Source organism: Mycobacterium sp. IS-1496 (genome assembly GCF_001499995.1).
GTDB lineage: Bacteria > Actinomycetota > Actinomycetes > Mycobacteriales > Mycobacteriaceae > Mycobacterium.
The window spans coordinates 1-45,093 of record NZ_LQIU01000033.1; the positions used below are offsets into that span (position 1 = coordinate 1).

Annotated in this window: 48 protein-coding genes and 1 riboswitch; of the genes, 24 read left to right on the plus strand and 24 right to left on the minus strand. The window is 69.9% G+C overall.

Annotated features, from left to right (window positions below; genetic code table 11):
- Nucleotides 1-159 precede the first annotated feature (159 nt).
- Nucleotides 160-1,632, plus strand: coding sequence for a carboxyl transferase domain-containing protein (locus AU195_RS16845; protein ID WP_059160209.1), 1,473 nt, complete (start codon nucleotides 160-162; stop codon nucleotides 1,630-1,632).
- A 1-nt stretch (nucleotide 1,633) separates the two neighbouring features.
- On the opposite strand, the gene AU195_RS16850 is transcribed toward AU195_RS16845, so the two are convergent.
- From AU195_RS16850 to AU195_RS16875, 6 genes are read right to left on the minus strand one after another with little or no spacing between them, the layout of a single operon-like run.
- Nucleotides 1,634-1,882, minus strand: coding sequence for a hypothetical protein (locus AU195_RS16850; RefSeq protein ID WP_059160210.1), 249 nt, complete (start codon nucleotides 1,880-1,882; stop codon nucleotides 1,634-1,636).
- Complete coding sequence (locus tag AU195_RS16855) at nucleotides 1,882-2,094, minus strand: DUF3072 domain-containing protein (RefSeq protein WP_059160246.1); 213 nt, start codon at nucleotides 2,092-2,094, stop codon at nucleotides 1,882-1,884. The genes AU195_RS16850 and AU195_RS16855 overlap by 1 nt, the downstream gene beginning before the upstream one ends.
- A gap of 38 nt (nucleotides 2,095-2,132) precedes the next feature.
- Nucleotides 2,133-2,564, minus strand: a complete 432-nt coding sequence (locus AU195_RS16860; protein ID WP_059160211.1) for a hypothetical protein — start codon at nucleotides 2,562-2,564, stop codon at nucleotides 2,133-2,135.
- 9 nt (nucleotides 2,565-2,573) lie between these two features.
- On the minus strand, nucleotides 2,574-2,981 hold the full coding sequence (locus AU195_RS16865) for a hypothetical protein (RefSeq protein ID WP_059160247.1): 408 nt from the start codon (nucleotides 2,979-2,981) through the stop codon (nucleotides 2,574-2,576).
- Between the two features lie 56 nt (nucleotides 2,982-3,037).
- Nucleotides 3,038-4,663 (minus strand): AMP-binding protein, encoded by a 1,626-nt coding sequence (locus AU195_RS16870; protein WP_059160212.1) that lies wholly within the window; start codon nucleotides 4,661-4,663, stop codon nucleotides 3,038-3,040.
- Nucleotides 4,660-6,357, minus strand: coding sequence for an AMP-binding protein (locus tag AU195_RS16875; protein WP_059160213.1), 1,698 nt, complete (start codon nucleotides 6,355-6,357; stop codon nucleotides 4,660-4,662). Before AU195_RS16875 ends, AU195_RS16870 begins: the two co-directional genes overlap by 4 nt.
- Nucleotides 6,358-6,406: 49 nt before the next feature.
- On the opposite strand from AU195_RS16875, the gene AU195_RS16880 reads away from it, so the two are divergent.
- The 4 genes from AU195_RS16880 (at nucleotide 6,407) to AU195_RS16895 (ending at nucleotide 10,976) form a co-directional block, all read left to right on the plus strand.
- Nucleotides 6,407-7,264, plus strand: a complete 858-nt coding sequence (locus AU195_RS16880) for a LuxR C-terminal-related transcriptional regulator (RefSeq protein WP_059160214.1) — start codon at nucleotides 6,407-6,409, stop codon at nucleotides 7,262-7,264.
- Nucleotides 7,265-7,318: 54 nt separating this feature from the next.
- The gene (locus AU195_RS16885) at nucleotides 7,319-8,422 is read left to right on the plus strand and encodes an epoxide hydrolase family protein (RefSeq protein WP_059160215.1); all 1,104 of its coding nucleotides are present in this window, start codon (nucleotides 7,319-7,321) and stop codon (nucleotides 8,420-8,422) included.
- The gene (locus tag AU195_RS16890) at nucleotides 8,422-9,798 is read left to right on the plus strand and encodes an NAD(P)/FAD-dependent oxidoreductase (RefSeq protein WP_286149296.1); all 1,377 of its coding nucleotides are present in this window, start codon (nucleotides 8,422-8,424) and stop codon (nucleotides 9,796-9,798) included. Before AU195_RS16885 ends, AU195_RS16890 begins: the two co-directional genes overlap by 1 nt.
- Before the next feature lie 146 nt (nucleotides 9,799-9,944).
- The gene (locus AU195_RS16895; RefSeq protein ID WP_286149297.1) at nucleotides 9,945-10,976 is read left to right on the plus strand and encodes a GGDEF domain-containing protein; all 1,032 of its coding nucleotides are present in this window, start codon (nucleotides 9,945-9,947) and stop codon (nucleotides 10,974-10,976) included.
- A 128-nt stretch (nucleotides 10,977-11,104) separates the two neighbouring features.
- On the opposite strand, the gene AU195_RS16900 is transcribed toward AU195_RS16895, so the two are convergent.
- From AU195_RS16900 to AU195_RS16910, 3 genes are read right to left on the minus strand one after another with little or no spacing between them, the layout of a single operon-like run.
- Entirely contained in the window at nucleotides 11,105-12,931 is a 1,827-nt protein-coding gene (locus AU195_RS16900; RefSeq protein ID WP_059160217.1) for an ABC transporter ATP-binding protein, read from the minus strand.
- The gene (locus AU195_RS16905) at nucleotides 12,928-14,859 is read right to left on the minus strand and encodes an ABC transporter ATP-binding protein (protein WP_059160218.1); all 1,932 of its coding nucleotides are present in this window, start codon (nucleotides 14,857-14,859) and stop codon (nucleotides 12,928-12,930) included. Before AU195_RS16905 ends, AU195_RS16900 begins: the two co-directional genes overlap by 4 nt.
- Nucleotides 14,860-14,910: 51 nt before the next feature.
- On the minus strand, nucleotides 14,911-16,791 hold the full coding sequence (locus AU195_RS16910) for an ABC transporter ATP-binding protein (protein WP_059160219.1): 1,881 nt from the start codon (nucleotides 16,789-16,791) through the stop codon (nucleotides 14,911-14,913).
- A 115-nt stretch (nucleotides 16,792-16,906) separates the two neighbouring features.
- On the opposite strand from AU195_RS16910, the gene AU195_RS16915 reads away from it, so the two are divergent.
- Genes AU195_RS16915 through AU195_RS16925 form a run of 3 tightly spaced genes read left to right on the plus strand, consistent with a single transcriptional unit; the run spans nucleotide 16,907 to nucleotide 19,728 of the window.
- Nucleotides 16,907-17,647 (plus strand): potassium channel family protein, encoded by a 741-nt coding sequence (locus AU195_RS16915; protein ID WP_059160249.1) that lies wholly within the window; start codon nucleotides 16,907-16,909, stop codon nucleotides 17,645-17,647.
- Nucleotides 17,648-17,664: 17 nt separating this feature from the next.
- The gene (gene prrA, locus AU195_RS16920; RefSeq protein ID WP_172800613.1) at nucleotides 17,665-18,375 is read left to right on the plus strand and encodes a two-component system response regulator PrrA; all 711 of its coding nucleotides are present in this window, start codon (nucleotides 17,665-17,667) and stop codon (nucleotides 18,373-18,375) included.
- A gap of 9 nt (nucleotides 18,376-18,384) precedes the next feature.
- Nucleotides 18,385-19,728, plus strand: coding sequence for a HAMP domain-containing sensor histidine kinase (locus AU195_RS16925; protein WP_059160220.1), 1,344 nt, complete (start codon nucleotides 18,385-18,387; stop codon nucleotides 19,726-19,728).
- 27 nt (nucleotides 19,729-19,755) lie between these two features.
- On the opposite strand, the gene AU195_RS16930 is transcribed toward AU195_RS16925, so the two are convergent.
- A complete protein-coding gene (locus AU195_RS16930) occupies nucleotides 19,756-20,124 on the minus strand; it encodes an FKBP-type peptidyl-prolyl cis-trans isomerase (RefSeq protein WP_059160221.1) in 369 nt (122 codons plus the stop codon).
- A 36-nt stretch (nucleotides 20,125-20,160) separates the two neighbouring features.
- On the opposite strand from AU195_RS16930, the gene AU195_RS16935 reads away from it, so the two are divergent.
- The 3 genes from AU195_RS16935 to AU195_RS16945 are packed head-to-tail and all read left to right on the plus strand — an operon-like array spanning nucleotide 20,161 to nucleotide 22,356.
- Entirely contained in the window at nucleotides 20,161-20,409 is a 249-nt protein-coding gene (locus tag AU195_RS16935; protein WP_059160250.1) for a DUF2630 family protein, read from the plus strand.
- Nucleotides 20,406-21,956, plus strand: a complete 1,551-nt coding sequence (locus AU195_RS16940) for a phytoene desaturase family protein (RefSeq protein ID WP_082703095.1) — start codon at nucleotides 20,406-20,408, stop codon at nucleotides 21,954-21,956. Before AU195_RS16935 ends, AU195_RS16940 begins: the two co-directional genes overlap by 4 nt.
- Nucleotides 21,957-21,972: 16 nt before the next feature.
- Nucleotides 21,973-22,356: a hypothetical protein gene (locus AU195_RS16945; RefSeq protein WP_059160222.1), complete on the plus strand. Its 384-nt coding sequence runs from the start codon at nucleotides 21,973-21,975 to the stop codon at nucleotides 22,354-22,356.
- Nucleotides 22,357-22,359: 3 nt separating this feature from the next.
- On the opposite strand, the gene AU195_RS16950 is transcribed toward AU195_RS16945, so the two are convergent.
- From AU195_RS16950 to pdxH, 6 genes are all read right to left on the minus strand, one after another.
- Nucleotides 22,360-22,779, minus strand: a complete 420-nt coding sequence (locus AU195_RS16950) for a MarR family winged helix-turn-helix transcriptional regulator (protein ID WP_059160223.1) — start codon at nucleotides 22,777-22,779, stop codon at nucleotides 22,360-22,362.
- Complete coding sequence (locus AU195_RS16955; protein WP_059160224.1) at nucleotides 22,769-24,205, minus strand: MFS transporter; 1,437 nt, start codon at nucleotides 24,203-24,205, stop codon at nucleotides 22,769-22,771. The genes AU195_RS16950 and AU195_RS16955 overlap by 11 nt, the downstream gene beginning before the upstream one ends.
- A gap of 137 nt (nucleotides 24,206-24,342) precedes the next feature.
- Nucleotides 24,343-25,647 carry a citrate synthase gene (locus tag AU195_RS16960; protein ID WP_082703093.1) on the minus strand — a complete coding sequence of 435 codons (1,305 nt, stop codon included), beginning with the start codon at nucleotides 25,645-25,647 and terminating at the stop codon, nucleotides 24,343-24,345.
- Nucleotides 25,648-25,742: 95 nt separating this feature from the next.
- Complete coding sequence (locus AU195_RS16965) at nucleotides 25,743-26,390, minus strand: TetR/AcrR family transcriptional regulator (RefSeq protein WP_059160225.1); 648 nt, start codon at nucleotides 26,388-26,390, stop codon at nucleotides 25,743-25,745.
- A gap of 69 nt (nucleotides 26,391-26,459) precedes the next feature.
- Nucleotides 26,460-27,749 carry an MFS transporter gene (locus tag AU195_RS16970; RefSeq protein ID WP_059160226.1) on the minus strand — a complete coding sequence of 430 codons (1,290 nt, stop codon included), beginning with the start codon at nucleotides 27,747-27,749 and terminating at the stop codon, nucleotides 26,460-26,462.
- On the minus strand, nucleotides 27,750-28,412 hold the full coding sequence (pdxH, locus tag AU195_RS16975) for a pyridoxamine 5'-phosphate oxidase (protein ID WP_059160227.1): 663 nt from the start codon (nucleotides 28,410-28,412) through the stop codon (nucleotides 27,750-27,752). It abuts the gene before it with no gap.
- 60 nt (nucleotides 28,413-28,472) lie between these two features.
- Here pdxH and AU195_RS16980 point away from each other — a divergent pair, with 60 nt between their 5' ends.
- The 3 genes from AU195_RS16980 (at nucleotide 28,473) to AU195_RS16990 (ending at nucleotide 30,731) form a co-directional block, all read left to right on the plus strand.
- Nucleotides 28,473-29,603 carry a citrate synthase 2 gene (locus tag AU195_RS16980; RefSeq protein ID WP_059160228.1) on the plus strand — a complete coding sequence of 377 codons (1,131 nt, stop codon included), beginning with the start codon at nucleotides 28,473-28,475 and terminating at the stop codon, nucleotides 29,601-29,603.
- A complete protein-coding gene (locus AU195_RS16985) occupies nucleotides 29,600-30,217 on the plus strand; it encodes a maleylpyruvate isomerase N-terminal domain-containing protein (protein WP_059160229.1) in 618 nt (205 codons plus the stop codon). The genes AU195_RS16980 and AU195_RS16985 overlap by 4 nt, the downstream gene beginning before the upstream one ends.
- 64 nt (nucleotides 30,218-30,281) lie before the next feature.
- Nucleotides 30,282-30,731, plus strand: a complete 450-nt coding sequence (locus tag AU195_RS16990; protein ID WP_059160230.1) for a VOC family protein — start codon at nucleotides 30,282-30,284, stop codon at nucleotides 30,729-30,731.
- A 2-nt stretch (nucleotides 30,732-30,733) separates the two neighbouring features.
- On the opposite strand, the gene AU195_RS16995 is transcribed toward AU195_RS16990, so the two are convergent.
- Both AU195_RS16995 and AU195_RS17000 read right to left on the minus strand, forming a co-directional pair.
- On the minus strand, nucleotides 30,734-32,419 hold the full coding sequence (locus AU195_RS16995; RefSeq protein WP_059160231.1) for an FAD-dependent oxidoreductase: 1,686 nt from the start codon (nucleotides 32,417-32,419) through the stop codon (nucleotides 30,734-30,736).
- A 13-nt stretch (nucleotides 32,420-32,432) separates the two neighbouring features.
- Nucleotides 32,433-33,449: an AurF N-oxygenase family protein gene (locus AU195_RS17000; RefSeq protein ID WP_059160232.1), complete on the minus strand. Its 1,017-nt coding sequence runs from the start codon at nucleotides 33,447-33,449 to the stop codon at nucleotides 32,433-32,435.
- 166 nt (nucleotides 33,450-33,615) lie between these two features.
- On the opposite strand from AU195_RS17000, the gene serC reads away from it, so the two are divergent.
- A complete protein-coding gene (serC, locus tag AU195_RS17005; protein ID WP_059160233.1) occupies nucleotides 33,616-34,728 on the plus strand; it encodes a phosphoserine transaminase in 1,113 nt (370 codons plus the stop codon).
- 104 nt (nucleotides 34,729-34,832) lie between these two features.
- Complete coding sequence (gene sepH, locus AU195_RS17010) at nucleotides 34,833-35,672, plus strand: septation protein SepH (RefSeq protein WP_059160234.1); 840 nt, start codon at nucleotides 34,833-34,835, stop codon at nucleotides 35,670-35,672.
- 60 nt (nucleotides 35,673-35,732) lie between these two features.
- Here sepH and AU195_RS17015 read toward each other — a convergent pair whose 3' ends face one another.
- From AU195_RS17015 to AU195_RS17025, 3 genes are read right to left on the minus strand one after another with little or no spacing between them, the layout of a single operon-like run.
- Nucleotides 35,733-36,017, minus strand: coding sequence for a DUF2537 domain-containing protein (locus tag AU195_RS17015; RefSeq protein WP_082703094.1), 285 nt, complete (start codon nucleotides 36,015-36,017; stop codon nucleotides 35,733-35,735).
- Between the two features lie 36 nt (nucleotides 36,018-36,053).
- Entirely contained in the window at nucleotides 36,054-36,875 is an 822-nt protein-coding gene (locus tag AU195_RS17020; RefSeq protein ID WP_502687355.1) for a TrmH family RNA methyltransferase, read from the minus strand.
- A gap of 19 nt (nucleotides 36,876-36,894) precedes the next feature.
- Nucleotides 36,895-37,326 carry an Rv0880 family HTH-type transcriptional regulator gene (locus AU195_RS17025; protein WP_059160236.1) on the minus strand — a complete coding sequence of 144 codons (432 nt, stop codon included), beginning with the start codon at nucleotides 37,324-37,326 and terminating at the stop codon, nucleotides 36,895-36,897.
- Between the two features lie 89 nt (nucleotides 37,327-37,415).
- Here AU195_RS17025 and AU195_RS17030 point away from each other — a divergent pair, with 89 nt between their 5' ends.
- Both AU195_RS17030 and AU195_RS17035 read left to right on the plus strand, forming a co-directional pair.
- Entirely contained in the window at nucleotides 37,416-37,682 is a 267-nt protein-coding gene (locus AU195_RS17030) for a DUF2530 domain-containing protein (protein ID WP_059160237.1), read from the plus strand.
- 32 nt (nucleotides 37,683-37,714) lie between these two features.
- Nucleotides 37,715-38,167: an SRPBCC family protein gene (locus AU195_RS17035; RefSeq protein WP_059160238.1), complete on the plus strand. Its 453-nt coding sequence runs from the start codon at nucleotides 37,715-37,717 to the stop codon at nucleotides 38,165-38,167.
- On the opposite strand, the gene AU195_RS17040 is transcribed toward AU195_RS17035, so the two are convergent.
- Nucleotides 38,168-38,941 (minus strand): DUF3027 domain-containing protein, encoded by a 774-nt coding sequence (locus AU195_RS17040; protein ID WP_059160239.1) that lies wholly within the window; start codon nucleotides 38,939-38,941, stop codon nucleotides 38,168-38,170.
- A gap of 181 nt (nucleotides 38,942-39,122) precedes the next feature.
- Here AU195_RS17040 and AU195_RS17045 point away from each other — a divergent pair, with 181 nt between their 5' ends.
- Nucleotides 39,123-40,706: an MFS transporter gene (locus AU195_RS17045; protein ID WP_172800615.1), complete on the plus strand. Its 1,584-nt coding sequence runs from the start codon at nucleotides 39,123-39,125 to the stop codon at nucleotides 40,704-40,706.
- Nucleotides 40,703-41,191, plus strand: coding sequence for a DUF2771 domain-containing protein (locus tag AU195_RS17050; protein ID WP_059160241.1), 489 nt, complete (start codon nucleotides 40,703-40,705; stop codon nucleotides 41,189-41,191). The genes AU195_RS17045 and AU195_RS17050 overlap by 4 nt, the downstream gene beginning before the upstream one ends.
- On the opposite strand, the gene AU195_RS17055 is transcribed toward AU195_RS17050, so the two are convergent.
- Both AU195_RS17055 and AU195_RS17060 read right to left on the minus strand, forming a co-directional pair.
- Nucleotides 41,188-42,192: a glutathione S-transferase family protein gene (locus tag AU195_RS17055; RefSeq protein ID WP_059160242.1), complete on the minus strand. Its 1,005-nt coding sequence runs from the start codon at nucleotides 42,190-42,192 to the stop codon at nucleotides 41,188-41,190. The genes AU195_RS17050 and AU195_RS17055 overlap by 4 nt on opposite strands.
- Before the next feature lie 99 nt (nucleotides 42,193-42,291).
- Nucleotides 42,292-42,702 (minus strand): cold-shock protein, encoded by a 411-nt coding sequence (locus tag AU195_RS17060; protein ID WP_059097581.1) that lies wholly within the window; start codon nucleotides 42,700-42,702, stop codon nucleotides 42,292-42,294.
- Between the two features lie 154 nt (nucleotides 42,703-42,856).
- Here AU195_RS17060 and AU195_RS17065 point away from each other — a divergent pair, with 154 nt between their 5' ends.
- The 4 genes from AU195_RS17065 to AU195_RS26235 all read left to right on the plus strand — a co-directional run.
- Nucleotides 42,857-43,261, plus strand: coding sequence for a YccF domain-containing protein (locus tag AU195_RS17065; protein WP_059160243.1), 405 nt, complete (start codon nucleotides 42,857-42,859; stop codon nucleotides 43,259-43,261).
- Nucleotides 43,258-44,310, plus strand: a complete 1,053-nt coding sequence (moaA, locus tag AU195_RS17070) for a GTP 3',8-cyclase MoaA (RefSeq protein WP_059160244.1) — start codon at nucleotides 43,258-43,260, stop codon at nucleotides 44,308-44,310. The genes AU195_RS17065 and moaA overlap by 4 nt, the downstream gene beginning before the upstream one ends.
- Before the next feature lies 1 nt (nucleotide 44,311).
- Complete coding sequence (locus tag AU195_RS17075) at nucleotides 44,312-44,578, plus strand: MoaD/ThiS family protein (RefSeq protein WP_059160245.1); 267 nt, start codon at nucleotides 44,312-44,314, stop codon at nucleotides 44,576-44,578.
- Between the two features lie 217 nt (nucleotides 44,579-44,795).
- A riboswitch (cyclic di-AMP (ydaO/yuaA leader) is annotated at nucleotides 44,796-45,001 on the plus strand.
- Nucleotides 45,002-45,010: 9 nt separating this feature from the next.
- Nucleotides 45,011-45,093: hypothetical protein (locus AU195_RS26235; protein ID WP_286149301.1), on the plus strand; the 83-nt coding region annotated here is incomplete at its 3' end.

Below are 45,093 nucleotides of genomic sequence, written 5' to 3' on the forward strand. Positions count from 1 at the left end.
GCCGGCCGGTCCTTCACACCTGATGTCGGCAAAACGCATGCTCGCCAACCCGAAGGCGGCAGCCACCGTACGAGCCAAACACCAGATGCAAAGGATCCAACCACCGCGATAGCGGCGACCTCACCCTGACACTGAGGCCACTGTATATAGCCTTGCGCTGTGAGCCGGATCGGTGCCCTCGAGCTGCGTGACGCCGTCCTGGACGAGGGATCGTTCCGAAGCTGGGACAGCGCGCCGCTGGATGTGGCCACCACCGATTCCTACCGTGACGAACTGGCCGCCGCCGCGCAGGCGACCGGGCTCGACGAGGCGGTGATCACCGGCGAGGGCCGCGTCTTCGGCCGCCGGGTCGCCGTGGTGGCGTGCGAGTTCGACTTCCTGGCCGGCTCGATCGGGGTGGCCGCCGCCGAACGCATCACCGCCGCGGTGCAGCGGGCCACCGCCGAACGGCTGCCGCTGGTGGCGTCGCCGTCCTCGGGCGGAACCCGGATGCAGGAGGGCACGGTGGCGTTCCTGCAGATGGTCAAGATCGCCGCCGCGGTGCAACTGCACAAACAGGCGCACCTGCCCTACCTGGTCTATTTGCGCCACCCCACCACCGGCGGGGTGTTCGCGTCGTGGGGGTCGCTCGGCCACGTCACCGCCGCCGAGCCGGGTGCGCTGATCGGGTTCCTCGGACCCCGCGTCTACGAGCACCTGTACGGCGAACCGTTCCCGTCGGGCATCCAGACCGCGGAGAACCTGCACCGGCACGGCGTGATCGACGGGGTGGTGCCGCTGGCCACCCTGCGGGCCACGCTCGACCGCGCGCTCACCGTCCTCGCCGACCCACCGGACCCGCCACCGCCCGCACCCCCGGTCGAGCCGCCGGCGGACGTGCCGGCGTGGACGTCGGTGGAGGCGTCGCGGCGCCCGGACCGGCCCGGGGTCGGTCACCTGTTGCGGCACGGCACCACCGACCGGGTCCTGCTGTCGGGGACGGGCCGCGGCGAGGCGGCGACGACGCTGCTGGCGCTGGCCCGCTTCGGCGGCCAACCGGCCGTCGTGCTGGGTCAGCAGCGGGTGCTCGGCGGGATGGTCGGCCCGGCGGCGCTGCGGGAAGCCCGGCGCGGGATGGCGCTGGCCGCCGGGCTTCAGCTGCCGCTGGTCCTCGTCATCGACACGGCGGGCCCCGCGCTGACGGTCGAAGCCGAACAGGGCGGGCTCGCCGGGGAGATCGCGCGTTGCCTGGCCGACCTGGTCACGCTGGACACGCCGACGGTGTCGGTGCTGCTCGGTCAGGGTTCGGGCGGTCCCGCGCTGGCCATGGCGCCGGCCGACCGGGTGCTGGCGGCGCTGCACGGCTGGCTGGCGCCGCTGCCGCCGGAGGGCGCGAGCGCGATCGTCCATCGCGACCTCGACCACGCCGCGGAACTCGCCGCCGCCCAGGGGGTGCGCTCGGCGGATCTGCTGCGGCACGGCATCGTCGACATCGTGGTCGGCGAACATCCCGACGCGGCCGACGAACCGCTGGAGTTCACCCAGCGCCTGTCGGCCACCATCGCCGCGGAACTGCACGGCCTGCGCGACGTCCCGGCGGAGGTCCGTCTGCGGCGGCGCCTCGAGCGCTACCGCCGCATCGGGCTGCCCTGACTCAGCCGCCGAGTTCGTCGACAGCGGTGGTCAGCGCGGCCGCCTGCTCGTCGAGGCCACGGTCGTCCAGCGCCGCGCCGCCGGTCCGCTTGAGCAGTTCGTCGCGGGAGATGATCTCCAGCGCGCCGCGGTACTGCTCCGAACCCAGCTGCCCGGCCGTCACCACCTCGACACGGCCCTCGATCAGCACCAGCACCGCGTCGCCGTCGGTGTCGAGCAGTTGGCGTACGTCGTCTGCGCTGATCGTCATCACTGACCCCGTCCGGTCTGTTGCTGTAGTCGGTCGATCGTCTCGGAGGCCTGCGCCTTGGTCAGATTGTCCGGGATCTCCTCCCCCGCCTCCTGGGCGAGAGTGTGGAGGTAGCTGCGCTGCGGACCGGTCATCGGCTCGTCACCGGTGACCCACTGCGACTGGTCTTTCTGCGGGTTCTCCTGCGGCGCGACGCCTGCTTCTTCACTCATGACGGTCCTATGCCCGCTCACGCACCCGACTATGCGCGTCATCCGAACATCAGTGCGATCAACAGCGACGCGCAGGAGATCAGATCGAGCGGCAACCGCAGTAGGCTGCGCCGCGTCCACGCCACCGCCGCCGCCTCGTCGACGCCTGCGGGGTCGGTGGCGGCCGGCGGGGAGTCGAGCAGCGACCACACGCGCGCCGCGGCGTGCCCGGCCACCGCGACGAGCAGCGCGGTGCGCACAGTGGGATCCGTCCAGGCCGCGATGAGGCTGACCACGAGCAGCACCTCGAACGCGGTGTACGCCGGCGTCCAGAAACGGCGCCGCGCAATGCCCCCGTTCCTGGCCTGCACGATGCCCGGTCTGCGGGGCCAGAACGGGTCGACGGCCAGGGCCTCGTAGAGCCCGCCGCCGAGCACCACGCAGGCCGACAGTGCCGTCACGGCGAGCAGGAGCAGCGTCGGGGTCGGCATCGTCTCCGATTATCCCGGCGAATCGGGCCCGCCGTTGACCGCGAGGCCGTGATGGCGGGTGCGGAAGTACAACACCGTGGCGGCCAGTGTGACCTCCACCACGGCCAGTGCCGTCGCCGCGCTCATCGCGGCCGGGGCGTGCGCCGCCGGCCCCCCGTGATCATGGGCCGGGGCGGGCAGGTGCACGGCGATCATCGCGATGTTCATCAGGGCGACGACCAGCCACGCCCGGGTGGTGCCGGCCGCCCACAACTCGTGGGCGCAGTAGAGGCACCCGAGGATCATCACCGCCAGCAGTGCACCGGCCACCGGGTTCGCGGCGTGGCCCAGCGCAGTCACGTGCAGCCCGGCGGAGACGGCGGCGAGCAGCGCACATCCGCGCCGTGCCACGACGGCCGACCGGTGTGCGGCGGACATCGTCACATCCTCGCAGCACCCGCCGACATCGGCAGGTCGATGCGGAAGCGGTGCCGCTAGTCCGTGGCGTGCAGACCCAGCAGCCGCACGCTCTCGGCACGCATGTCCACCTTGCGGACCTTGCCGGTGACGGTCATCGGGAACTCGTCGACGATGTGCACGTAGCGCGGGATCTTGTAGTGGGCGAGCTTGTCGCGGGCGAACTCCCGCACCGCTTCGGCGGTCAGTGGGGGGCGGCCCGGTCTCATCCGGATCCAGGCGCAGATCTCCTCGCCGTACTTGTCGTCGGGGACACCGATCACCTGGGCGTCCTCGATGTCGGGGTGGGTGTAGAGGAACTCCTCGACCTCACGCGGGTAGATGTTCTCGCCACCGCGGATCACCATGTCCTTGATGCGTCCGACGACGTTGCAGTAGCCGTCGTCCCGCATGACCGCGAGATCGCCCGTGTGCATCCACCCCTCGGCGTCGATCGCCTCGGTGGTCTTCTCCGGGTCGTTCCAGTAACCGAGCATCACCGAATATCCGCGCGTACAGAACTCGCCGGGTTCACCGCGTTCCACCGTCTCGCCGGTGTTCGGGTCGACGATCTTGACCTCGACATGCGGATGGGCGCGACCGATCGAGGCGGTGCGCCGTTCGAGGTCGTCGTCGATCAGCGTCTGGCACGACACCGGGGAGGTCTCGGTCATGCCGTAGGCGATCGCGACCTCCGTCATGTGCATCTCGTTGACACAGCGCTTCATCACCTCGACCGGGCAGACCGAGCCGGCCATGATGCCCGTCCGCAGCGACGACACATCCGTGCGCGGGAAGTCGGGATGGCCGAGCATCGCGATGAACATCGTGGGCACCCCGTAAGCCCCTGTGCACCTTTCCTTCTCGATCGCCGCCAGCGTCATCCCGGCGTCGAAACCCGGCGCCGGGATCACCATGGTGGCGCCGTGCGTGGTGCATCCGAGGTTGCCCATCACCATGCCGAAGCAGTGGTAGAACGGCACCGGGATGCACAGCCTGTCGGCCGGGCCGAGGCCGATCAATTCGGTGACGAAGAACCCGTTGTTTCCGATGTTGCGGTGCGACAGGGTCGCGCCTTTCGGGAAACCCGTGGTCCCCGAGGTGTACTGGATGTTGATGGGATCGCGGACATCCAACTCCGCCATACAGTTTCGCAGCTTCTCGACCGACACGGCGTCGGCGCCGCGGCGCAGTGCCGCCCAGTCGTCCGTGCCGAGGAAGACCACCTCGCGCAGCCCGTGACAGCGGGGCCGCACCTCGTCGACCATCGCGACGTAGTCGGAGGACTTGAATGCCGTCGCCGCGATCAGCGTGCGCACCCCGGACTGTTCGAGCACGTAGGCCAGCTCGTGGGTGCGGTAGGCCGGGTTGATGTTCACGAGGACTGCGCCGATTTTGGCCGCCGCGTACTGCACGACGGTCCACTCGGCGCAGTTGGGCGCCCAGATCCCCACCCGCTCGCCGCGTTCGACGCCCAGGGCGAGCAGACCCCTTGCGACGAGGTCGATCTCGTCGTTCAGCTCGGCGTAGGTCCACCGCCTGCCGGTGAACACCTCGACGAGCGCCTCGTTGTCGGGATGCCGCGAGACGATGCGTTCGAAGTGAGCGCCGATCGTCTCCTCGATGAGAGGGGTGGCGGTGGGGCCCGCGTCGTAGGACTTCATCCGGTCACCAGATCCTCGTAGCGGTACTCGGTGGGGATCGCCCGGCCCGCGCTGTCCTCCTCACGGCGGCGCAACTCGACCCGGCGGATCTTGCCGGAGATCGTCTTGGGCAGTTCGTAGAACTCGACGCGGCGGACCTTCAGGTAGGGCGCGAGGTGGTCGCGGGCGTACTCCATGATCACCTTCGCGGTGTCGGCGTCGGCCTTCCAGCCGTCGGCCAGTGCGACGTAGGCCTTGGGCACCGACAGCCGGGTGTCGTCGGGCTGTGGGACCACCGCGGCCTCCACCACCGCGGGGTGCTCGATCAGCACGCTCTCCAGTTCGAACGGCGACACCTTGTAGTCCGAGGACTTGAACACGTCGTCAGTGCGGCCGATGTAGGTGATGTAGCCGTCCGGATCACGTTGGGCGACATCGCCGGTGTGGTAGTAGCCGCCCTCGGTCACCGCCGCGTTGCGCGCCGGGTCGTCGAGGTAACCGGTCATCAGGTTGACCGGGCGCCGGCTCAGGTCGAGGCAGATCTCCCCCTCCTCGGCGAGACGCCCGGTGAGCGGGTCCACCAGCACGACCGGGACGCCGGGCATCGGCCGGCCCATCGACCCGGATTTGACCGGCTGGCCGGGGGTGTTGCCGATCTGCAGTGTCGTCTCGGTTTGGCCGAAGCCGTCGCGGATCGTCAGCCCCCAGGCCTTCTCCACCTGCGCGATGACGTCGGGGTTCAACGGCTCGCCCGCACCCAGGATCTCGCGCAGGCCCGCGGGTCTGGCGCCGAGATCGGACTGGATGAGCATGCGCCACACCGTCGGCGGTGCGCAGAAGGTGTTCACCTGGGCCCGGTCCAGTTGCCGCAGCAGCGCCGCGGCGTCGAACCGGCGGTAGTTGTAGACGAAGATCGTCGCCTCGGCGATCCACGGCGCGAAGAAGCAACTCCACGCGTGCTTGGCCCAGCCCGGGGAGCTGATCGCCAGGTGCACGTCACCGGGGCGCACACCGATCCAGGCCATCGTCGACAGGTGCCCGACCGGGTAACTCACCTGGGAGTGCTCGACGAGCTTGGGCTTGCTGGTGGTCCCCGAGGTGAAGTAGATGAGCATCGTGTCGTCGACGGTGGTGCGCGCGGTGAACGGACCGGCCGAGACGGTGTCGTAGGCGTCGCTGTAGGTGTGCCAGTCGGCGACCGAGCCGCCCACCGCGATGCGGAGGTAGTCGCCGGGCACCTCGGCGAACTTCACGGTGTCGGCGGCGTTGGCGATCACCGCCGTCGCGCCGCCGCGGGTGATCCGGTCGGCCAGGTCGTCCGGGCCCAGCGCGCCGGTGGTGGGCATGGTGACCGCGCCGAGCTTGGCCACCGCGAGCATCGCCTCCCACAGCTCCACCTGGTTGCCGAGCATGAGGATCACCCGGTCGCCCTTGCCGATGCCGCGCCGCTCGAGCCAGGTGGCGACCCGGTCGGAGCGGTCCGCCATCTGGGCGAAGGTGATCTGCTCCTCGCGGCCGTCCTCCTCGACGATCCACAGCGCCCGCCGGTCGGCGGTGACCGGGTCCCGCGCGATCACGTCGAACCAGTCGGTGGCCCAGTTGAACGTGCCTTCCAGGCGGGGCCACTCGAAGCTCCGCAGCGCCTTGTCGTAGTCGCCGATGACCGCGACCAGCTGGTCACGCGCGCTGCGGTACAGATCGGTGTTGGTGCTCATGCGGATATGCTCTACGTCACATACGTCCGCTCGCTACCCCCGAAAGAGGGTGTTGTCCGTGCGCCCGCCGGTCTCGCCGCTGTTGCGGCCGCGCGACGCCGACGCGTTGCGCGCCGAGCTGCGGCGGATCGCGTCGACGACCGGCCTCCCGGTGACGTTCGGCGGCGAGGTGTTCGACCGGACGCTGCTGCTGACCGAGTTCGTCGGCGCCAGGACCAGCGGGTTGCGCGGGCTCGCGGTGCGCCCCAACTCCGGCCTCGGCGGGGCCACCGTGGTGGCGGGCCGTCCGCTGTCGGTGGCCGACTACCGCCGCGATCTCACCATCACCCACGACTACGACGGGCCCGTGCTGGGCGAGGGCATCCACTCCGTGCTGGCGGTGCCCGTCGTCGTCGACGGCGAGGCCCGCGCGGTGCTCTACGGGGCGCAACGCTCGCCCGCGCCGATCGCCGACCAGACCGCGGCGTTCATCGTCACCTCGGCGCGCCGCCTCGCCACCGAACTGCGCATCCGCGACGAGGTGGACCGGCGGCTCCGGCTGCGCGACGCGGCCCTGGCCGGTGCCGGTGCGGGATTGGCCGGCACCGAAGAGGTCCGGGAGGTGCACGCCGAACTGCGCCGGCTGGCCGCGGACTCCCCCGATGGCGCGACGCTGCGCGCACTGGCCGACCGGCTGGCGCACGCGCTCGGCGGTGACGCTCCCGCCGTCGAGACCCCGCTGAGCGGCCGCGAGCTCGACGTGCTCACACAGGTGGCGATGGGGTGCACGAACGCCGAAGCGGCGCAACGCCTCTCGCTGCGGCCGGAGACGGTGAAGAGTTACCTGCGCAGTACGGCCGCCAAACTCGGCACGCGGACCCGCCACGAATCGGTGTCCCGGGCGCGGTTGCTTCGCCTCATCCCGTAAGCGCTCCTCGCGCCGAGAGGCATGTGCTGACGCGCCCGTGCGAGGATCGCTCGTGTGCCCGCTGTCACACCGTTCCGCATCGAGGTTCCCGACGCCGTCCTGACCGACCTCGAGAGCCGCCTGGTCAACACCAGGTGGCCGGAGGCCGAATGCGTCGACGACTGGAGCCAGGGCATCCCGCTGGCCTACACCCGTGAGCTGGCCGGCTACTGGGCCGACGGGTACGACTGGCGGGCCCGCGAGGCCGCGCTCAACCGGTTCGACCAGTTCACCACCGAGATCGACGGGCTCGACATCCACTTCGTCCACCAGCGCTCGTCGCGTCCCGATGCCTTCCCGCTGATCCTCACCCACGGGTGGCCGGGGTCCGTCGCCGAATTCGTCAAAGTGATCGATCCGCTCACCGACGCCGGCTACGACGTGGTGTGCCCGTCCCTTCCCGGCTACGGATTCTCCGGCAAGCCGACATCGACCGGGTGGGGCATCGAGCGGATCGCCAAGGCCTGGGACGAGCTCATGGTGCGGCTCGGCTACGACCGCTACGGCGCCCAGGGCGGCGACTGGGGTGCGGTGATCACGACCCAGATCGGGCGCAACGAACGCAGGTGCGTCGCCATCCACACCAACATGCCGATCGGGCGGCCGCCGAAGGGTCTCACCGACCCCACCGACGAGGAAAGACGGACGCTCGACGCGATGGCCGAGCGGAAGCGCTGGGGCACCGGGTACTTCCAGCAGCAGGCCACCCGCCCGCAGACGCTGGGCTACGGGCTGGTCGACTCCCCCGTCGGGCAGCTCGCCTGGATCGTGGAGAAGTTCCGGGAGTGGAGCGACTGCGACGGCCATCCCGAGAACGTGTTCACCAGGGACGAGCTGCTCGACAACGTCATGCTGTACTGGGCGACCGCGTCGGGCGCCTCCTCGGCCCGGCTGTACTGGGAGAGCGGTGTCGGAGGCCGCGGTTCGGGGCGGGTCCGCGTGCCGACCGGTGTGGCGTCCTTCCCCAAGGAGATCGTCCGGATGCCACGGCAGTGGTGCGAGGACAGCTACCACCTCACCCACTGGACGGACATGCCGCGCGGCGGGCACTTCGCCGCGCTCGAACAGCCGGAGCTGTTCGCCGGCGACGTCCGCGCGTTCTTCGACACGGTGCGTTAGTGCGTTCCCTCGAAACCGACTACCTCGTCGTCGGAGCGGGTGCGATGGGGCTGGCGTTCGTCGACACGCTGATCACCGAGTCCGACGCCGACGTCGTCATCGTCGACCGCAACCACGCCCCCGGCGGGCACTGGACCGCCGCGTACCCGTACGTGCGGCTGCACCAGCCGTCGGCGTACTACGGCGTCAACTCCCGGCAGCTCGGCAGCGGCACGATCGACCAGAGCGGGCCCAACGCCGGGTTCTACGAACTGGCGGGCGGGGCCGAGGTCTGCGCGTACTACGAGACCGTGATGCGCGAGCACCTGCTGCCGTCCGGGCGGGTCACGTACCTACCGATGAGCGAGTACCTCGGCGACGGCAGGATCCGCACGCTCGGCGGTGAGGAGGTGGAGGTGACCGCGCGCCGGACCGTCGTCAGCCATGTCGACGTCGTGGTGCCGTCGATGCGGACACCGGGTTACGCCGTGGCCGAAGGGGTGGAGTGTGTGCCGCCCAACGCGCTGCCCCGGCTGCGGAACCCCTACGACCGCTACGTCGTCGTCGGCGCGGGCAAGACCGCGATGGACGCGTGCGTGTTCCTGCTCCGACACGGTGTGGCCCCGGCGCGGCTGACGTGGATCAAACCCCGCGACGCGTGGCTGATGGACCGCGCGACCGTGCAGCCCGGCACCAAGTTCACCAAACGGGTGCTCGCCGACCTCACCGGGCAGATGACCGCGGTCCGGGATGCCACGTCGCTGCCGGACCTGTTCGACCGGCTGGAGGCGAACGGCTCGCTGCTGCGGGTGGACCGGACCGTCGACCCCACGATGTACCGCTGCGCGATCGTGTCGCAGGGCGAACTGGAGATGCTGCGCAGTATCGAGGACGTGGTGCGGCTCGGGCGGGTCACCGCGATCGAACCCGGCCGCGTCACGCTCGACGGTGGCACCGTCGACGTCGCCGGTGAGGCGCTCTACGTGGACTGCACCGCCGACGGTCTCGGCGACAAACCGCCGACGACGGTGTTCGACGGCGACCGGATCACGCTGCAGACGGTGCGCACCTGCCAGCCGGCGTTCAGCGCCTCGGTGATCGGCCACGTCGAGGCGGCCTACGGGGACGACGACACCCGCAACGCGCTCTGCGGGCCGGTGCCCTACCCGCATGTGCCCGCCGACTGGCTGCGAATGATGTTGGCGTTCCACCGCAACCAAGAACGGTGGTTCAGCGATCCGCAGATGATGGCGTGGCTCGACGGCGTGCGGCTCAACATCCTGCACCACGTCACCGCGGGCGTGAGCGAACGCGCCCGCGAACGGATCATCGGGATGATGGCCTCGCAGTTGCCCGACATCAACGACAAGCTCGAGGCGCTGCTCGCAGGCGCGTGAGCGTTGCCGCAGCGGCATCGCCGACGGGTTGTACGCTGAGGGAGTTTGCTGGGGGAAACAGTTCGGTCAGCGGCGGACCGGGGGCGGGGAAGATGGCGGCGGCGTTCTCGCGACGATGGTGGTCACATGCGCACCACTACGAGTGGATGAGCGACTACCTGGCCGCCCGCCGCATGACCGGGGCGGTCCGGCTCATGATGGGCGGGATCGCGGCGTCGCTGGCGCTCTGTCTGGTGATCCTGCTGCGCTACGACGGCCCACAGGACACCGTGCCCGTCGCGATGACGTGGGCCGCGTTCGGCGGCGGTGCGGTCGGAGTCGTGGTGTGGCTCCGGCGCTGGCCCACCCACACCGAGTCGGTGGTGTTCGCCGTCGTGTCCAACGCCGCGATCGCGCTATCGTGCCTGGCCTACCCGAACCCGCACGGCGCGCTGCTCGGGTGCATCTCGTTCGCGACCATCGCGGCCTACATCGCGTTCTTCCACTCGACGGCGCTGGTGCTCTACAACTTCGCGGTGACGGCGGTCGTCAGCGTGATCGCCGCACTGCGGATCGCCATGTCCGGGCATCCGGCGATGGCGGTCGTCGACCTGTTCATCGTGGTGCAGATCAACATCGCCATGCCGGTGGCGATCCACGTCCTGGTCCGGGCACTCGGCGTGGATCTCGCGCGGGCCGACCGGGATCCGCTCACCGGGCTGCTCAACCGGCGGGCGTTCCACACCCAGAGCGCGAAGCTGCTCGCCGCCGAGTCGGGACACGCAGGCTCGCACCTGGTGATGGTCGTGGTGGACCTCGACGACTTCAAGCAGATCAACGACACCTACGGCCATCAGGTCGGCGACGAGACCCTGATCGCCGTCGGTCAGGCCCTGTCCAGGGCCGTCGTCGGCGCCCCTGCGGTGATCGGCCGCAGCGGCGGTGAGGAGTTCGTCGTCGCCGCCGTCCTGGACACCGACGATCCCGGCCCGCTGGCACAGCGGATCTGTGAGGAGATCGCCGCGCTGCCGGAGCCGGTCACCGCCAGCGTCGGAACCGCGTGCACCGCGCTGGATCCGGTGCCCGGCAGTCATGAGTCGACGCTGGCACGCATGGTCCGGGCGGCCGACGCGGCGATGTACGAGGCGAAACGGGCCGGCGGCAACAAGTGCCACCACTTCAGCGAACCGTATCGCTGAGGATTTGGCCGCGGCGGCCGCGGCATCGGCATCGGCTCGCGAAACTGAAGCTACGCAGCGGTCGTCCGAGTGAACCCCTGCGTGGCTTCCGTCTCACGAGACCGACACCGAGCGGAGCCGCGCGGCACTCAGGCCAGCGACTGCTCCCACGCGCGGTGCAACGCGGCGTACCGGCCGCCGTCGCGCCCGATCAACTCCGAGGGGGCGCCGTCCTCGACGATGCGGCCGTCTTCGAGCACCAACACCCGGTCGGCGATCGCGACCGTCGACAACCGGTGGGCGATCACCAGCGCGGTGCGGTCGCTCAACACGGTCTCCAACGCCCGCTGCACCATCCGCTCACTCGGGATGTCCAGCGACGACGTCGCCTCGTCGAGGATGAGCACCGCCGGGTCGGCCAGGAACGCCCGCGCGAACGCGACCAACTGCCGCTGCCCCGCCGACAGCCGGCCGCCCCGCTTGGCGACGTCGGTGTCGAACCCCTCGGGCAACGTGTCGATGAACCGGTTCGCGCCGACCGCCTCCGCCGCCGCGCGCACCTCCTCGTCGGTGGCTTCGGGTTTGCCGAACCGGATGTTGTCGGCGATCGTGCCCTCGAACATGAAGTTCTCCTGGGTCACCATCACCACGTGTCTGCGCAGTTCACTCTGCGAGAGCCGGCGCAGATCGGTGCCGTCGAGCGTCACCGATCCCGACGTCGGGTCATAGAACCGGGCGATCAGCTTGGCGATCGTGGTCTTGCCCGCACCGGTCGTGCCGACCAGCGCGACGGTCTGCCCGGCCGGGACGGTCAGATTCAGTCCCGGTAGCACCGGCCGGTCCGGCGAGTACCCGAACCTCACGCGGTCGAAAGTGATCTCACCGCGCACGGTGTCCAGGCGCACCGGATCCGCGGGATCCTCGATGCCCGGCTTCTCGGCGAGCACGCCCGCCAGCTTCTCCAGCGCCGACGACGCCGACTGGAAGGTGTTGAAGAACTGCGAGATCTCCTGCATCGGTTCGAAGAACATCCGCAGGTAGAGCAGGAACGCGGTCAGCGTGCCGATCGTCATCTCACCGTGCAGCGCCCGGTACCCGCCGTAGAGCAGCACCACACCGGTGGTGATGTTGCCGACCAGCTTCACCCCCGGCATGAAGATCGCCAGCAGCCGGAAGGTCCGCTCGTTGATCACGCGGTACTCGTCGGCGATGTCGGTGAAGATCTCCTGGTTGCGCGGTTCGCGGCGGTACGCCTGGACCGCCTTGATCCCGGTCATCGTCTCGACGAACTGGACGATCACCAGCGCGGCGCTCTCCCGCACCTTGCGGTAGGTCTTGGCCGACTCGTTGCGGAACCACCACACCAGCGCCACCAGGATGGGGAACGCGGCCAGGCACATCAGCCCGAGCTTCACGTCGAGCGTCACCAGCAGCACCGCCGTCCCGACCAGCGTCAGCACCGCGGTGATCAGGCTGTCGAAACCCGTCTCCAGCATGTCCTGGATGGCTTCGACGTCGTTGGTCGAGCGGCTCACCACCCGGCCCGAGGTGTACCGGTCGTGGAAGGCGATGTCGAGGCGCTGGAAGTGCCGGAAGACCCTGCGGCGCAACTCCAGCAGCACCTTCTGGCCGATCCGGCCCGACCGACGCAGGAAGAACATGCGCCCACCGGCCTGCACGAGCACCACCCCGCACAGCGCGCCGACGATGAGCATCAACTCGCGGGCGGACCCGCCCTCGAGCAGCGGCGGGATGCCGTGGTCGATACCGCGCTGCACCAGGATCGGCACGGACAGCCGCGCGGCGTTCTCCACCACCACCACCAGCGCGAGCAGGAACACCGTCATCCGGTACGGCTTGAGCAGGTTGCCCAGCAGCGCCCTGGCCTCGCGGCGGCGGGGCACGCTCTCGTCGATCGGGAGGTCGTCGGGGTCCTGGTTGTCCTTGACGCGTCCGCGCCAGTCGGTGACGCTCATCGGCGTTCGGCCTCCGACGTCACGAACCGGGGATCGGCGCAGGCCTCGTCGGTCGCCTCGTGTTCGGTGTAGGCGTGTTCGATGCGCTCGCGCGCGTCGTCGTCCTCCCAGTCCGCGACGCGTTCGGCGCCGTCGTCGAGTTCGTCGTCGGCGGCCAGCAGGTAGCGGTACTGCGGCACGTCGGCGAGCAGCTGCGCGTGCGTGCCGACGTGGGTGACGGTCCCGTCCTCGAGGAGCGCGACCTTGTCGGCGAGCAGCACCGTCGACGCCCGGTGCGCGACGACGATGCCCGTGACGGCGTGCAGCACCCGGCGCAGCGCCTCCTCCACGACGGCCTCGGTGTGCACGTCGAGAGCGGACAGTGTGTCGTCGAGGACGAGGATCCTGGGGGCGGCGAGGATCGCTCGGGCCAGCGAAAGACGTTGCCGCTGACCGCCGGACAGGCTCATGCCCTGTTCGCCGATGCGGGTGTCGAGCCCGAACGGCAGATCGTGGACGAACTGGGCGGCGGCCACCTCGATGGCCTCGGCCATCTGTTCGTCGGTGGCGTCCGGCCTGCCGAGGCGAAGGTTCTCCGCGACCGACATCGAGAACAACGTCGGATCCTCGAACGCCGTCGCGACCGCCTGGCGCAGCGCGGGCAGCGACAACTCGCGGATGTCCACACCGTCGATGCGGATCGCGCCCTCGGTGACGTCGTAGAGCCGCGACAGCAGCGCCGCCAGCACCGACTTGCCCGACCCCGTCGACCCGACCAACGCCAGCGTCTCCCCCGGTTCGACGGTCATGCTGACGTGGCGCAGAGCCCAGTCGTCCGGTTCGGCGTCCGGGAACCGGAACCCCACGTCGACGAGTTCGAGCCGCCCGCCGCGCGGGGCGTCGGTGCGCGGTCCGTCGGCGATCTCCCGTGGCGCGTCGAAGATCTCGGCGATGCGATTGGCCGCGGTGTAGGACTCCTGCATCATCGACAGGAGGAAACCGAGCGAGGCGATCGGCCACACCAGCGACAGCATCATCGTGATGAACGCGACGAGCGTGCCCAGCGTGACGAAGCCGTGGCCGGCGGCGTAGGCGCCGAAGCCGAGCACGACGATCAGCGTCAGGTTCGGGATGACCTCGAGCAGTGTCCAGAACTTCGCGGACACCGACACCCGGCTCACCTGGGTGTCGTAGAGATCGGTCAGCTGGGCGTCGAACCGGTCGTAGACGTAGTCCTCCCGGCCGAACGACTTGACCACCCGCAGCCCCAGCGCCGACTCCTCGACGTGGGTGGCGACATGGCCGGACTGATCCTGCGCCAGCCGCGAGAGCCGGGTGTACTCCCGCTGGAAGTGCAGCACCGTCAACGTGATCGGCACGATCGACACCAGCACGACCACGCCCAACGGCCAGTACATCGACAGCAGGATCGCGGTGACGACGACGATCTGCAGTCCGTTGAGGACCAGGAACACCAACCCGAACGACATGAACCGACGGATCGTCGACAGATCGTTCATCACCCGCGACAGCAGCTGCCCGGACTGCCAGCGGCCGTGAAAACTCATCGGCAGGATCTGCAGCCGGGCGTAGAGATCCTTGCGGATGTCGGCCTCGACACCCATGGTGGCGCGCGACACGAGCCACCGGCGGATGAACCACAGCAGGGCCTCGGTGATGCCGATGCCCATCGCGGCGGCCCCGAGGACCCACAGGCCCTGCTGATCCTGGTTGCGCACCGGCCCGTCGATGACGGCCTTGGTCATCAGCGGGATCGAGATCGTCGCGCCCAGGCTGGTGATCGCGATGACGAACATCGCGATCCAGCGCGCCCGGTAGGGCATCAGGTACGGCAGCAGCCGCCACAGGTCGGAGCCGGCCCTCGGCCGCGTCCGCCGAGCAGCGATCGCGGGCGCCGAAGCGAGGGCGCGTGAGTCGGGATTGGCCACTTAGTCAATCTTCCCATCGGCGGCAAGCCGATAACGTCGCGGCGGAAAACGTCACGCAACCGCCTCCGGCTCCGCGAACTGCGTCTCGTACAGCTCGGCGTAGCGGCCGCCACGGCCGATCAACTGACGGTGCGTCCCGCGTTCGACGATGCGGCCGTCCTCGACCACCAGGATCAGGTCGGCGGCCCGCACCGTGGACAGCCGGTGCGCGATGACCAGCGACGTCCGCCCGGCCAGCGCCTCGGCGAGGGCCTGCTGCACGGCGGCCTCCGACGCCGAGTCCAGCGCCGCCGTCGCCTCGTCGAGCACCACCACGCGCGACCTCCCCAACAGCAGGCGGGCGATGGTCAGCCGTTGCCGCTGCCCGCCCGACAGACGGTAGCCACGCTCACCGACAACGGTGTCGAGCCCGTCGGGCATCGCGGCGACGACGTCGGCGAGCCGGGCGCGGCGCAGCACCTCCCACAGCTGGTCGTCACCGGCTTCCGGCGCGGCCAGCAGCAGGTTGGCCCGGATCGACTCGTGGAACAGGTGCCCGTCCTGGGTGACCATGCCGACGGTGTCGCGCAGCGATGCGAACGTCACGTCGCGTACATCCATGCCGGCCAACCGCACCGCACCGGAGTCCACGTCGTACAGGCGGGCCAGCAGCGCCGCGATCGTCGACTTGCCTGCCCCCGAGGATCCGACGAGCGCGACCATCTGCCCCGGCTCCGCGGTGAAGGAGATGCCGTGCAGCACCTCGCCGTCGTCACGGTCGTCGAGCACCGCGACCTCTTCGAGGGAGGCCAGCGACACCTTCTCGGCCGTCGGGTACGAGAACCGCACGTGATCGAACTCCACCCGCACCGGACCGTCGGGCACCGCGACCGCGTCGGGCTCCTCCCGGATGATCGGCTCCAGGTCGAGCACCTCGAAGACCCGCTCGAACGACACCAGCGCACTGGCGATCTCGACGCGGGCGTTGGCCAGCGCGGTCAGCGGCGCGTAGAGCCGGGTCAACAGCAGCGCGAGCGACACGATCGCCCCGGCCTGCAGATGTCCGCCGAGCGCGATCACCCCGCCGAGGCCGTAGACCAGCGCCAGGGCGAGCGCCGACATCAGCGTCAGCGAGTTCATGAACGTCGACTGCAGCATCGCCGAGCGCACCCCGATGTCGCGGACGCGTCCGGCGCGAACGGCGAACTCGTGCGCTTCGGCGGCCGGGCGGCCGAACAGCTTGACCAGGGTGGCGCCCGGCGCCGAGAACCGCTCGGTCATCTGGGTGTTCATCGTCGCGTTGTGGATGGCGCTCTCCCGCGACAGATGCGCCATCTTCGCGCCGATCCGGCGGGCGGGCAGCACGAACAGCGGTACCAGCACCAGCGCGACGACGGTGATCTGCCAGGAGATCGCGAGCATCACCGCGAGGGTGAGCGTCAGCGTGACCAGGTTGGAGACGACGCCGGACAGCGTGTCGGAGAACGCGCGCTGCGCCCCGAGCACGTCGTTGCCCAGGCGGCTGACCAGCGCGCCGGTGCGGGTGCGCATGAAGAACGCCACCGGCATCTTCTGCACGTGCTCGAACACGGCGGTCCGCAGGTCGAAGATGAGGCCCTCACCGATGGTCGAGGACAGCCACCGGGTCAACAGCGATACCGCCGCCTCGGCCAGCGCGACGGTGGCGATGACCGCGGCCAACCCCACCACGACCGCCGGCGCACCGCCCTGGGTGATCTCGTCGACCACCCGGCCGGCCAGTACGGGCGTGGCCACCGCGAGCGTCGCGCTGAGTACGCTGACCGCCACGAACCCGGCGAGCCTGCGGTGGTGCCGGTCGGCGAACCGCCAGATGCGGCGCAACAGCGCACGGTCGGCCAGCGCGTGCAGATCTCCGCCGCGGGCATGCGCCTGGCGGTAGAGGGTCTGCCGGGCGACCGTTTCGATACTCATGAATTCACCGTAGAACCTCAACAAAAGGTGAGGTCAATTGTTCCCGGCGGCGCGGGCGGTTCGGCGAGGTCAGGCGTGGGTAAGCAGCCGAACCGTGACCGATGCGCAGAACACGATGGACAAGTGGGAGCGGCGGACGGAGTGGCCGCTGGCGGGCGTCGCCCTGCTCTTCCTGGCCGCCTACGCCGTCGACGTGCTGGTTCGGCCGCACGGCGTGGGCGCGGACGTCACCCGCGCGGTGACGGCGGTGTCGTGGTCGCTGTTCGTTGCCGACTACCTGGTGCGCCTCGGCCTGGCCGGCGACCGGTGGCGGTGGTTCTGCCGGCACCTGTTCGACCTGGCGATCGTGATCCTGCCGCTGCTCCGTCCGCTGCAGCTGCTGCGGCTGGTCACGCTCATCACCGTGATGCACCGCGCGGTGGGCAACGCCATCCGCGGCCGGGTGGTGATGTACACCGTCGCCGGTGCGGTGCTGCTGGTCTTCGTCGCGTCGCTGGCGGTGTTGGAGAACGAACGGGACCAGCCCGGCGCCCACATCACCCACTTCGGCCAGGCCCTGTGGTGGTCGATCACCACGATCACCACCGTGGGCTACGGCGATCTGACGCCGGTCACCACCACGGGACGGGTGATCGCGGTGCTGCTGATGATCGGCGGGATCAGCCTCGTCGGCTCGATCACCGCGACGCTGGCGTCGTGGATCGTGCAGCGGGTGTCCGACGAGGACGCCGCCGGTCGCATGGTGACGACCGACCACATCGACAGGCTGCTCGGCGAGATCGCGGACCTGCGCGGCGAGATCGCGCAGTTACGTCAGGAGGGGCGGCATTCCGCCGCGCAGCCTCCCCCAGCCTGACCTCCGTTTCAGGCAAGATTGCACCCATGGACAGTGGTGTGGGATCGCCCCGGGTACTGGTCGTGGACGACGACCCCGACGTGCTGGCGTCGTTGGAGCGCGGGTTGCGGCTGTCCGGATTCGACGTGTCCACCGCCGTGGACGGCGCCGAGGCGCTGCGCAGTGCGACCGAGACCCGCCCCGATGCGATCGTCCTCGACATCAACATGCCGGTGCTCGACGGGGTCAGCGTGGTGACCGCGCTGCGCGCCATGGACAACGACGTGCCCGTCTGCGTGCTCAGCGCGCGCAGCAGCGTCGACGACCGGGTGGCGGGCCTGGAAGCCGGCGCCGACGACTACCTCGTCAAACCCTTCGTGCTGGCCGAACTGGTGGCCCGGGTCAAGGCGCTGCTGCGCCGGCGTGGTTCGTCGGCGACGTTCTCGTCGGAGACCATCCAGGTCGGCCCGCTCGAGGTCGACATCCCCGGCCGGCGCGCCCGCGTCAACGGCGTCGACGTCGACCTGACCAAACGCGAATTCGACCTGCTGGCGGTGCTGGCCGAGCACAAGACCGCGGTGCTCTCGCGCGCCCAGTTGCTCGAACTGGTCTGGGGATACGACTTCGCCGCCGACACGAACGTCGTCGACGTGTTCATCGGATACCTGCGCCGCAAGCTCGAGGCAGGCGGCGCGCCCCGGCTGCTGCACACCGTGCGCGGTGTGGGGTTCGTGCTCCGGACGCAATAGGACACCATCGTGAGCCTGCTGTCGCGGATCTTCCGTCGCACCCCGTCCCTGCGGACCAGGGTGGCGTTCGCGACAGCGATCGGCGCGGCGATCGTCGTGGTCATCGTCGGGACCGTGGTGTGGGTCGGCATCACCAACGACCGCAAGGAGCGCCTCGACCGCAGGCTCGACGAGGCGGCCGGCTTCGCGATCCCGTTCCTGCCGCGCGGCCTCGACACCATCCCGAAGTCGCCGAACAACCAGGACGTCGTCATCACGGTGCGCCGACCCGACGGCGAGGTCACCTCGAACTCCGAGGTGGTGCTGCCCGAGGCGCCCGCCGGCTACGCCGACACCTACGTCGACGGGGTGCGCTACCGGGTGCGGACCGTCGACATCCAGTTCCCCGAACAGATGTCGGTGGAAGTCGGCGCCACCTACGACGCCACGGTCGCCGACACCAACAACCTGCACCGGCGGGTGATCATCATCTGCGCGCTGGCGGTCGGGGCGGCCACCCTGCTGGGTTGGCTGCTGGCCGCGTTCGCGGTGCGCCCGCTCAAACGCCTCGCCGAACAGACCCGGCAGATCGACGCCGGCGACGAAGCCCCCGACGTCGAAGTGCGCGGCGCCTCGGAGGCCGTCGAGATCGCCGAGGCCGTCAAGGGCATGCTCGAACGGATCTGGTCCGAGCAGGACCGCACCAAGGCCGCGCTCGCATCGGCCCGCGACTTCGCCTCGGTCTCGGCCCACGAACTGCGCACGCCGCTGACCGCGATGCGGACCAACCTCGAGGTGCTGGCCACCCTCGACCTCGCCGACGAGCAGCGCAAAGAGGTGGTCAACGACGTCATCCGGACGCAGTCGCGCATCGAGGCGACGCTGTCCGCGCTCGAGCGCCTCGCCCAGGGCGAGCTGTCCACCGCCGACGACCACGTGCCCGTCGACATCACCGAACTGCTCGACCGCGCCGCCCACGACGCGATGCGCGTGTATCCGGACCTCGAGGTGACGTTGGTTCCCGCGCCGACGGTGATCATCGTCGGACTTCCCGCCGGCCTGCGGCTCGCGGTGGACAACGCGATCGCCAACGCCGTCAAACACGGCGGCGCGACGCGGGTGCAGCTGTCGGCGGTCAGTTCCCGTGCGGGCGTGGAGATCGCGATCGACGACGACGGCGTCGGGGTGCCCGAGGAGGAACGCACCCGGGTGTTCGAACGGTTCTCCCGCGGGTCGACCGCGTCGCATTCCGGGTCGGGATTGGGACTCGCGCTGGTGGCGCAGCAGGCCGAACTGCACGGCGGCACCGCGACGCTCGAGGCCAGTCCGATCGGCGGGGCCCGGCTGCTGCTGCGGCTACCGGGGCCGCGCTAGCGTTCGCGGCGCTTGTCGCTGCGGGGGCTAGCGGGTTGCCAGCAGGTCGATGACGAAGATGAGCGTCTTACCCGACAGCCGGTGACCGCCGCCGGCGGGCCCGTATGCCTGGGCGGGCGGGATCGTCAGCTTGCGGCGGCCGCCGACGCGCATCCCCGGGATCCCGTCCTGCCAGCCCTGGATCAGCCCCTGCAGCGGGAACTCGATCGACTGGCCGCGGTTCCACGAGCTGTCGAACTCCTCGCCGGTGTCGTACTCCACGCCGACGTAGTGGACTTCGACGTTCGCGCCGGGCACCGCCTCGGGGCCCTCACCGACGACCAGGTCCTCGATGACCAGGTCGGCCGGAGCCGGGCCGTCCGGGAAGTCGATCTCGGGTTTCTGTCCTGGGTTCACAGTCACATCCCCACGGTAGTCGGGCAGACTGGGGCCGTGGCATCAGACCAAGACATCCTGGCTCAGGTCAACGAGCTCGTCGCCGAGGAACAGAAGCTCCGCGAGGCCCTGCAGCAGCGCGAGATCGGTGAGAGCGAAGAACACCAGCGGCTGCGCGCGGTGGAGGTCCAGCTCGATCAGTGCTGGGATCTGCTGCGGCAGCGGCGCGCGCTGCGCGACAGCGGCAGGGATCCGCGGGAGGCGCAGGTGCGTCCGGCCGACGAGGTCGAGGGCTACCTGAACTGAATGCCGGCTACGACGCGCTGATCGTCGGGGGCGGCCACAACGGGCTGGTCGCCGCCGCCTACCTCGCGCGCGCCGGGCGCCGGGTCCAGCTGCTCGAGCGGCTCGACCACGTCGGCGGGGCCGCGGTGTCGGCACATGCGTTCGACGGTGTGGACGCCCGCCTGTCGCGCTACTCGTACCTGGTGAGCCTGTTGCCCAGGCGCATCGTCGACGACCTCGGCGCGCGGATCCGTCTGGTCAAACGCCGGTACTCCTCCTATACGCCCGATCCGGCCACCGGTGGGCACACCGGCCTGCTCATCGGACCGACGAGCACCTTCGGCGCGATCGGTGCCGCCGCCGACGAGGCGGGGTTCACCGACTTCTACCGCCGGTTCCGCACGGTCACCGAACCCCTGTGGCCGAGCTTGACCGCCCCGCTGATGACCCGCGAGCAGGCCCGTCGCCACGTGCTGTCGGCCGGCGGCACCGAGGATGCGTGGCGGGCGGTCACCGAAGCGCCCATCGGCGAGGCGATCACCGCGGCCGCGCACAGCGACCTGGTGCGCGGGGTGATGGCCACCGACGCGTTGATCGGCACCTTTGCGCGCACCGACGATCCGTCGCTGGTGCAGAACGTCTGCTTCCTCTACCACCTGCTCGGCGGTGGCACCGGGGACTGGGACGTGCCGGTCGGCGGGATGGGCGCGGTGAGCGGGGCGCTGGCCGCCGCCGCGGCCGGCTTCGGCGCCGAGATCACCACCGTCGCCGAGGTCACCCGGGTCACGCCCGACGGTGAGGTCACCTACTCGGTGGACGGGCGGGAACACCGGGTGGGCGCCCGGTTCGTGCTCGCCAACGTCACCCCCGCCGCGCTGGCCGGCCTCCTCGACGAGCCGGCGCCGCCGTCGGCGCCCGGCTCCCAGGTGAAGGTCAACCTGATGCTGCGCCGGCTGCCGACGCTGCGCGATACGACCGTGCCCGCCGAGCAGGCGTTCGGTGGGACGTTCCACATCAACGAGACGCTCAGCCAACTCGACGCGGCCCACGACCGCGCGGCGGCCGGTGAGGTGCCGCAGCCGCTGCCGTGCGAGATCTACTGCCACTCGCTGGCCGACCCGACGATCCTGTCCGACGAGCTGCGGGCCGCGGGCGCCCACACCCTGACCGTGTTCGGACTGCACACCCCCCACACCCTGCTGGCCCACGGGGACGACGAGCGGATGCGCAACACGCTGACCTCCGCCGTCCTCACCTCGCTCAATTCCGTTCTCGCCGAACCGATCCACGATGTGGTGATGGAGGATTCGGCGGGCCGGCTGTGCATCGAGACGAAGACCACCGCCGACCTGGAGCACAGCTTGAACATGACCGGCGGCAACATCTTCCACGGCGGGTTGCAGTGGCCCTTCGCCGAGGCCGACGATCCGCTCGACACCGCGCCGCAGCGCTGGGGGGTGGCCACCCGGCACCCGCGAATCCTGCTGTGCGGGTCGGGTTCCCGACGGGGCGGCGGCGTCTCCGGCATCGGCGGGCACAACGCGGCCATGGCTGTGCTGGACAGCTGAGCGTACGCTGGCCTGCGTGAACGCCACCCGCGCGACGACCGCCGCCGGCACCGTCCTGGCCGGCAGCGTGCTGGCCGGCCTCGTGCTCGCCGCCCCCGCCACCGCATCGCCGAGCTACGGCAGCAACGGACTCTTCGGTGTCGACGAGCAGGCGTCGGCGGGCTGGGCGACGTCGTTCATCCCGCCCGGGCGGTACCGCGTCGATCAGGCGCCGAGCATGCCGCCGTACCAGAGTGCACCGGGATTCTGGTTGCGCTGCAAGGGTTTTCCCTGCGCGGTCGAGGTGTGGGGGAACGTGATCGCCAAGGGCGACGCGATCCGCGACGTCCCGACGTTCGTCGACATCGCGCCCACCGACGCCGGGGTGCGGCTGTACAACGTCACGCTGACCCGGGTCTGACGCTCAGCCTCCGGCGAGCTTCGCCAGCGTCGCCCGCAGCGCCCTCAGTTCGTCGTCGTCCAGAGCCGCCAGCCCGTCGGGGGCGGGATCGTCGATGGCCTCGATCGTCGAGAGCACCGCGCGGCCGGCGTCGGTCAGCGACACCGTCTTGCAGCGGCGGTTCGCCGGGTCGACCTCACGGATCACCAACCCGCGGTCCTCCAGATCGTTGACGGCGACGGTGGCGGCGGGGGCGTCGAGTGTGGCGGCCTGCGCCACCTGCTTCACCGTCATCGGCCGGCGGCCCAGCCGTCGCAACACCCGCACGCGACTGAACGGCAGCCCCGTCTCCTCGACCACTGCGCGCCGCCAGCTGTCGCGGTTGTCGAAGACCAGCGCCGTCAACGCTGCCCACACCTCGTCGGCGAGCGGGTTACGCGGCACGGGTCACCCCCTCTGTCACCACATCCCCTGCGATCAGCGGCGCCAGCCGGTCGGCCGAACGCGTCGCCCGGCCCGACGTCGACCACACCGCCAGCACGGTGATGACGAGACCGAGCGCGACGCACACGAACCACAGCGGCCGCGCCGCGGCGGCGAAGTCCGTCGACGTGCCGGCCAGCGCTCCGCCCGCGACCGAACCGCACAGTGCCACACCGATACTCACCCCGATCTGCCTGCTGGTCGACGTCACCGCCGACGCGGCGCCTGCGCGCTCCAACGGCATCCCGCTGACCGCGGCGTTGGTGATCGGCGCGTTGACCATCGAGAAGCCGATGCCGAAGACGGCGAAGACGACGAGCAACTGCCAGACCGGGGTGGTCCCGGTGAGGAAGCTCAGCATCGCCGACGCCCCCGTGATCAGCACCCCGGCGATCAGCAGCGACGGCCGGGCGCCGAACCGCCCCACCAACCGGCCCGACAGCGGTGAGAAGAGCAGCGCGCCGATCGCGATCGGCAGATAGATCGAGCCGGTCTCCATGGCCGAATAGCCGCGCTCACCCTGCAGGTAGAGCGACATCATGAACAGGAACGCACCCCACCCGGCGAACGCCGATATCGCGGTCACCGTCGCCGCGCTGAACGGGATGCTGCGGAAGAAGCGCAGGTCGATGAACGGGTCGAGGCGGCGCGACTCGTAGCGCAGGAAGAAGACGAACGCCACCGCGGCGACGACGGCCGCGCTCAGCGTGAACGGGTGGGTCCAGCCCAGCCCCGGCCCCTCGATCAACGCGAAGACGACGCCGAACAGGGACAGTACGGCCAGCGCCTGACCGATCGGATCGATGGTGCGCATGGTCGTCGACTTGGTCTCGGGCACGAACACCGCGGTCAGGACGATCGCCGCCGCGCAGATCGGCAGGTTGATCCAGAACACCGCCCGCCAGCTGACCGTCTCGATGAGAAGACCGCCGACGATCGGGCCGATCGACATGGCGATGCCGACCACCGAACCCCAGATGCCCAGCGCCCTGGCGCGTTCCACCGGCCCGGTGAAGATCTGCGAGACGATCGACAGCGCAACGGGATTCATCATCGAACCGCCGATCGCCTGCAGCAGGCGCGCGACGATCAACGTCTCGATATTGGGCGCGACGCTGCACAGCAGCGAGCCGAACGCGAAGACGGTCAGCCCGATCTGGAACACCCGGCGGCGGCCGAACCGGTCCCCCGTCGCCCCCGCCAGGATCAGCAGCGACGCGAGGACCAGGGTGTAGATGTCGACCACCCATTGCAGCTGCGACGGGGAGGCGTGCAGATCTGAGCGGATCGCCGGGATCGCGACGTTGACGATGGTGGCGTCCATCGACACGATGAGCAGGCTCAGACAGCACGAGACCAGGATGATGGCCTTGCGCCGCGCGCTCATGCCGACGGTGTCAATCACCCAACCATTGTGAAACTACAACTGTCCGCAAGGCAACCGTGACCACGCGCCGAGATCGACGTAATGGCGAACATCACTCGCACTTTCCCGCCCGTTTGTTCGTTTGGGCGAGGAAAGCGCTAGCGGTTCGACGTGTCGATGTAGTCCCGCTCGGTGTAGCCGGTGTAGATCTGCCGCGGGCGGCCGATCTTGCCGGGCTCCGAGTGCATCTCACGCCAGTGCGCGATCCAGCCGGGCAGCCGGCCGAGCGCGAACAGCACGGTGAACATCCGCGTCGGGAAGCCCATGGCCCGGTAGATCACACCGGTGTAGAAGTCGACGTTCGGGTACAGCTTGCGCTCGACGAAGAAGTCGTCGGTCAGCGCCACCTCTTCGAGCGACTTCGCGATGTCTAGCAGTTCGTCCTCGACGCCCATCTTGCCCAGGATCTTGTCGGCCTGCTCCTTGACGATGCGGGCACGCGGATCGTAGTTCTTGTACACGCGGTGCCCGAAGCCCATCAGCTTCACACCGTCCTCGCGGTCCTTGACCTTACGCACGAACTCGCGCACGTCGCCGTCGGACTGCTGGATCTTCGTCAACATCTCCAGCACCGCCTGGTTGGCGCCGCCGTGCAGCGGACCCCACAGCGCGTTGATGCCGCCCGAGATCGAGGTGAACAGGTTGGCCTGCGACGAGCCGACCAGGCGCACCGTCGACGTCGAGCAGTTCTGCTCATGGTCGGCGTGCAGGATCAGCAGCATGTCGAGCGCCCGCACGATCTCCGGATCGACCTCGTAGGGCTCGGCCGGGAAGCCGAACGTCATCCGCAGGAAGTTCTCCACCAGCGTCAGCGAGTTGTCCGGGTACAGGAACGGCTGCCCCTCGGACTTCTTGTACGCATACGCCGCGATGGTCGGCAGCTTGGCCAGCAACCGGATCGTCGACAGCTCGACCTGGTTCTTGTCCATCGGGTCCAGCGAATCCTGGTAGTACGCGCTCAGCGCGTTGACCGCACTCGAGAGCACCGGCATCGGGTGGGCGTTGCGCGGGAACCCGTCGAAGAACCGCTTGAGGTCCTCGTGCAGCAGCGTGTGCCGCTGGATCTTGGTGGTGAAGTCCTCGAGCTGATCGGCGGTCGGCAGTTCACCGTAGATCAGCAGGTAGCTGACCTCGATGAACGTCGACTTCTCGGCCAGCTGCTCGATCGGGTAACCGCGGTAGCGCAGGATTCCCGCGTCGCCGTCGATGTAGGTGATCGCACTCTTCGTCGACGCGGTGTTGACGAAACCACCGTCGAAGGTCGTGTAACCGGTCTTCGCCAGCAGCGACCCCAGCGCGATGCCGTCGGCACCCTCAGTGGCCGGGACGATATCCAGCTCGAGCTCGCCGCCGGGGTAGCTCAGCTTGGCGTGCTCAGTCGCACTGGACGGATTATCGGCCACGGGAATCCCTTCATCGTCGCTCCGCAGGTGCAGACCCTCGTCTACAAAAGGTAGCCCCATCGTGACGGACGTGCTTGCGGGGGGCGGGCAGTTGCTCAGACAAGCTGCCTGACATCGGCGGTCACATCGAGGAACTGCGCGTACGCCGCCTCTATCCGGGACACGATGTGATCCACGGTCATCGTGTCCCAGTCGATGCGGGGGCCGAGGTCGGCGAGCGCGGTCATCATGATCGCGCCCCACACCGCAGCCACCAGTTGCAGGCGGCTGTCGTCGGGTGCGGTGCCCATACGGTCGACGAGCGCGGAGTTCACCGCATCGAGCCGGAAGCGGGTGGACGCGTGCATCAGCGCCGCCGAGGACGTCACGATCCGCGCGGACGCCAGCAGCCGCTCCGCGGTGAGCCCGGTCGGCGGCGCCGTCTTGGTGGCCTCGAACGCGCGGACGTGGCTGCGGAAGATCGCCTCGATGTGGCTGATGTCGGGCGGTTGCCTGCGCAGTTCGACGGCGACGATCTCGATGATGTCGTCGATGACGGCCAGTACCACCGCTTCCTTGGTCGCGAAGTACCGGCTGAACGTGCGGGGCGAGACGTCGGCGACCGCGGCGATCTGATCGACGGTGGTGTTCTCGAAACCCTGCCGGTCGCACAGTTCGACCGCGGCGTTGATCAGGGTGGTCCGGGTGCGCTGTTTCTTGCGTTCGCGCAGGCCGAGGACCGGTGCGCCGTCGAGATCAGCCACCCCTCGGATGCTAGTCCGGCCTGCGGCAAAAAACAGTTGATCTTGACATTCGGCGCAAAAAGCCGGTGCTCATACTTTGTCGCTCTCGGACGGAACCGACGCGGTGCGGTAGCGCACGAACGCCGGGGCGAGCGCCACGGCGGCGAGCACACCGACCACCACCAGCCCGCCACCACCGGCCGCGGCGATGGTGGTGCCCACGGCCGCCGCCGCGGCGCCGTGCAGGACGTCGGCCACCCGCGGTCCGCCGGCCACCACGACGATGAACACCCCCTGCAGCCTGCCGCGCACGTCGTCGGAGGCGGCCTCTTGCAGGATCGTCGACCGGAACGCCGCCGAGACCATGTCCGCGGCCCCGCCGACGGCCAGGAACGCCAGCGCCGCCCACAACAGGGCCCCGGTGTGCCCGTCGGCCAGCCCGCAGGCGATCCCGAATCCGACCATCGCGAAGCCCCACACGACGATCGCGCCGACCACCGCGAGGCCCTGTCTGCGCACCCGCGGCAGCCATCCGGAGAACACCCCACCGGCCACCGCGCCCACCGACATCGACGCGGCGAGCAACGCCATCGTGGTACCGCCCGCGACGGGGCCGCCGAAGCTCTCGTGCGCCAGTTGCGGGAACAGCGCCCGCGGCATCCCGAAGACCATCGCGATGAGGTCGACGACGAACGACATGAGCACCACCTGGTTGCCGGCCAGGTACCGAAAGCCGTCGAGCACCGCGGCCAGACCGAACCGCGACGCCCCGGTCTGAGCGCCGGTGGGCGGGATGGGTGAGAGCCGGACGGTGGCCAGGATGGGCACCAGGCAGGTGATCGCGTCGATCAGGTAGAGCGTCGACAGGTCGACCCAGTGCAGCAGCACACCGGCGAGCAGCGGGCCGATGATCGCGCCGGCCTGGGTGACGGTCATGTTGAGCGAGTTGGCCGCGGGCAGTTGGGCGGCGGGCACCATCCGCGGAATGGCCGCCGACCGGGTCGGCGCGTTGACGGCGTAGAACGCCTGCTGCACGGCCAGCAGACACAGCACCACCCACACGTTGTCGAGCGCCAGCGCGGCCTGCAGCCACAGCAGGATCGAGGCGACGGCGAGTCCGCACGACGCGATGATGAGCAGCACCCGCCGGTCCATCGCGTCGGCCAGCGCCCCGCCCCACAGCCCGAAGACGATCAACGGCACCAGCGCGAACACGCCGGCCAACCCCACGTAGGCGGAGCTCTGGGTGAGTGCGTACAACTGCACCGGCACCGCGAAGAGGGTCAGGTTCGCGCCGATGACGGTCGGGACGCCGGCCACCCACAGCCGGCGGAAGTCGCGCGTCCGCAGGGGTGTGGTGTCGGCGAAGAACCGCCTCACCTAGGGCTGGAGCCGCTCGACGCGGCCCCCGCTCAGTCGAATCCTGTTGTGTACGCGGTTCTCCCGGCCCTGCCAGAACTCGACGACCTCGGCGGCGATGCGGTAGCCACCCCAGTCCGGCGGCACCGGCACCGTGTCGTGGCCGGCGAACCGCTCGGTCACCTCGGCCAGCTGGTCGAGCAGCGCCGCGCGCGACGCGATCGGCCGGGACTGCTGTGACGCCCACGCTCCGAGTTGCGATCCGCGGGGCCGCTTCGACCAGTAGTCGGCGGTCTCCTCGGCCGACACCTTCGTCACCGCGCCGCGCACATGGACCTGGCGGCCCAGGGCAAACCACGGGAAGGTCGCCGAGGCGTGGGGCGAATCCGCCAGATCCTCGCCCTTGGCGGAGCCGTAGTTGGTGAAGAACGTGATGCCCTCGTCGTCGACGCTCTTGCACAGCACCGTGCGGGTGACCGGCCGTCCGGCGGCGTCGACGGTGCCGAGCACGATTGCGTTCGGCTCGGAGATCCCGGCCGCCTCCGCATCCGCTAACCACCTGCGCAGCAGCGCAACCCAGCCGTCGGCCAACCAGTCCGCGTCGAGGTCGGCGCTGCCGTCCTTCTCCACCGATCCGTACTCCACGCGCATCCTCGCCAAGTGCTCGTTGCCGGCCTCCGTCACCGCGCCAACGCTACGCCGACCGGTCCGGCCGACACTTGCCCCGGGTGCGAGAATCTGGCCATGACTCAGACGTCGCCGTCGGTGCCGGAGAACTTCGTCGAGGGACTCGAGGGAGTGGTGGCGTTCACCACCCAGATCGCCGAACCGGACAAGGACGGCGGGGCGCTGCGGTACCGCGGCGTGGACATCGAGGACCTGGTCGCCCACCGGGTGACGTTCGGCGACGTGTGGGCGCTGCTGGTCGACGGGCGCTTCGGCGACGGGCTGCCACCCGCCGAACCGTTCCCCCTGCCGATCCACAGCGGAGACGTCCGCGTCGACGTGCAGGCCGGACTCGCGATGCTCGCCCCGATCTGGGGCTACAAACCGATCCTCGACATCGACGACGACACCGCCCGCGCGCAACTCGCGCGCGCCTCGGTGATGGCGCTGTCCTACGTCGCGCAGTCCGCGCGCGGAATCCACCAACCCGCCATTCCGCAGCGGTCGATCGACGAATGCACCACCGTCACAGCCCGTTTCATGACCCGATGGCAGGGTGATCCCGATCCCAAGCACGTGGAGGCCATCGACGCCTACTGGGTGACCGCCGCCGAGCACGGGATGAACGCCTCGACGTTCACCGCCCGGGTGATCGCCTCCACCGGCGCCGACGTCGCAGCCTCGCTGTCCGGTGCTGTCGGCGCGATGAGCGGCCCCCTGCACGGCGGCGCGCCGGCGCGGGTGCTGCCGATGCTCGACGAGGTGGAGCGCACCGGTGACGCCCGCGCCGTGGTCAAGGGCATCCTCGACCGCAAGGACAAGCTGATGGGCTTCGGGCACCGGGTGTACCGCGCGGAGGATCCGCGGGCCCGCGTACTGCGCGCCACCGCCGAACGTCTGGAGGCGCCCCGCTACGAGGTGGCCGCCGCGCTCGAACAGGCGGCGCTGGCCGAACTGCGGGAACGCCGCCCCGACCGGGCGATCGAGACGAACGTCGAGTTCTGGGCCGCGGTGATCCTCGACTTCGCCCGCGTGCCCGCCTCGATGATGCCGGCGATGTTCACCTGTGGGCGCACCGCCGGCTGGTGCGCCCACATCCTCGAACAGAAGCGACTGGGCAAGCTGGTGCGCCCGTCGGCGATCTACGTCGGACCCGACCCGCGCAGCCTCGAGTCCGTCGAGGGCTGGGACCGCGTCGCCGCCGGGTGAGCACCGGTCCCGCGGCTGTATTCGCCTCGGCCGCACACAGCTTCGTCGATCTGGTGGGCCGGCTTCCGGCCGCCGCGTGGGACGGCCCCGGTTTGGGTGAGTGGGATCTGCGGGCGCTGGTCGGCCACACGTCGCGCTCACTGATCACCGTCAGCGCCTATCTGCGGACCACCGCGGCCCGCCAGGACGTCACCAGCGCCGCCGAGTACTACCTCAAGGTGACTCCCGCGGCGCTCGGCATCGACCCGGCGGCGGTCGCGGAACGCGGCAGACAGGCCGGCCGCGAGCTCGGGGACGATCCGGCGGCGGCCGTGACGCGTCTGGCCGCGACGGCGGTGGCCGACGTGGACGGCGCGGGCGACCCGCTCATCGAGGTGATCGGCGGGCTGGGGATCCGGCTGAGCGACTACCTCCCGACACGGACCTTCGAACTGGCCGTGCACGGTCTGGACATCGGGCAGGCGGCGGGTGTGGACTACGCGCCGCCGCCGGAGGTGTCCTCGGACGCGGTGCGGTTGGCCGCCGAGGTCGCGGTGCTCTCCGGGCACGGCGAGCAGGTGCTGCTGGCGCTGACCGGCCGGACGGGGTTGCCGCCGTCGTTCTCCATTGTGTGACCGATGAAATTTGTCGGTGGGTGGGGTCAGCATGGTGACTGTCCCACCTACCAAGGAGATTCCCATGGCCATAGAAGTGCAACCGCTGGTCGCTCCGCACCTCGTCGTCGACAACGGCGCCGCCGCAATCGACTTCTACGTCAAAGCTTTCGGCGCCACCGAGCTGGGGCGGATGCCGGGTCCCGACGGCAAGCTGATGCACGGCGCGGTCCAGATCAACGGCTCGTTGGTGATGCTCGCCGACGACTTCCCGGAGTACAACGACGGCAAGTCCTCGACGCCGACGGCGCTGGGCGGCTCACCGGTCACGATTCACCTGCAGGTCACCGACGTCGACGCGAAATTCCAGCAGGCGATCGACGCCGGCGCCACCGTGGTGATGCCGGTCGAGGAGCAGTTCTGGGGTGACCGCTACGGCGTGCTGCGGGATCCATTCGGCCACCTGTGGTCGATGGGCCAGCCGGTCCGCGAGGTCAGCCAGGAGGAAATGCAGGCCGCGATGAACGGCCAGTAGGCCTACCGGAGCAGGCCGGCGAGCAGGCGCCGCCCGACACTCGGTGTCGGTGCGGCCGCCGCGGCCTCGAGCATGTCGGGGATCGCGGTGAACTTCACCCGCGGGCGTTCGCCGCCACCGCGGGCGACCTCCGCCGCGTCGATGGCACGCCAGCCGTCGCTGTCGACCACGTCGGGACGGCGTTGCCGCACCAACCGGTCCAGCTCGCCGGGACCCGACGCCGGCGCGGTGAGCAGTCCGGCGTTGTAGTCGTCCACCAGGTGGTGCACGGTCTGCGCAGCGCACGACTTGTTCGTGCCGATGAACCCGGTCGGTCCGCGCTTGATCCAGCCCGCGACGTAGCTCCCCACAACGGGCCGGCCCGACGACGGGTCGACGACGCGGCCGCCGTCGTGGGGGACGACGCCCGCGGCCTCGTCGAACGGAAGCCCGTCGACCGGTCTGCCGTGGTAGCCGATGGAGGACAGCACGAGGCCGGCGTCGAGGCGGCACCCCTCATCGGTGCCGGTGACGGTGAACTCGACCCCGTCGGCCCGCGTCTCGCCGGTGACCCGCCGCGGCGTCAGCCGGTAGGCCAGTCTGATCCGCGGGCGGGTGATCGGCGCCGACGCGTCGGGCAACTTCGCCAGGATCTCGAGCTTGTTGCGGGTGAGCGGGTCGGTCCCGTCGGCCAGGTCACGCCGGACCAGCTCGTGGTCGGCCGCGTCGAGCACCACATCGCAGGTGGCGGTCAGCCCGATCAGCTCGGGCAACGTGAACGCCGACTGGGCGGGTCCGCGCCGGGCGGCGATCACCACCTCCTCGACCCGCGAGCCGCGCAGCGCGGCCAGCGCGTGGTCGGCGATGTCGGTGGCGGCCAGCCGGTCCGGATCGGTGGTGAGCATGCGCGCGACGTCGAGTGCCACGTTGCCGTTGCCGATCACGACCGCCCGGTGATGGTCGAGCGCGACCGGCAGGGTGGCGTACTCGGGGTGGCCGTTGTACCAGGCGACGACCTCGGTGGCCGTCGCGGTGCCGGGCAGACCCATCCCGTCGATGGCCAGGCGGCGGTCGGTGGGGGCGCCGACGGCGTACAGCACGGCGTGGTGGTGGGCCAGCAGCTCGTCGTGGCTCACATGGGTGCCGACCTCGACGTTGAGATAGAGGCGCATCTCCCGCCGCGCCGTCACCTGGTCGAACAGCCGGGTCACCCGCTTGGTGCTCTGGTGGTCGGGGGCGACGCCGGCGCGGACCAGACCGTAGGGCGTGGGCAGCCGCTCGAACATCGTGACCCGCACGTCGCGCTGGGTGAGCAGCTCATCGGCGGCGTACATGGCGGCCGGACCGGATCCCACGATGGCGACCCGCAGCGGGCCGTCGGGACGGGAGTGCACGACGGGGGCCTCGGGCACCGGCGCCAGCTTGGAGGTCGGCGGCACCTTCTCATCCGCCCTGCGCTCGGGGTAGAACGCGGCGTTGAGTTCGACGAACGGCAACTGCGCCTCGGTCAGCACCGAATCGTGGCCGATCGCGCCGACCGGACAGGCGCTGACGCACGCGCCGCAGTCGACGCACGCCGCCGGGTCGATGTAGAGCATCTCGGCGGTCGCGAAGCCCGGCTCGTCGGGGGTGGGGTGGATGCAGTTCACCGGGCACGCGAAGACACACGACCCGTCGCTGCAGCACGACTGGGTGATCACATGGGGCACGGTCGGCGCCTTTCTATGCCGCCGTGGCGACGTGCTGGCGGTGCGGCTCGCTGCGGTAGCGGCTGGGCCGGCCGTCGATCCGGCAGATCCGCCACATGAGCTTTGCCAGCGGGTTCATCAGACCGGTGTCGTGGCAGAGCATCCGGACGTCACCGAACATGTCGCGCAGGAACTGCCGCGACTCCGGGGCGCGGAAGAACACGTCCTTGCGGACCGAACGCGGGATGTCGAATTCCTTCCAGAAGGCCTTCGGCGGGACGATGATCGCCTGGCACAGCACGCGCATGATCAGCGGGACGTGGACCGAGAGCCAGAAGCGCTGCCACCGCGACAGATGCGGCAGCCGCTTGCGCAGGTATTCGTGGGCAAACGAGATGTGGCGGGCTTCCTCGGCGACGTGGATCGCCATCACCCGCTCCATGATCGGGTGCAGGTCCTTCCCCTCGCGCAGCACGTTCTTCTGCGTGTGGTCGATCGGCTCCTCACCGGCGAGCACACCGAAGAAGAACGGGATCGGCAGCGGGCCTGCGATCAGGGGGATGAACGGCGACAGCCAGCGCAGCAGTCGCGGCATACCGGGCACGTCGGCGCCGATGCGGTTCACCATCTCCTGGAACATCATGGTGTGGTTGCACTCTTCGACCGACTCGTGCATGCAGTAGCGGTATTCGGGTGAGCCGTTGGGCACCCAGAACGCGTAGTTGGTCAGGCCGCGGATCAGGATGATCTCGAACTGCAGGCCCACCTTCGCCACGTTGGCCTGCCGCCACCGGCCGATCTCGATCTGCCGTTCGACCGGCTGCGCCCGGTACCAGGGATGCCGCCCGATCGGATCGGTCCCCGGCAGGATCCACCGCTCGTCGCCGTCGATCACAGCGAACTCCGGGGAATCCCAATCGATGTCGGTGTAGGGGTTGAAGTTACGGCGCACCGAACCCTCGGACAGGGTGGTCAGCGTGTCGACGTAAGCCTTGTCTTCGGTGACGTCCATATTCCGGCGCCACCGGCGGACCGTGCGTGTGCGAGCCATGAGAGCCTCCCGTAGGGGTTTACATTCACCGGTCTGCTGTACACAGTACCGGAGGTATCGGGTAAATGTCCACGCCGATATGAGAGTTTGCTGCGGATTCGGCGCGCTGGCGTGCGCTCAGCGTCGATTACCGCGCCGAAATCGCCGGGAACTACGCTGGTGACCCATGGCCGAACTCACCATTCCCGCCGACCTCAAGCCCCGCGACGGACGCTTCGGGTCCGGCCCGTCGAAGGTGCGTCCCGAACAGCTGGCCGCACTCGCGGCCGCGGGCGACCTGTTCGGCACCTCGCACCGCCAGGCGCCGGTCAAGAACCTCGTCGGCCGGGTCCGCGACGGCGTCAAGGCGCTGTTCTCGGTGCCCGACGGCTACGAGGTCATCCTCGGCAACGGCGGCAGCACCGCGTTCTGGGACGCCGCGGCGTTCGGCCTGATCGACAAGCGCTCGCTGCACCTCACCTACGGGGAGTTCAGCGCGAAGTTCGCCTCGGCCGTCGCCAAGAATCCGTTCATCGGCGACCCGATCGTCGTCAAGGCCGATCCGGGCAGCGCCCCCGAACCGCAGGCCGACCCGTCGGTCGACGTCATCGCCTGGGCCCACAACGAGACCTCGACCGGTGTCGCGGTCCCGGTGCAGCGCCCGGCCGACTCCGGTGACGCGCTGATCGTGATCGATGCGACGTCAGGGGCCGGCGGCCTGCCCGTCGACATCGCCCAGGCCGACGCGTACTACTTCGCCCCGCAGAAGAACTTCGCCGGCGACGGCGGCCTGTGGCTCGCGGTCGTCAGCCCCGCCGCCCTCGCCCGCATCGACCAGATCGCGCAGTCGGGCCGCTGGGTACCCGACTTCCTCTCCCTGCCGATCGCGGTGGAGAACAGCCTCAAGAACCAGACCTACAACACCCCCGCGATCGGCACGCTGGTGCTGCTGGCCGACCAACTGGACTGGCTCAACGGCAACGGCGGGCTGGACTGGGCCGTCAAGCGCACCGCCGACTCGTCACAGCGGCTGTACTCGTGGGCCGAGGCGTCGACGTACGCCACCCCGTTCGTCACCGACCCGGCGCTGCGCTCGCAGGTGGTCGGCACCATCGACTTCTCCGACGACGTCGACGCCGCCGCGGTGGCGAAGATCCTGCGCGCCAACGGAATCGTCGATACGGAGCCGTACCGCAAGCTCGGCCGCAACCAACTGAGGGTCGCGATGTTCGCCGCCGTCGACCCGGAGGACGTCAGCGCGCTGACCCGGTGCGTCGACTGGGTCGTCGAACGGTTGTAGTTCATCGCCGCGTGTCACCGTGGTCACGGGGAGGTAACGCAGTAGGCTGACCAGCTAATCGGGCTGGCGCCTGGCGCCGCGAAACGAGCCCGGAGGAGGTCGCAGTGCGGGAACTCAAGGTCGTCGAACTCGACGTCGACGGCAACACGATCCTCTGCCAGACCGACTCCGGTGAGAAGTTCACGCTGCGCATCGACGACCGGTTCCGCGCCGCGGCCCGCGGGGACCGGGCGGCGTTCAATCGATCGGCCGACCAGACCATGATCGATGTCGAGGTGCACAACGTGCTGCGTCCCAGAGATATTCAGGCCAAGATCCGCGCGGGCGCCTCCGTCGAGCAGGTCGCCAACGCCTCGGGAATGCCGATCGAGCGGGTGGAACGGTTCGCCCACCCGGTGCTGCTGGAGCGGTCGCGGGCCGCCGAACTCGCCACCGCCGCGCATCCGGTGCTCTCCGACGGCCCCGCGGTGCTCACCCTGCTCGAAACCGTCAGCACCGCGCTGGTCGCGCGGGGACTGAACCCCGACGCGACGAACTGGGACGCCTGGCGCAACGAGGACGGACGCTGGACGGTGCAGGTGGCGTGGAAGGCCGGTCGGTCCGACAACGTCGCCCACTTCCGGTTCTCCCCCGGTGCGCACGGCGGCACGGTCACCGCGTTCGACGAGGCGGCCTATCAGCTGATCGACCCCGACTTCAGCCGCCCGCTGCGCCCGGTCGCCCCCGTCGCCCAACTGGACTTCGACGCGCCCGCCGCACCGCAGGCGCCCGCCCCGGCACCGCTGCCCGAACCCGAGCCCGAACCGGCACCTGCGCCCGAACCCGAGGCCGGGCAGGAACCGCAGGCACCCAGGCCGGCGAAGTCGCGCAAGGCCAAGGCCCGCCCGACCGTTCCCGGGTGGGAGGACGTGCTGCTCGGGGTCCGCTCCAGCGGGCAGCGATGAGCGCTCGCGCGAAGAGCCGACAGAAGCGATGAGCGCTCGCGCGAAGAGCCGACAGAAGCGCTAGGCCGGCACCATCCCGCTGAGGGTGATGGCGAGCAGGGCGATCCACCCGCCCGCCACGCCGACGCCCGCACCGAACGCGAACCACCGCCACACCGGCCGGGTCCGCCAGCCCCACACCGTCGGCGCCAACCCGCCCACGGCGACCATGTTCAGGCCGACCGCCAGCAGTGGGTGCACCCGCAGCAGTCCGAGGCTCAGCACGATGACGGCGGTGGCGATCACCGCGGCGACTCCGGCGGCCACCGTCAAACCCGTTCCCCACGGCGTGGATTCGTCGGTCACGCTGTCACCTCCCCGCAGTCGCCCACCGGAGGCAATCTAGCCCGACCGGACACGTTCGTAGAATGCCAGCGCGGCCGCGGTCGCCACGTTGAGCGAATCGGTACCCCGCGACATCGGGATGCGCACCCGCCGGTCGCTGGCCCGCATCGCCCGCTCGGTCAGGCCGGGGCCCTCCGCACCGACGAGGACCGCGACCTTCTCCCGCCCCAGCGCCGCCATCGCCGTGGCCACGGTGTCGGCGGCCGGGTCCGGCGTCATCGCCAGCAGGTGAAACCCGTTGTCGCGCAACAGGTTTAGCTCATCGGGCCAGGCGGTGGCGCGCGCGAACGGCACGAGCAGCGCGTGGCCCATCGACACGCGCACCGCCCGCCGGTACAACGGGTCGGCACACCCGGCCCCGAAGATGACCGCGTCGACGCCGAGCCCGGCGGCGTTGCGGAAGATCGAGCCGAGGTTCTCGTGGTCGTTGACCCCCTCGAGCACCGCCACGGTGTGGGCGCCGTCGAGCACTTCGGCGACGGTGAGCTCGGCCGGGCGCGACGCCGAGGCCAGCACGCCCCGGTTCAGGTGGAAGCCGACCACCTCGGCCATAACGTCGGCCGAGGCCCGGTAGTAGGGCGCGTCGACGGCGTCGAGGCCGGTCCCGAGTTCGGTGAGCCGACGATCGGTGCCGAGCAGCGCGCGGGGGGTGAACCGCGAGGCCACCATGCGCTGCACCACCAGCACCCCCTCGGCGATCACCAACCCCTTGCCGGTGGGCAGATCGGGTCTGCGGTCGATGCTGTTGAGGTCGCGGAAGTCGTCGAGTCGCGGGTCGGCGGGATCGTCGACGTCGATGACGGTCGTCAATGCTCCGATCTCCGCACGGCGGCGAAGCTTACGCGCTCTCCTCGACCATCGCCGACATCAGGTCGGCGGCCATCAGCAGCGTCCTGCGCTCTTCGGGTTCCAGACGAGCGATCCGGCGCTGCAGCCACTCCTGGCTGGCCCGCTTCTCCGCCTGGACGAGGTCGGCCCCGGCCGGCGACACCGACACCAGCACCTGCCGACCGTCCACGGGATGGGCGTTTCGTGAGACGAAACCCATTTCGGCCAGGGATGCGATCACCCGAGTCATCGACGGCGGGCGCACCCGCTCCCGCACAGCTAACGCTCCCGGCGTCATCGCACCCTCTTTGGCCAGCGTGGACAGAGCTGACAATTGCGACAGCGAAATCGGCGAATCAGCACGCCGAAAGCGTAATTGGCGAGCCAGCCGCACTACTGCGAGTGACAAATCGCTGGCCAGCCGGGAGTCGAGGTCGATCACGAAGCAAATACTACATAGCGTCGCTAAAAGCGGCGAGCAAACCGATAACCGTGGTTACGGACCATTTCGGATCGGCTAGATTGACATCGATGGCCGACGAACACACCCCGGTGAACGAATCGCCGCAGCCGCCGCCGCTGCCGGCCGCCCTGCTCGACCCGCGGCCCGTCATCCTCGTGATCGCCGCCGCGTGGCTGATCGCCACCGTGCTCGCGTTCACGGTCTCCGCGCTGCACGAGTGGCGTCCGTTCACGATCGCCGGACTGGGCATCGGCCTGTTTGGCACTTCGATCTTCCTGTGGCAACGTCACGCCGTACGCCGCGGCGCGCGCGGCGCCCAGAGCGGGCTTCGCTGAGACTGCGCCCGCCGCCCCGATCAGGAGGATCCATGGCCGCACCGTTGCTTCACGCAGAGATCGAGATCGACGCCCCGGTGGCCAAGGTCTGGTCGCTGGTCTCCGACCTCGGCCGGATGCCGCAGTGGAGCCCGCAGTGTCGCGCCATGAAATTGCTCGGCCCGCTGCGCCCGGGCACCAAGACCGTCAACCTCAACCGGCGCAACCGCCTGATCTGGCCGACCACCTGCACCATCACCGAGGTCGTCTCGGAGAAGAAGGTGGCGTTCCGCGTCGACGCCAACAAGACGGTGTGGAGTTACGAACTCGAGCCGACCGCCACCGGCACCCGTCTGGTGGAGACCCGCGACGCCTCCAACGGCGTCACCGCGGTGTCGAACATGGCGGTCAACAAACTCATGGGCGGCGTGCCCAGCTTCGAGGAGGAACTCGTCGCCGGCATGAACGAGTCGCTGGCCAAGATCAAGGCCGCGGCGGAGAACTGATCAGTCGTTCTCGGCCAGGTCGATCACGCCGTCGTCGTACGGGTCGTACAGCGGTGACCCGGTGAGCTGCGGAGCCGGTGTGTCCGAGTGCGCACCGCAGCCGTACTCGGAGTCGACCACGTGGCCGTCGGCCGACATCTCGTTGGCGCACACGCCGAACATGACCCCGAGCGAACCGGACAGCGGCAGGTAGAACCCGCAGTCGCGGCACACCCGCTTCGTCGAGCGGGCCATCGCCGAACCCGGGCCGAACTCGCCGTCGTGCCAGCGTTGCGCGGCGTCGACGCGACCCCACCGGCTCAGCACCTGCTTGCGGCCCAGCCCCACCTCCGCGGCGGTCTCGTCGACCTGATCATCGCCGGTGGCGACGTGGCCGGGCACCAGCCGGGGATCCTCACGCGGCGGAGCGAGCAGGTCGCCGGGCCGGAGGTCGCCCGGGCGGACCCGGTCCTGCCACGGCACCCATCTGGGGGCCAGCAGCGCTGTCGGGCCGGGAACCAACACCAGTTCGCTGATGGTCGCCTGCTCGGCGCCCGGATAGGCGGCGACGACGACGGCCCACTGCCAGCCCCGGTAGCCAGGCATGTCGGCCAGGAATCGGTGGGTGGCCGACGTCGGGTCCTCGAAGGACGCGCCGAGGTACTCCCCGATCGTGTCGGGCCCGCTGAACTCGACCAGCGCGGCGCGCGCCTGCTCCACGGCGCCCATCAGCACCGCTTCGAGATCGGCGGGACGTCGGGCCACGTGGGCTGCGGTGTCGGTCAGGCTGTCCATCGCATCCCATAGTGCCGCAGAGCGATACCGGAAAGCCACACCGGTCGGCTGTCGGCCGCCAGTCGGTGCCATGGGGGACAATCGTGAGGTGGCCGGCGGACGCGATGAGAGTGACGGAGAGTTCCGGCGCGACGCCCGGTACTACCCACCCCGGCCGCCCGCGGGGCACGACCATCCCGGGATGGCGAACTACCCCAGCGATGGAGGGTCCTACCGGCGCGCACGCAGGCAGTCCACGCCCAGCGCGAACCGCTGGCTGCCCCCGCTGGACGAGCCGGCGCCCCCGGGCCACCACCACTACGACCCGCCGCCCGGGGTCGGCGCAGGCGCGGGCAGGGTCACCGTCACCCGCGCCGCGGCGCAGCGCAGCCGCGAGATGGGGTCGAAGATGTACGGCCTGGTGCACCGGGCCGCCACCGCCGACGGTGCGGACAAGTCCGGGCTGACAGCGCTGACCTGGCCGGTGGTGGCCAACTTCGCCGTCGACGCGGCGATGGCGGTGGCGTTGGCCAACACGTTGTTCTTCGCCGCGGCCAGCGGGGAGAGCAAGAGCAAGGTCGCGCTGTACCTGCTGATCACCATCGCGCCGTTCGCGGTGATCGCACCGCTGATCGGTCCGGCCCTCGACCGGCTGCAGCACGGCCGCCGCGTCGCGCTGGCCGCGTCGTTCCTCGCGCGCACGGCGCTGGTGGTGCTGCTGATCGCGAACTACGACGGCGTGACGGGCGGCTACCCGTCGTGGGTGCTCTACCCATGCGCGCTCGGGATGATGGTGCTGTCGAAGTCGTTCTCGGTGCTGCGCAGCGCCGTCACCCCGCGGGTGCTGCCCCCGACCATCGACCTGGTGCGGGTCAACTCCCGCCTCACGACGTTCGGGCTGCTCGGTGGCACCGTGGTCGGCGGCGCCGTCGCGGCAGGCGCCGAATACCTGCTCAACCTGTTCCAACTCCCCGGTGCGCTGTACGTCATCGTGGCGGCGACCGTGGCCGGCGCGGTGCTGTCGATGCGGATCCCGAAGTGGGTGGAGGTCACCGCCGGTGAGGTCCCCGCGACGCTGAGCTACCACGGCGGCAGCGGCGGTCTGCGCCGGGAGCCGCCCTCCGAGCGGTCCGGCAAGGCGCGCCAGCCGCTGGGCCGCAACACCATCACCGCACTCTGGGGCAACTGCACGATCAAGGTGATGGTCGGGTTCCTGTTCCTCTACCCGGCGTTCGTGGCGAAGTCGCACGACGCCGGCGGCTGGGAGCAGCTGCGCATCCTCGGCCTGATCGGCGCCGCCGCCGCGGTGGGCAACTTCGTCGGCAACATGACCGCGGCCCGGCTCGAACTGGGCCACCCGGCGCGGCTGGTCGTGCGGGCGGCCACCGCGGTGACGGCGGTCGCGCTGTTGACCGCGCTGACCGGGAACCTGCTGGTGGCGGCCGCCGCCACGCTGATCACCTCCGGCGCCAGCGCGATCGCCAAGGCCTCGCTCGACGCGTCGCTGCAGGACGACCTCCCCGAGGAGTCCAGGGCCTCGGCGTTCGGCCGGTCGGAGTCGCTGCTGCAGCTCGCGTGGGTCGCCGGCGGTGCCACCGGCGTGCTCATCTACACCGACCTGTGGATCGGCTTCACTACTATCACCGCCGTGTTGATTCTCGGGCTGGCCCAGACCGTCGTGAGTTACCGCGGCGAATCGCTGATCCCAGGATTCGGCGGGAACCGCCCCGTGCTGGCCGAACAGGAAGGCCGCCGCTCCGACACCGCCGGGGTGGCGTACGAGTGAAACGCGTTCTGGCCGTCCTGGCGGCCGTCGCGGTGCTGGCGACCGCGGCGACGGCGCTGCTGGTGTGGCAGCTCACCCGCGACCACGAACCGGCCCTGCCGGAGATCAGTGCGTTCACCCACGGCGAGCTGACCCGCGTCGGCCCCTTCCAGTTCTGCGACGTGATCGACCCCTCCGACTGCAGGCCCGCCGGGCAACAGGGTGAACTCGCCGTGACCGAGCGCGATCCGGTGCAGCTGTCGGTCCCCTCGGCGATCGCGGAGGCGCCGTGGCGGCTGCTGCGTGTCTACGAAGACCCCGCCGACACCACCGAGTCGGTGTTCCGGCCCGACACCCGGCTGGCGGTGACGATCCCGACGGTCGACCCGCAACGCGGCCGGCTCACCGGCATCGCCGTCCAACTGCTGACGCTGGTGCAGGACGAGGCGGGTGAGGTCTTCGAGATCCCACACGCGGAGTGGTCCGTGCGGATGGTGTGGCCCTAGAGCGGAGTGTGCTCGGCGGCCACCCGCTCCCCCTCCCGGGTCGGGCCGGGCGGTGTCCCGTCGCCGAAGGGCCTGCCGCCCAACGCTTCCCGGCCGTGTGGCGTCAGCCAGTTGGCCAGGTCGGGCCCGGCGGGCACCACCTGAGTCGGGTTGATGTCCGAGTGGACGATGTAGTAGTGCTGCTTGATCTGCACGAAGTCGATGGTGTCGCCGAAGCCGGGCGTCTGGAACAGGTCGCGGGCATATCCCCACAGCGCGGGCATCTCTGAGAGCTTGGACCGATTGCACTTGAAGTGCCCGTGGTAGACGGGGTCGAAGCGGGCCAGCGTGGTGAACAGCCGGACATCGGCTTCGGTGATCGTGTCGCCGACCAGGTATCGCTGCCCGGCCAGCCGGTCCTCGAGCCAGTCGAGCGCGGTGAACAGCCGGTCGTAGGCCTTGTCGTAGGCGCGCTGTGAACCGGCGAAGCCGCAACGGTAGACGCCGTTGTTGACCTCGGTGTAGATGCGTTGGGCCACCTCGTCGATCTCGTCGCGGTGCTTCTCCGGGTAGAGGTCGGGGGCGCCGTCGCGGTGGTACTGCGTCCACTCCGTCGAGAAGTCGAGCGTGATCTGCGGGAAGTCGTTGGTGACCACCTGGCCCGTCGACACCTCGACCACCGCGGGCACCGTGATGCCCTTCGGGTAGTCGGGGAACCGCTTGAAGTAGGCGTCCTGCAGGCGCGGGATCTTCAGCACCGGGTCGACGCCGCCGGGGTCGAGGTCGAAGGTCCAGCTGCGCTGGTCGTGCGTGGGTCCGCAGAACCCGATGGACAGCGCGTCCTCGAGGCCGAGCAGGCGACGCACGATGATCGTGCGGTTCGCCCACGGGCAGGCGCGCGCCACGATCAGCCGGTAGCGCCCCGGTTCGACCGGGTAGCCGTCGCGGCCGTCGGCCGTGATCCGATCGGTGATGTAGTCGGTGTCGCGGTTGAATTCGCCACCGCTGGCGACATAGCTCATGGCAGCAGTGTGCCCGCCTTCGCCGAACGTGAAGCCACTGCGAGAGATCCGTCGGATTTTCGCAAGGAGTTCACAGTCGGCGCGAGGCGCCGCAGGCTCTCAGGCGTCGAGTTCGCGGGCGACGGCCTTGACGACCTCCGACACCCGGCGCGCGACCTTGCGGTCGGGGTAGCGCCCCTTCTGCAGGTCGGGCTGGATCGCACTCTCGAGCAGCGTGATGAGGTCACCGATCATGCCGTGCAGTTCATCCGGGCTGTGCTTGTGCTCGGGGCGTTCGGCCTCGCGCCGGGTCTTGCTCAGGCTCGGCGGCGGGTCGATCAGGGTCAGACTCAGCGCCTGCGGACCCCGCCGGCCGGCGGCCACACCGAACTCGACGCGCTGGCCGGCCTTGAGCCCCTCGACACCCGCGGGCAGCGCCGAGGACCGGACGTACACGTCTTCGCCGTCCTCCTGGGACAGAAAGCCGAAGCCCTTTTCGGCGTCGTACCACTTCACCCTGCCGGTCGGCACTTTGGTCACCTGCTCGTCGTCTCGCACCAACATAAGGAAAGCGTCCCGCTTGCGCCGGGACGCGTCGACGCCGATCCTACTCGGACTCGACCGGCGACTTCACACCCTTATCGGTAGGCTTTGTGCCACCGCTCGAGGAAGAAGTGCGCCCGCCATGCGAGTTCTACTGAACATCATCTGGTTGATCTTCGGCGGCCTGTGGCTTGCGCTGGGCTACGCGGTGGCGGGAATCCTCTGCTTCGTCCTGATCATCACGATCCCGTTCGGGTTCGCCGCCTTCCGGATCGCGTCCTACGCGCTGTGGCCGTTCGGCCGCACCATCGTCGAGAAGCCCGGCCCGCGCCCCGGCGCGCTGATCGGCAACGTCATCTGGGTGCTGCTGTTCGGCATCTGGCTGGCCATCGGCCACATCGTCAGCGCGGCGGCGATGGCGGTCACGATCGTCGGCATCCCGCTCGCGCTGGCCAACCTCAAGCTGATCCCGGTGTCGCTGGTACCGCTCGGCAAGGAGATCGTGCCCGTCGAACCGCCCGCACCCGCCATGCGAGCCGCCGCATGACGGTGACCTCACTCGGTGTCCCGACCATCAAGCGACCGGCGGCGGGCATGCCCACCGCGGGACCGCTCGTGGACACCTTCGGCCGCATCGCCACCGATCTGCGGGTATCGCTGACCGACCGCTGCAATCTGCGCTGCACCTACTGCATGCCCGCCGAAGGCCTGAACTGGCTGCCCGGTGAGCAGCTGTTGAGCGCCGACGAACTCATTCGACTGCTGGGCATCGCGGTGACCCGGCTCGGCATCACCAACGTGCGCTTCACCGGCGGTGAACCGTTGGTGGTGCGGCACCTCGAAGAAGTGGTGGCCGCAACGGGTGCGCTGCGGCCCCGCCCGGAGATGGCGATGACCACCAACGGCATCGGGCTGGCCCGGCGTGCCGAGGCGCTCAAGGCAGCGGGTCTGGACCGGGTCAACGTCTCGCTGGACAGCGTCGACGCCGCGCACTTCGCGCGCATCACCCGACGCGACCGGCTGCACGACGTGCTGGCCGGGTTGGCCGCCGCCAAAGCGGCGGGCCTGACCCCGGTCAAGGTCAACGCGGTCCTCGACCCGGACACCGGCCTCGACGACGCGGTGGCGCTGCTGCGGTACTGCCTCGACCACGGCTACCAACTGCGCATCATCGAGCAGATGCCGCTCGACGCCGAACACCAGTGGCAGCGTGGGCGCTCACTGGAGGCCGCCGCGATCCTCGCCGCGCTGCGCGAGCAGTTCACCCTGACCCCGGACTCCGAGCCGCGCGGTTCGGCGCCGGCGCAGCTGTGGCGGGTGGACGGCGGGACGGCGACGGTCGGGGTGATCGCGTCGGTCTCGGAAGCGTTCTGCGCGGCGTGTGACCGCACCCGGCTCACCGCCGACGGACAGGTGCGCAACTGCCTGTTCGCCCGCGAGGAGAGCGATCTGCGGCGGCTGCTGCGCAGCGGCGCCGACGACGACGCGATCGAGCAGGCCTGGCGCGCGGCGATGTGGACGAAAGCCGCCGGCCACGGCATCAACGACCCCGGCTTCGAACAGCCGTCGCGGCCGATGAGTGCGATCGGAGGCTGACGTGTCGACCACCACCACGGTGCGCGTCGCGGTCCGCTACTTCGCCGCGGCACGGGCCGCCGCCGGAACCGAGTCGGAGGAGCTGACCGTCCCCACGGGTACGACGGTGCAGGCCCTGGTCGACGAATTGGCTTCTCGCAGCCCGGAATTGAACCGGGTACTGGCGCGGTGTTCGTACCTTTGTGACGGCATGGCCGTGCGGGATACGGCGAAGACGTTGAGCAACGCCCAGACGCTCGATGTACTTCCCCCGTTCGCCGGCGGATAAGCGTGATTTGCGTCACATAACGAATTGGTCACAAGCTGGCTATAGCCCAGTTCACGTCAGGAAACACCTGCGAAAACGGCGAGCCAACCTGCACCTTTAGAGCCTCTTTAGAATTTGCCGTGGCGGGAAACGCCGAGGTCGGGAAAAGGTGACGGGTGCGCGGACAGCGGTTACCGTTCATTCCCAGGTCAGTCGACCCTTATCGACTGACCCGCCCCGCCCGATAGCGCCGAGCTCCATCCGTCGACGCGGGGGACCACGAACCACCTGGATGGAGGCGGGGGACCCACCGGTCCACCGAAAGGACCTGGGGCCGCCAGCGGCCCCTTGGGGTGAAGCCGGGATCGGGCAACCGAGACCGGCCGGGTGACCTCTCCCACCCGAACCCGACAGCTGACCTCGCGGGCGCCGACGAGAGGATCAATAGCACTCATGAGTGGACGGCATCGCAAGCCCACGAACTCCACGGTCAGTGTCGCCAAGATCGCCTTCACCGGTGCTGTCATCGGTGGCGG

What these genes read in the sequence shown, in the direction of transcription:
- AU195_RS16895 (WP_286149297.1), top strand. Translation starts at nt 9,945, where the DNA reads ATGAGCGACTACCTGGCCGCCCGCCGCATGACCGGGGCGGTCCGGCTC.
- AU195_RS16850 (WP_059160210.1), bottom strand. Translation starts at nt 1,882, where the DNA reads ATGACGATCAGCGCAGACGACGTACGCCAACTGCTCGACACCGACGGC.
- AU195_RS16955 (WP_059160224.1), bottom strand. Translation starts at nt 24,205, where the DNA reads ATGAGCGCGCGGCGCAAGGCCATCATCCTGGTCTCGTGCTGTCTGAGC.
- AU195_RS17040 (WP_059160239.1), bottom strand. Translation starts at nt 38,941, where the DNA reads ATGGACAGCCTGACCGACACCGCAGCCCACGTGGCCCGACGTCCCGCC.
- AU195_RS17035 (WP_059160238.1), top strand. Translation starts at nt 37,715, where the DNA reads ATGGCCGCACCGTTGCTTCACGCAGAGATCGAGATCGACGCCCCGGTG.
- AU195_RS17045 (WP_172800615.1), top strand. Translation starts at nt 39,123, where the DNA reads ATGGCGAACTACCCCAGCGATGGAGGGTCCTACCGGCGCGCACGCAGG.
- moaA (WP_059160244.1), top strand. Translation starts at nt 43,258, where the DNA reads ATGACGGTGACCTCACTCGGTGTCCCGACCATCAAGCGACCGGCGGCG.
- AU195_RS16855 (WP_059160246.1), bottom strand. Translation starts at nt 2,094, where the DNA reads ATGAGTGAAGAAGCAGGCGTCGCGCCGCAGGAGAACCCGCAGAAAGAC.
- AU195_RS16910 (WP_059160219.1), bottom strand. Translation starts at nt 16,791, where the DNA reads ATGAGTATCGAAACGGTCGCCCGGCAGACCCTCTACCGCCAGGCGCAT.
- AU195_RS16870 (WP_059160212.1), bottom strand. Translation starts at nt 4,663, where the DNA reads ATGAAGTCCTACGACGCGGGCCCCACCGCCACCCCTCTCATCGAGGAG.
- serC (WP_059160233.1), top strand. Translation starts at nt 33,616, where the DNA reads ATGGCCGAACTCACCATTCCCGCCGACCTCAAGCCCCGCGACGGACGC.
- AU195_RS16860 (WP_059160211.1), bottom strand. Translation starts at nt 2,564, where the DNA reads ATGCCGACCCCGACGCTGCTCCTGCTCGCCGTGACGGCACTGTCGGCC.
- AU195_RS16980 (WP_059160228.1), top strand. Translation starts at nt 28,473, where the DNA reads ATGACTCAGACGTCGCCGTCGGTGCCGGAGAACTTCGTCGAGGGACTC.
- AU195_RS17055 (WP_059160242.1), bottom strand. Translation starts at nt 42,192, where the DNA reads ATGAGCTATGTCGCCAGCGGTGGCGAATTCAACCGCGACACCGACTAC.
- AU195_RS16900 (WP_059160217.1), bottom strand. Translation starts at nt 12,931, where the DNA reads ATGAGCGTCACCGACTGGCGCGGACGCGTCAAGGACAACCAGGACCCC.
- AU195_RS17065 (WP_059160243.1), top strand. Translation starts at nt 42,857, where the DNA reads ATGCGAGTTCTACTGAACATCATCTGGTTGATCTTCGGCGGCCTGTGG.
- AU195_RS16915 (WP_059160249.1), top strand. Translation starts at nt 16,907, where the DNA reads ATGGACAAGTGGGAGCGGCGGACGGAGTGGCCGCTGGCGGGCGTCGCC.
- AU195_RS17000 (WP_059160232.1), bottom strand. Translation starts at nt 33,449, where the DNA reads ATGGCTCGCACACGCACGGTCCGCCGGTGGCGCCGGAATATGGACGTC.
- AU195_RS16865 (WP_059160247.1), bottom strand. Translation starts at nt 2,981, where the DNA reads ATGTCCGCCGCACACCGGTCGGCCGTCGTGGCACGGCGCGGATGTGCG.
- AU195_RS17030 (WP_059160237.1), top strand. Translation starts at nt 37,416, where the DNA reads ATGGCCGACGAACACACCCCGGTGAACGAATCGCCGCAGCCGCCGCCG.
- AU195_RS16990 (WP_059160230.1), top strand. Translation starts at nt 30,282, where the DNA reads ATGGCCATAGAAGTGCAACCGCTGGTCGCTCCGCACCTCGTCGTCGAC.
- AU195_RS16875 (WP_059160213.1), bottom strand. Translation starts at nt 6,357, where the DNA reads ATGAGCACCAACACCGATCTGTACCGCAGCGCGCGTGACCAGCTGGTC.